The organism is Frankia sp. CcI49 (assembly GCF_001983215.1).
In the GTDB taxonomy this organism is placed as follows: Bacteria; Actinomycetota; Actinomycetes; order Frankiales; family Frankiaceae; genus Parafrankia; species Parafrankia irregularis.
This window is the reverse complement of record NZ_MOWP01000031.1, coordinates 1-57671: the sequence shown is the minus strand read 5'-3', so window position 1 is coordinate 57671 and position 57671 is coordinate 1. Positions and strand designations below refer to the sequence as shown.

Here is a 57671-nt window from a genome sequence, read left to right as displayed (position 1 = left end):
TGCCGGTCGGCATGTGGATCCGGGGCCGGGCACTCTCCCGGGAACGCACCGGGAGCCGGGCGGCGACCACTGCGATCTCGCCACTTTGAGTAACGACGCGGCCGTATTACGCCAAGCCATTTGTGGTTTACACCGTGGTCTGATTCTCCCCAGCCCATCCAACCCAGTCCATCTGATGCCACAATGCAACTTCACAAGCACGCCTTGTAGTCAGGGCCTTGTAGTCGTCGTCGGGTTTCGATCGCTCGGCGCCCACGGTGGTGTCCGCCAGGCCAGTCGGACGCCATCGCGGGCGCGCCAGAACCTCCGGCGCGGCCGTTGCTCAACGACGAGCGTGGACATGGACACCGCCAATGCGGCCGGCCGCGTCAACCCGCGGATGCCGGTGGCATGAGGAACTGGGGGAGCACCGTCATGGCGTTACTGAATCCGGCCAACATCAGTGCAGTGCGCGGGGGGCATGCGCTGCGCGTACCCCGGCGCGGCAGCGAATCCGCCACAGCGGGAGCAGCCGACGGAACAGGCGCCGGGTCGGCAGGCCCACCGCGCATCGGCCCGCTGCCCGAGAACAAGGTCGGCCAGCAGGTGCGGGTGCCCAAGACCGCCGAGCTCGTCGCAGCCCAGCTCCGCCGCCAGATCGTCCGCGGCGAGCTCGTCGAAGGCGACGCGCTGCCCCCCGAAGCCGTCCTCATGGAGCAGTTCGGCGTCTCCCGCCCCACCCTGCGCGAGGCGTTCCGCGTCCTCGAATCCGAAGCGCTCATCTCCGTCCGCCGCGGCGCCCACGGCGGTGCCCGCGTCCACACTCCCGACGGCCAGGTCGCCGCACGCTACGCGGGCCTCGTCCTCGAACACCGCCACACCACTCTCGCCGACGTCCACACCGCCCACACCCTGCTCGAACCCGCGGCCGTCCGCCTGCTTGCGACCCACCACACCGACGCCACGCTCACGGCCCTGCACACGGCCCTCACCCACCCCGACCCCGCCCACTTCCACCACCAGCTCCTCGAGCACGCCGGCAACCAGACCCTCACCATGATCGCCGGGATGCTCCGCCACATCCTCGACACCCACACACCACCCCCGCACCCCGCGCCTCACAACCACCACGACCACACCCACCTGCTCGACCTCATCGCGCACCACGACCCCGACGCCGCCGATACCCACTGGCGCACCCACATCACGACCACACCCACCCAGCCCCCCACCATCGTCCTAGACCTTCTGGGCGAGTGACGATGCGGCGGCGGCCCCGCTGTGTCCCTGACCGGGCACTCTGGGCGCGCCGCCAGGCATCGCCTGTCACCGATCGGGAAGCAAAGGTGACGGAACCGGCAGAAAAACCGACCGACCGGCACAGACGGGTAGGGCGGGAAACGTAACTGACAACAAGCTTTCATCAACCCTGATGGTTAAAGCTCCCGCTCCGGGTTAGCGTGTGCGCCATGCCGCTGTCGGGACTTGCCTGGCAGACTCTCCCGGACGCGGGGGCGTTGGCCCTGGTAGATACCAGCTCACGGCGGGCCGCCGCGCTCGCCCGTCCCCATCCCCGTGAACTACCCATGATCGACGTCGTCGACATAGAGCGACTCGTCGTGGCATGGCTGTCAGTTCAGACCAGATTTGCCGCCGAGCAACAGCTCGTCGAACGAGTGGAGGATGACCCCCATCGCACGATGACAGCACTGTCCTGGCTGCTGGCGATGTGGACGGTCACGATCCACCTGCGGACGGGGCGCCCCCCGGCCGCGGTGGTCGCCGCGATGACCTATCGCCAGGTATGGCGTAGCCCGGAGGCTCCGAACTCGGAGCGGGTCTGGGAGACGTTGACCGATCGAATCAGGTTGGGCACGCTGGCGGCGCTGACGTCCGACGCCGGTTCCGCGGTCGAGTTCCGCGCCCAGGTCGACAGCCCGCGCGGCATGGCCGCCGTCATGTTGCGCCATGCCCTCGGCGTGATGGCCAGCCTCGCCGAGGACATGCGAATGATCGGAGTCGACCCTCAGGACATGGCCGGCACGCTTGCCCTCTACACCATCGACCCGGATGGTCCGACCGCGCCGTGCTTCCGCCCGCTGGCCTGAGCAGGCAGGGCCCGGGCCGCACCACCCCGCGTGGCCGCCCGCCCGATGATCAGGCCGGCGGCAGCTCCCCAGGAGGGCTTGGCGATGCGCCCGCGCCCGTTCCGGCCGGCGCCGCGTGCCACGGCGCCCCGCCCGCCGCCGATCCGGGCGGCTGCGGGTACCCGCCTGGCACGCGGCGCACCCACCGACGACCTGGGCGCGTCATGCGCCGCCCCGGTCGCCCCGGTCGCCCCGGTCGCCCCGGTCGCGCCCGTCAGGTCAGTCGTGCCGGACTCGGGTGGCACGAGGGCAGCGGCCCGGCCGGCCGCCTCCGGGCCGTCGATGTACACGGCGCTGGTCATCCCGCCGTGGCCGTGTATCGCCAAAAGTGACTGCATCGACGGGTAGATGGCGACGGATCCGTGGTCGGAGTTCCACCACAACACGCAGGTACCGTCCGGAGCCTGCACTCCGTAGGCCACCGCCCCGGTGCCCGAAACTCCGGACACGTCTACCTCTCGCTCCAGGTGAAACCGCCGGATCTGGCGAGCGGACATGCTGGTCGACCTCCTCGCGGGTCACATCGCCGTACCGCTGGACGCTGCCCGCCACACCGGCGACGACCGGCCAGCCGCCGGGAGAGTCGGCACCGGCCGGTCGGGTCACCGTAGCCGCCGTGATCGGGGGCGGTCATCTGATTGGCCTTCCACGACGGTGGCATCGCCGTCGCTCGACGCGTCACCGCAGGTGAACGGCAGCGTAGCGGCTGATCAGACCACAGACGTTTCCTGCCGGGCTCAGCTCGCCACGCGGAGCTCGCCTTCGGGGTGGCGTTCTGCCGCCGCCACGGTGAGATAGCTGTCGTAGCCCGGCACGCCGGCCAGCCGGCTCTCCAGAAAAGCCACCGTGTAGTAGGTGGCCAGGCCGTGCGCACGGTCGATGTCGATGGCCGGTGGTCGGCAGGTCAGCTCCTCCGTCACCTCCAGCCGGACGCGCACTCCGTCCTCGACCTCGTGCCCGCGGGCCGCCGCGGCCTGCGCGCAGATCTCGGTGAACGAGTTGTGCGTCCCGCCCGCCACCGTGACCAGGTAGCGCGGGTGCGCGCCGGTGAGCTCGTCGAACGCACGTCTCGCGTTGCGCTCGAACGGAACCGCGCCGTCCAGACGACCGCCGATCAGAAGGGCCGGTACCCGAACGCGGCCGAGCAGCCGCGCCGGGACGACCTCGGTGGCCGGGGCGATGCCGACCACGGCCCGCACCCGAGGGTCGGCTGGCGCGCGCAGGAACCCGACCGTGGAGACGACCGAGGTCAGACCGCCGAAGGAGAAGCCGACCACCCCGATCGCATCGGCCCGGACGATGCTGGAGAGCGGGCAGTCGTCATCGGTGAACGCGCTGATGACGTTCGAGACGTCCACCGACCGGTCGCTGGCCAGCTCCACCAGTGGTGCCTGCCGGCCCTCGGCAGCCTCGATCATGGTGTCGCCCGGATGGTCCGGCGCGGCCACGACAAAGCCGTGCGTCGCCAGCGCCTCGGCGAGATAGGCGAGCTGCACCCGGCTGCCCGCGCTGCCGTGCGAGATCACCACCAGCGGGAAACGGCCGGGCGCGATCGTCCTCCCCTGCAGGGCGACCCGTGACGGCACCGCGATGTCGGATGCCACCGGGTAGCGGGCGGCGCCGTCCCGCGGTCCTTCGGCGGCAGGCGTCGGCCCCTTCCAGGTCGGGTACCAGACCGACGTCGTCAGGGTGCGGTCGGGGCGGTCGGGGTTGGGCACGATCAGGGTCTGGTAGCCCACCGCATACGGCCCTGGCTGGTCGGGGGGCGGCGCCTGGTCAGGCGGCACCTGGTCGGGTCGCGACCGCACAGCCGCCGCGGCAGCCGGCGGAGGATGGCCCGCCGGCGCGCTGTCGCCGGCGGGCGGCGGCCCGGAGGTGGCCAGCAGTGTTCCCCCCAGCACCGCGGCTGCCGCTGCCCCTGACCAGACAGACCCCGTCGAGGGCGGCCATCGGAACGGGCGACCCCCACGCGCGGAGAACGCCCGGGAGCCCAGCCGGGCGCGCCGCGACGGCGCCGTTCCCGACGCCCCAACCACAGCTCTGACACTACGCACAGCGACCACTCCGGAGCGACCGGATCAGCGAAACCCGTGCGTGCTCCAGAGTGGTCCGAAGCGGCCCGGAACGGTCCCGCGAGGCCATGGTTACCTGGTCAACGGTGGCCCGGTCAGCGACGGCCGCCCAGGCTCATCACCGTCGTGACGTCATCCCCGTCCGGACCACCGAGCAGCTCGGTCAGGCGCCGTGGCCGTCCGACGTGATAACCCTGCGCAATCCCGACACCGATGTCGAGCAGTGCCGACGGCAGCGTGGCACGGTCGACGCCTTCCGCGATCACGATCATTCCTGCCGACCGTGCGATCTGGACGACCGCCTCGACCAGGGCCCGATCGCGCGGACTGGTGTCGATGGTGCGAACAAGCCCCGTGTCGATCTTGACCGCCCACAGCGGAAGGTTCCGCAGCGCCGTCACCGCCCCGGTGGTCATCCCGAAGTCGTCGAGCAGGACCGCGCAGCCAGCCGCGCCGAGCTGCTCGGCGAGGCGCCGCGCGGCATCCGGATTCGCCACCGCGGCGCTCTCGGAGATCTCCAGGCCCAGGCGGGAGGGGTCGACACGACCATCCCGCAAGGTCGAGAGGACGAAGTCACCGAAGGCCGGATCCCGCAGTGAACGGGCCGCGAGATTCACGTAGAGCCGCCCGGACAGTCCGCTGAGCAGTGCGTTCACGGCGCGCAGCACGACCCAGCGGTCAAGGTGCAGACCGAGGTCGGTGTGCTCGGCGGCAGCCAGGAAGCCGCGTGGGCCCAGCTCGGGCCAGATCCCGTCCCGCAGCCGGGAAAGCAGCTCGAAGCCGATCACCTCGCGGCTCGCAAGGTCGACGACGGGCAGGACGTCCAGCGACATCTGGCCGTTGTCGAGCGCCGCCGCCACCCTGCTGGTCACCGTGACCCGCAACGCCGCCTCGTCGTACTGCTCACGGGTGAACAGCCTTGCCCGGTTGCGCCCCACCCGCTTGGCCTCCCGCAGCGCGAGGTCCGCCCAGGCGAAGGCGGCCTCGCTGCCGGCCGCGAGCTCCAGCGGGACCACGCCGATGCTGACGGTGGCCTGCACCGCGACCTCCTCGGCCGCGGCGGTGCGGGCGGCGACCGCGGCGCACAGGCGTTCGGCGATCGCGAGGCCCTCGTCTCCCCCGCCCTCGCGCAGGAGGACGGCGAACTCGTCCCCACCGAGGCGCCCGAGCACGGTGTCCGCCGGCAGTTCCTCCCGCAGCAGGCCGGCCACGGCACGGAGCACGGCGTCGCCCACCGAGTAGCCCTGCAGATCGTTGACATCGGCAAGATGATCGACGTCAAGCAGGAGCAGCGAGCCCACCGCGGTCTGGACGCCCGTGGTCCGGATCTCCAGGTCCTCCGCCATCGCGTACCGGGTGAGCAGCCCGGTCAGCGGATCGGTGGACACCCCGGCCGCCGCCGCTGCCCCGACCTCGGCCGCCGCTCCACCATCCGGCGCGGCTCCACCATCCGGCGCTCCGTCAGACGGCGCGGCTCCGTCAGGCGGCACCACCTCGCCCGCACCGGGCAACATCACTTCACCGGACGACCCGGCTCCGTCGCCCGGTGCGCCTGCGCTTCCCAGCGCGCCCGTACCACCCGGCCCAGCTGCACCACCCGGCCCAGCTGCACCGCCCGGCAGGCCGACGCCGTCCGCGGGATCATCCGGATCCCGCGTCGGAACACCCGGCGTGGCGTCGACGGCCGCGCCGGCAGATCCGGGCAGCAGGCCGAGGCTGCTCGCCACGGCCTCGTCCGCCAGATCCACGATCTCGAAGAGCAGCAGCTCCGAGGGCTGACCCGCGCTCATGTCACGGCAGGTGATCCGCAGCAGATGCGACGTTCCGTCGACCGCGGTCCAGTCGGCGACCGCCGGTGGGGCACCTGGATGCAGCCCGGTGAGGGGCAGCCCGGCTTCGGCGACCGCGAGGCGGGACTCGAACGGCGAGTCCGGGTCACGCGTGCCGGTGACCAGCTCGACGAGCGCGTCGTTGACCCACGCCACCCGGCCGTCGGCGGTGACGATCAGCATCCCGACCGATGACGCAGCCGCGGCCAGGCCCGCAACCCCAGCGATCACCGCACCTCCCGTACCGCGCCGCCCGGAGTGCGCAGTCTAATGTCCACAACACCCCGGTCTGTCGGTCACCGCGCCGTGTCGGCCATCGCCGCGATCCACCCGCTGGCTCGAGTCATCAGCGATCACGACCAGGCCACTCCGCACGTAACCCACCCGTAACAAATTCCGTGATCCGCATCACATCTCGCCGGGGAAGGAACTTCGAAACTCCTGGTCAGAGTGTGCCGAGAACGCGGGTTATCGAGATCTCCAGGACGACCCGTTCCGGGTTCACCCGCGGGGCCCGGTACCGCTCGGCGTAACGACGCACCGCCTCGGCGACCGCCGCCGGATCGTCCCGGACGACCGCCAGCCCCTCGAGGGTCGACCACCGAGGCCCGTCGATCTGACACACCGCCACGGGCACGCCAGGCGCCGATCGCGGCCGTGACGCATCCCGGCCCGACTCGTTCCCCGAGTCGGCATGAACGCCGCCGCGCGCTTTAATTTCGGACAATTCGCCATCAAAGGCGTCAGGATCGTCACGGAATGGCGCCGCAGCCGGCCGCGCCTCGGCGAAATGCTCACCCGCCGTGACCCCATCGCGACCATTTATCAGCGCGACCTTGCGTGAACGCCGAAAGGTGATCACCCTCGCCAGGCCGGCCGCCGGCTCCAGCGTCACACCGACCGGGACGACGTGGGCCGTACCGTCCGGACGCACCGTGGTCAGGCTGCACAGATGCCGCTCCCGCCAGAACTCGAGGAAGGCCGCGCCGCGCCCGCTGAGATCAACCGTCATGGGGCCAGCCTCCCATGCGCGCAGGCAGGCGGTTACCGATCCGTAAACGCGGCCTGAAGAAGGAGACAGATTCCGCGATTGCGGCTGTATCGTGCATCCGTGTCGATGATCCGTACAGGGCGCAAAGCCCGTGTCTCTCGCCTCGCCGTTCCCCTCGTCCTGGTCCCCGCCCTCGCGCTCGTCGCGGCGGGCTGCGGGTCCGACGACGATGACGACACGGCCACCGCCGCTCCCTCCGCCAGCGTCACCGCGTCGGCGGAGCCTCACAAGATCACCGTTCTCGCCGCGGCCTCGCTGACCGAGACGTTCACCACGCTGGGCAAGCAGTTCGAAGCGGCCCACCCCGGCACGACCGTCACGTTCTCCTTCGCCGCGAGCTCGGCTCTGGCGCAGCAGATCAACTCGGGCGCGCCGGCGGACGTGTTCGCCTCCGCGAGCGCGAAGAACATGACCGAGGTCGTCGACGCGGGCAACGCCACCGGTCCGACGACCTTCGCCACGAACTCGCTCGAGATCGCGGTGCCGGCGGACAACCCGGCCAAGATCGACGAGATCGGTGACCTCGACGAGGCCGGCGTGAAGGTCGCGCTGTGCGAGGCGCAGGTACCGTGTGGCGTGGCCGCCACCACCGTCCTCGAGAAGGCCGGCGAGAAGGTCACCCCGGTGACCTACGGCGCCGACGTGAAGGCCGTCCTGACCTCCGTCAGCCTGGGTGAGGTCGACGCCGGCCTCGTCTACCAGACCGACGTCGCCTCGGCCGACCCGAAGAAGGTCATCGGCGTCGAGATCCCGGCCGACGTCAACGCGAAGACCAGCTATCCGATCGTCGCGCTGAAGGAGTCGAAGGACGCGGAGACCGCGAAGGCCTTCGTCGACTACGTCCTGTCCGCCGACGGCACCAAGGTGCTCACCGAAGCCGGCTTCGGCCCGGCGAAGTGACCACCCGCCGCCTGGCACGGCGAGCAGCCCGCACGCGGCCTGTGACCCGCGCACGCCGCGAGGCACGGGTCCGCGCTCCCTGGCCGCTCGCCGTGCCGGCGGCGCTCGCCACCGTCTTTCTGCTGTTCCCGCTGCTCGCCCTGATCATCAGGGCGCCGTGGGAGTCCCTGCCCGATCTGCTCACCGACCCGTCGACCCGGCACGCGCTGTGGCTTTCGGTGCGGACGGCCACCATCGCCACGGCCATCTGCATGGTGTTCGGCATTCCGCTCGCGTGGGCGCTGTCCCGCGCGTCCTTCCCGGGGCGGGACCTGATCCGCGCGCTGGTGACCATTCCGCTGGTCCTCCCGCCCGTGGTGGGCGGTGTCGCGTTGCTGCTCGTGCTGGGGCGGCGCGGCATCGTCGGCCGCCACCTCGACAACTGGTTCGGGTTGACCATCCCGTTCACCACCGACGCGGTGATCCTCGCGCAGATCTTCGTCGCGATGCCCTTCCTCGTCCTGTCGGTCGAGGGCGCGCTGAGCGCCGCCGACCAGCGCTTCGAGGAGGCGGCGGCGACGCTGGGCGCCAGCCGGGTGACGACCTTCCGCCGGGTGACCCTGCCCATGATCCTTCCYGCGATCGGCGCGGGTGCCGTGCTGTGCTGGGCCCGGGCGCTGGGCGAGTTCGGCGCGACGATCACGTTCGCCGGCAACTTCCCGAAGACCACCCAGACCATGCCGCTCGCCGTCTACCTGGCCATGGAGGTCGATCCGGAGAAGGCCATCGCGTTGTCCCTCGTGCTGCTGAGCGTCAGCATCGTCGTGCTCGTCGCCCTGCGCGGACGCTGGTGGAACAGCCGACAGGCCCAGGGGATCGCATGATCATAAAATCCGACGGAACCGGCCTCGTCGCCCGCATCGGCATCCAGCTGGGCACGCTGGACCTCGACGCCGAGCTGACCGTCCAGCCCGGGCGCACCCTCGCCGTTCTCGGCCCCAACGGTGCCGGCAAGAGCACCCTGCTGCGCGCCCTCGCCGGGCTCGTTCCGCTGCGGTCCGGGCAGATCGTGCTGAACGGAGTCGTCCTCGACCAGCCGGAGAACCGGCACTTCGTCTCCCCCGAGCACCGCGGCGCCGGGTACGTCTTCCAGGACTATCTGCTCTTCCCGCATCTGAACGCCATCGACAACGTCGCGTTCGGACCGCGGGTACGTCATCGGGTCCGCCGGGGGGCGGCCCGCGCCGCCGCCCGCCAGTGGCTCGCCCGGCTAGGCCTCGCGGAGGTCGCGCACCTGCGCCCGAACGCACTGTCCGGCGGGCAGGCGCAGCGGGTCGCGCTCGCGCGCGCACTGGCCCCCGACCCGGGCCTCCTCCTGCTGGACGAACCGCTCGCGGCGCTGGACGCGGGCACCCGCCTGGAGGTCCGCGCCGAGATCCGTGCGCTGCTGCCCACCCTGGACGTCCCCGTCGTCCTGGTCACCCACGACCCGGTGGACGCGTTGACCCTGGCCGACGACGTCGCCGTGCTCGAACGCGGCCGGGTGGTGCAGCGAGGCACCCCGGTCGAGGTGATCACCCGCCCGCGCACGCCGTACGTCGCGCGGCTGGCCGGGCTGAACCTCTTTCCCGGCACCAGCTCGAACGGTGTGGTCACCCTCGACGCAGGCAGTGGTGGCGGTGGCAGCGGCGAAGGAGGTGGCGGTGGAACGCCGGTCACGCTCCTGGGGCCTGCCGACGCGCCGGCCGGGAAGGTCCTCGTCGCGCTGCGCCCGTCGGATGTCGGTGTGCACCTGGAGGAGCCCCTGCGCGCGGAAGGCGTCCTGGTCCTCACCGGGCCGGTGACATCCGTGGAGCAGCTGGGCGACCAGGTACGGGTGCAGATCTCCACCACACCCGTGGTGCGTGCGGAGATTCCGGCCCGGCGGCTGGCGGAGCTGCGGCTCGTCCGCGGCACGACCGTGTGGCTCACGATCGACCGCAAGCACGTCGAGGTCTACAGCCAGGCCGAGCCCGGGATCTGAGCTCCGAACCGGGAAGCGACCACCCGACACGCGCACCGAATGCCGGGTTCGCTACAGTTCGAGGCGTTGCGAGGGGGGAGATCGCCAAAGGAGTCTCCAATGGCCCGGGTCCGTAAGACCGTCGCCAGCGCAGCAGTCGCAGCCGCCCTTGTCGCGGCCGCCTCGTCCTGCCGTACCGATCCGATCGACCTGGCCGACAACGGCGGCCGGCCGACAACCGCCGCCGCGACGCCGAGCGCGTCACCCGCCACGGCGACGCCAACCGAGCCGACACCGGCCACACCGACAGCGCCAACCACGACCGCGGCCGAGGTGACACCGCCGGCCTCGGCCCCGGCCACATCCACCGCCCCCGCCGGACCGATCCCGGCGCCGGCGACCACCCAGGCGCAGGCCCCAGCGCCGGTACCGCCGCCCACGACCACCAGGCCCGCGACGACGCCGAGCGCATCGCCGCGACCGGTCCCGGCACCATCCACGCCCGCGGCCCCGGCGGCGGGAACCCGGCAGGACGAGGTCGTCCGGCTGACCAACGTCGAGCGGCAGGCGGCCGGATGCGGACCGCTCGCCGTCGACGCCAGCCTGTCCGCCGCGGCCCAGGCCCACTCCGCGGACATGGCCGCGAACAACTACTTCAGCCACTCCGGCCTAGACGGCACCTCGCCGGGCGACCGGGCCCGGGCTGCCGGCTTCCCGTCCTCCTACGTCGGCGAGAACATCGCGGCCGGTTCGACAACCCCGGCGGCCGCCATCGCGCTGTGGATGGGCAGTTCGGGCCATCGCGCCAACATCCTCAACTGCGCCTACACCCACATCGGCGTCGGCTACGCCGAAGGCGGCTCGTATCGCTACTACTGGACGCAGGTGTTCGGAACACGCTGACCGGCACCGGCTCCAGGACCACGCCGGTGCGGGAGCACCCGACGACAGGTGACGTCGACACTGGCCGCAGGGCTCGATGCGGCGCCGCGGTCAGTGCTCGACGTGCCCCAGCGGGCGCCCCGGCGCGACCCTGTCACGCAGGGCGCGCTTGACCGCGGACGGCTCGGGAAAGCCCTGCTCGCGCCGGTCCCACAGCACCTCACCATCGAGCCGGACGGTGAACACGCCGCCACTGCCCGGCACGAGCGCGACCGAGCCGAGATCCGTTTCGAAGGTCGTGAGCAGTTCCTGGGCCAGCCACGCGGCGCGTGGAAGCCATCGGCAGCGGGTGCAGTACTCGATCTCCACGCAGGGCCGGCCCGGACCACCCAGCTCGGCGGAGCCGGCCCCAGCCGCCGGCTCGGATTCAGCACCCATTGCCACCATCTCCATCACCCCGACAGCCGCGTCACCCGGCACCAGCCCGGCCACGCCCGCCAACCCCAACGTCCGGCCTCACAGCCGCGCCGTCAACCGGTCCAGGCCGGGCCGTCCAGGCACCGGCCGTCAGGCACCGGCCGTCAGGCACCGGCCGTCAGGCACCGAGCATCGCGAGCCACTGCTTCGAACTCGTCGGCCGGAAGACGTAGTTCATCTTGCGCACGACGCTCAGCTCGGCGGAGGACTCCGCCGAGTACCGGTGGCCCGGGTAGACGGTCACGTCGTCCGCCAGGGCACCGAGCCGGCGCAGGCTGTCGTACATCGCGGCCGCGTCGCCGCCGGGGAAGTCCATCCGCCCGCATCCTTCGAGGAACAACGTGTCCCCCGCGACGAGGCGCCCGTCGACCAGGAAGCACTGGCTCCCCGGCGTGTGCCCCGGAGTGTGCAGCAGCCGGATGTCGACCGCGCCCACGGTGACGACGTCGTCGTCGGAGTGCTCGACGAGCTCGGCCTGGCCCACACCGGTCCCCCGGCGCACCCACTCCGCCTCGTCCCGCTGCAGGTGGATCGGCACCGAGGTGCGTTCGAGCAGCTCACGGATGCCCTCCAGCTCGATGCCGAAGGCCGTGCCACCCACATGGTCGGCGTGGTGATGCGTCACCAGCGCCCCGGTCAGCCGCATGTCGTCGGCGGCGAGGATGTCGAGCAGGTCCCCGACCCGGTAGGCCGGGTCGACGACGACAGCTTCGCGGGTCTCCCGATCACCGATGAGGTAGACGAAGTTGACCATCTGGGTCGCGGCGGGATCCCCCACCGCGAAGTCGCGACCGGACAGAAGCTGACGGAAGTACAGGCGCTCGCTCACACCGCGAGCCTACGGAGCACCACCCCAACGCTCCAGAACCGCCAGGCTCCGGTGCGACCGTCGCCGCTGTGCCTCGCGACCCGGGCGACCTGCCGCGGGCGCCTCACCGCGGGGTCGCCGCGGGCCCCGCATCCGCTACAGGTACGCGGCGAGGTCATCCAGCAGGCGCCGTCGGCTGCGCGCTCCCACCATGGTCGCCATCCGGGTGCCGTCCCGGACCACGACCATGGTCGGCATCGCCAGCACGCCGTAGGCCAGGGCCGTTTTCGGGCTCGCGTCGACATCAACCTCGACCACTCGCAGACGCCCTGCCAGCTCGGCCGCGATCTGCCCGAGGATCGGCCGCATCAGCCGGCACGGCGGGCACCAGTCGGCGTGGAAGTCGACGAGAACGGGCACCGGGGAACCCAGCACGATCTGGGCGAACGTCTCATCGTCCGCGTGCCGCACCGCGGCCTCGGCGTCGTTCTCCCTCAGATCCGGGCGGCCCAGGACGTCAGATGTGTTCATGAGATGAAAACTCCCTCGCGTCAATGTCGTCATGGGAATTCGGCGTTCATGGCCATGGGGCCCGTCACGGAATCCCGAATCCGGGGCTTCCGCTGCGACCGCCGCTCCCGAGCAAGAAGTAAGGATTCCGGCTGCCACAACAACCGAAATCCTTACCTCCTGCGGATCGCCAAACGGCTTCGCGCCCTGTTTGTTCTTTTGAGGAGTGAATTTTCGGCCCTGTGCGGCCGGCGCGGGATACCGGTGGGTCGGCGTGCGGCGGGCTGGGCACGGACCAGCCGGGTCGATATCGGTGGCCCCAGATCCGCCACTTCTCGGGATCTTGTTACCTACTCCATCCGGATCGCGTTTCTCCTGCCGGTCACGCTGTTCCCTCGACGAAGGAGGCGGGTGACCGGGCCGCCCCGTCGTCGCGCTGTGCGTCGGGCGGGAACAGCGCGCACCTCGGCCGCTCGGCGGAGACACCAAGACCTCGGACGTCCCGCCAGGGGCCGGGAGAGCCCGCCTCGGCCGGCGGGGGAGCCTGCGGCGCCCCGCCGGCGCGGCGAGCTGCCTCCAGTCGTGCGGCGATCCGCTCCCGTGCCTGGAGAAGGCGAGCCATCTCGTCATCGATCTCGGCGATCCGGCGTCGGTAGCCGTCGACGGAATCCGGGCAGGCGTCACCGCTTCCGTGCCCGGCCCGGAGGCATTCGACGAAGGGGCGCGTCTCGGCGAGCGCGAAGCCCTCGGCGACCCGGGCCCTGATCTCCTCGACCGCGCGGAGGTCCGTGGCGTCGTAGTCCCGGTAGCCGTTGGACATCCGCCTGGCGGGAAGCAGCCCGTGCTCCTCGTAGTACCGCAGTGCCCGGGGACTCGTGCCGGCGAGCCGTGCCAACTCACCGATGCGCATCCGTGTCTCCTTCGCCGTCGTGCCGCCACTTCGCCGTCGTGCCGCCACTTCGCCGTCGTGCCGCGTCACCGTCGACGCTAGACGTTCACGTCGGCGTCAAGGCCAGCCTGATTCACGGCCGACCGCTCGCCCGGACCAGTACCGGCGCCGGCGCCCCGCTGTCGCCGGCGCGGGAAGCGTGGCGACACCTCGGACGAGCCCGATACGGCCCCGGCGGTTACATTCGCCGGGTGACGGACAGGATGCGCCGAACGGCCAGGCCTGCTCCGGAATCCTCCGACACCGGCCGCGTCACGCCCAGCCAGCTGGCCTACTGGCGCCGCTCCGGCCTGGTACGTCCGGGGCGTGGCGAGCTGACCCAGGCCAGAGCCGTGGCCGCGCTGCGCCGCGCCGGTCTGAGCCCACGGCGTATCAAGGCGGCCGCGGAACGCCTGAGCGTCGGTGCCGATCTCGGTGCCGGACAACAGGACGTGGGAATCGCGGCGGGCCGGGGCACGGGTGCGCCTGCGCGCTCCGCCCGGCCGGGGCAGGTGCCGCTGCGCTTCGCGGTGTACGGGCAGGAGCTCTTCGTCCAACGGCCCGGCGGCGCCTGGGAGGGAGACCGTGCGCCGGGCCAGCTGATTCTCGACGGAGTCGTTCCCCTCGTCCCGGTCGACACGGTGCTGGTCGGGCACCTGCCCGGCGGCATACCCCCGAGTTCCACGCCAGCCGGCGGCGGCAGGGCCGGGTGGTCGTCGGGAGCTGCGGGCGGGGGCCGGGGCGGGGGCCGGGGCGAGGGCCCGGCGCGGGCAGGCGGCGTCCGGCCCACCGGTGCGTCCGCGAGCGATCAGATCCGCCGGTTCCTGGGCCGCCAGGAGGCTCTCGACCATCGGGACCACTGATCGTCGTGGCCCTGCGGCACCACGCCGCGTAGTCCACCCGCTACGCCCACTTCCAGGGCATTCGTCCGGACCGGCCGGCTGATGCGGGTGAGCAACCTAGACTGAGGCCCGTGACCGAACGCCGTCGACCACCTGTGGCCCGCCAGCCAGCTCATCCAGCAGCCTCGCCGGCACAGCGGTGACGCCCACCGAGACGTCGGCTCATCCGGCGCCCAGCACCGGCACCGGCGATGCCGCCTCGGCTGGGCGGGGCGGGGATCGGCCGGTGCTGCTGACGGTCGACGACGACGTGAACGTCTCGCGGGCGGTCGCCCGTGACCTGCGCCGGCGTTACGGCGGGTCGTGGCGGATCGTGCGGGCCGAGTCCGGGTCCCAGGCGCTGGAGGCACTGCGCGAGATCAAGCTGCGTGGGGGCGAGGTGGCCGTCATCCTGGCGGACTACCGGATGCCGGGCATGAACGGCATCGAGTTCCTGGAGCAGGCGATGGACCTGTTCCCCGCGGCCCGGCGCGTCCTGCTGACCGCCTACGCGGACACCAACGCGGCGATCGACGCGATCAACGTCATCGACCTCGACCACTACCTGCTCAAGCCCTGGGATCCGCCGGAGGAGAAGCTCTACCCGGTGCTGGACGCGCTGCTCGAAGCCTGGCGGCTGGCGGACCGCCAGCCCGTCGCCGAGGCCAGGGTGGTCGGGCACCGCTGGTCGGCCCGTTCCTACGAGGTGCGAGACTTCCTGGCCCGCAACCACGTGCCGTACCGCTGGTACCTGGCGGACGAGCCGGAGGGCGAGCGGCTGCTGGCCGCGGCCGGCGCGGAGCCCGACTCGATCCCGTGCGTGATCACCACCGACGGCACCGCGCTCGTCAACCCGAGCGACGTCGAGCTCGCGAACCGGGTCGGGCTCGCGACGGCGCCGGCCGGCGACTTCTACGACCTGATCGTGGTCGGCGGCGGGCCGGCGGGCCTCGGCGCGGCGGTGTACGGGGCCTCCGAGGGCCTGCGGACGCTCCTCGTCGAACGGCACGCGACCGGCGGCCAGGCCGGGCAGAGCTCCCGGATCGAGAACTACCTGGGGTTCCCCGACGGTGTCTCCGGTTCGCAGCTCACCGACCGGGCCCGCCGCCAGGCGCTCAAGTTCGGCGCGGAGCTGCTGACCACCGCCGACGCGGTCGCCCTGGAGACCGCCGGCCCCGCCCGGCGGCTGGTGCTCGGTGACGGTGGCCGGATCGACGCCCACGCGGTCATCCTCGCGACCGGTGTCTCCTACCGGCAGCTCAACGCCCCGGGCCTCGGCGACCTGACCGGCCAGGGCGTCTTCTACGGCTCGGCGCTCACGGAGGCTCCGAGCTGCAGCGGCGAGGACGTCTACATCGTGGGTGGGGCGAACTCCGCCGGGCAGGCGGCGATGTACTTCGCCCGGCACGCCCGGTCGGTCACGATGCTCGTCCGGGGTTCCGGGCTTGAGGCCTCGATGTCGCACTACCTCATCGAGCAGATCGCGGCCGTCGCGAACATCACCGTCCGGACCTGCACCGAGGTCGTGTCCGCGCACGGCACCGACCACCTCGAAGGCCTCGTGCTGCGCGACAGTTCGACGGGCCAGACGGAGAAGGTCGACACCCACTGGTTGTTCGTCTTCATCGGGGCCGCGCCCCGCACCGACTGGCTCGACGGAGTCGTGGCCCGCGACGAGCACGGGTTCGTGCTGGCCGGGCCGGATCTCATCGTCGACGGCCGTCGGCCGGCAGGCTGGGCGCCGGATCGGGATCCGTACCACCTCGAGAGCAGCCTGCCGGGTGTGTTCGTGGCGGGCGACGCGCGCGCCGAGTCGGTGAAGAGGGTCGCGTCGGCCGTGGGCGAGGGCGCGATGGCGGTCGCGCTGGTGCATCGTTATCTGGCCGGGCGCTGATCGGCCACAGGGAGGCTGACATGGCGGGCGACGTGGCGGGCGGCACGGCGGAGAACAGGCTGCCCTGCGACATCGACGAGCTGCGCACCTTGTTCCTGTTCGAGAAGCTCACCGACGAGCAGCTTGACTGGATCTGCCGCAACGGCCACGTCGAGCTCATCGAGCCGGGGCCGGTGTTCCGTGAGGGCGAGCCGGCCACCTGCTTCTACGTGCTGGTCGAGGGCTCGCTGGTACTCACCCGGCGGATCGGCGACGACGACGTCGAGGTCACCCGCACCGACCAGCGCGGGGTCTACGCCGGGGCCTGGTTCGCCTACCTGGGCGACCGGGTGCCGCAGCTGTACAACAACTCGATGCGGGTGACCTCCCCGTCACGCTTCGTCGTGCTGGACGGGGTGGCGCTGGCGCGGCTCATGCGCGAGTGGTTCCCGATGGCCGTCCACATGCTCGAGGGGCTGTTCTTCGGGCTGCAGAACCTGCAGCAGCAGACCGGCCAGCGCGAGCGCCTCCTGGCTCTCGGCTCGCTGTCGGCGGGCCTGACCCACGAGCTCAACAACCCGGCCGCCGCCGCGGTGCGGGCGACGGCGTCCCTGCGCGAACGGGTCGCCGGCATGCGGCACAAGCTGGGCCTCATCGCCGCCGGACCGTACGACCGCCCGGCCCTGGAGGCGCTGATCGCCCTGCAGGAGGAGGCGGCGGAGCGGGTCGGCAAGGCTCCTGCGCTCACACCGATGGAGACCAGCGACCGGGAGGACAGCATCTCGGACTGGCTTGACGACCAGGGCATCGCGGGCGGCTGGGAGCTGGCACCCACCTTCGTCCAGGCCGGCTTCGACGTCGACTGGCTGGAACGGGTCGCGGGCACCGTGCCCGCGCAGATCCTGGAGGGCGCGGTCCGCTGGCTGATGTACACCGTCGAGAGCGAGCTGCTGATGAAGGAGATCGAGGACTCCACGAACCGGATCTCCGGCCTGCTCGCGGCGACCAAGCAGTACTCCCAGCTCGACCGGGCGCCCTACCGGCAGGCGGACGTCCATGAGCTGCTGGACAGCACGCTGGCCATGCTGGGTGCCAAGCTCGCGGGGATCCAGGTCGTGCGCGAGTACGACCGGGCCCTGCCGGAGATCCCGGTACATGCCGCCGAGCTCAACCAGGTGTGGACGAACCTCATCGACAACGCCGCGGCGGCGATGGGGGGCGCGGGCACCCTCACCGTCGTCACCGCCGCCGACCACGACGACCTGGTGGTCGAGATCCGGGACAGCGGCCCGGGTGTCCCGGCGGACATCCAGGACCGGATCTTCGAGCCGTTCTTCACGACCAAGCCGGTCGGTGAGGGAACCGGGCTGGGCCTGGACATCTCATGGCGCATCGTCGTCAACCGCCACCACGGCAACCTGACGGTGACCTCGGTGCCCGGCGACACCCGGTTCCGGGTCTGTCTGCCGATACGTCCCGACCTCACGAGCCCCCTGGAATCCGCCGTGGAGGCCGCCGAGCAGGGCTGACCCGCCCTCGGCTCCCGCCCTTGGCTCCCGCTCTCAGCTCCCGGTTTCCGCCGCCCGGTGGTCGTACTCGTGCCGGGCCGAGGCGATGGTCATCTGGTGGCGCTCCGCCCAGTCGCGGAGCGCGGAAAGCGGCGCGAAAAGCTCACGCGCCACGCTCGTGGCGGTGTACTCCGTCTTCGGCGGCACGGTCGGATAGACCTTGCGAGTCAGCAGCCCGTCTCGTTCCAGCCGGCGCAGGGTCAGGGTCAGCATGCGCCGGCTGATGCCGTCGATACCGCGTTCCAGCTCGGTGAAGCGGACCGGGCCGTGCGCGGCCGCGATCAGGATGCTGACGCTCCACTTGCCGCTGACCTGGTCAAGCACCTCCATGATCGGGCAGGCCTCGATGACGGCCTGATCCACGGTGCGGCCATCACCCGTCACATCGATGTTCCGCTGGGACATGAAAGTGCCTTCTTCCGCCGGTGTAAACGCTCCCCCAGCATGGTCACTGACCGTTCCCCCCGCAACAAGCAGTGGGCCCTGTAACAAAAGGTGCCCCATTGGAGTGCACACATGTCCGAGCTCACGCTCCCAGCGCCGGTCCAGACACGCTCCGAGGCGGCCGAAGCAGGTCCACCCCGCTGGCTCGCACTGATCGTCCTGTGCGCCGCCATGCTCATGGTCATCCTCGACGGCACCATCGTCACCGTCGCACTGTCCGCCATCCAGGACGACCTGGGCTTCTCGGAATCCGGGCTGGCCTGGGTGGTCAATGCCTATCTGGTGGCCTTCGGCGGGCTGCTTCTGCTGGCCGGGCGGGTCGGCGACCTCGTCGGTCGACGGCGGGTCTTCGTCGGTGGTCTCGCCCTGTTCACCGTCGCGTCGCTGGTCTGCGGGCTGGCCGCGAGCCCCGAGACGCTGCTCGCCGCACGGTTCGTCCAGGGAGTCGGGGGCGCGCTCGCCTCGTCCGTCGTCCTCGGAATGATCGTGGTGACCTTCCCCGAACCTCGGGCACAGGCTCGGGCACTCGGAGTGTCGAGCTTCGTCGGTGCCGCCGGAGCCTCGATCGGACTGCTCGCCGGCGGGCTGCTCATCGAGGTGCTCACCTGGCACTGGGTCTTCTTCGTGAACGTGCCGGTCGGCCTGGCCGCGGTCGGACTGTCCCTGCGGGTCCTGCCGCGGGACCGCGGTCTGGGCCTCGCCGCCGGAGCGGACGCACTCGGCGCCGTACTCGTCACCGCTGGCCTCATGATCGGCATCTTCACGATCGTGGGCAGCGACGACGCGGGCTGGACGTCCGCCCGCACCCTCGGACTCGGCTTCCTCTCGCTGGGGCTGCTGGTCGGGTTCGTGGCCCGGCAACTGCGGACCCGGCAGCCCCTGCTACCACCCCGGCTGTTCTCCTCCCGGCCGCTGGCCGTGGGGAACGTGGCGCAGTTGTTGATGACCGGCGGGCTGTTCGCGTTCCAGTTCACCCTCGCGCTCTTCCTCCAGCGCGTCCTCGGCTACGGCGCGGCGGCGACCGGCCTGGCCTTCCTCCCCGTCGCGATCACGATCGGTGTGTTCTCACTGGGACTCACCGGCTGGCTCGCCGAGCATCTCGGTCCGGGGCTGGTCGCGCTGCCAGGCCTGGGACTGCTGGCCGTCGGCCTCCTGCTGCTGGCACGGCTCTCGCCCGACGCCTCGTACGCGCTGGACATCCTGCCGGCGGCGATCATCCTCGGCTGCGGGGGCGGCCTGGCACTGCCGGCGTTCACGCAGCTCACCATGTCGGGAGTGCCGGAGGATGACGCCGGCCTGGCCTCCGGGCTGAGCAACACGACGCTGCAGGTAGGCGGGGCACTGGGACTGGCCGCCCTGACGACGCTCGCGGCATGGCGCACCGAGAGCGCGGCGGGCGACGGTGCACTGAACGCACACGACCTCACGGCCGGCTACCACGCGACATGGCTCGGCGGCGCGGCCCTGATGGTGGTCAGCATCGCTGTCACGGCGGGGCTGCTCAGGCCGCGCCGCCCCTCGGCCGGCTGAGCCGTCCGCACCTCGATGCGCTATTGAAGGTAGCCCTCGACCTGGTTGCCGGAGCCGGCATGCGTGTCGTCCGGGTCCGCTCCGACGGAGCGGGCCGCGCGGCGCCGGCGGAGCAGATCCCAGCACTGGTCGAGGGTCTGCTCCAGCTCGACGAGACGGTCGCGCTCGGCGTCCGAGTCGATGTCCCCCTGGGATCGGCGCAGCCGCAGGCTGTGCTCCTCCGCCACCAGGGTGTCGATGCGCTCGAAGATCTTCGTGTCGTCCATCCGCCCCAGCAAAGCACGTTGCCCGGGCGGCGTTCCAGCCTGCCAGGCCGGGTCGGCCCGGGCCTGCCAGGGTCAGGCCGGACCTGTCAGGGGCGGTCCGGGCCTGTCAGGGGCGGTCCGGGCCCCGGATCAGTCCACGCCCTTCGCCAGGGCGGACGGCCACCAGATCTTCTTTCCGATGTCGTGGCTGAGCGCGGGCACCAGGATGGAACGCACGATGATCGTGTCGAGCAGGACGCCGAAGGCCACGGCGAAGCCCACCTCGGCGAGGAAGACCAGCGGGAGAACACCAAGGACCGCGAAGGTCGCCGCCAGCACGACCCCCGCCGAGGTGATCACGCCGCCGGTCACCGACAGGCCACGGACGATCCCGGCACGGGTCCCGTGTTCGAGCGTCTCCTCCCGCACCCGGGTCATCAGGAAGATGTTGTAGTCGATGCCGAGAGCGACCAGGAAGACGAACGCGAAGAGCGGGAAACCCGGATCGGAGTCGGCGAAGCCGAAGACGTGGTTGAAGAACACCGCGCTGACACCGAGCGTCGCCGCGAAGGACAGGACCACCGTCGCGATCAGCAGCAGCGGGGCGACGAGCGCCCGCAGCAGCACGCCGAGCACGATCAGGATGACCACCAGGACGATGGGAATGATCAGGTTCCGGTCGTGCGCGGACGCCTGCTGCGTGTCGTAGTTGATCGCCGACGCGCCGCCCACCAGCGCATCGGCCCCTGCGATGGGATGGAGCGCCGCGCGCAGCGCCCGGACCGTCTCGAAGGCCTCGGGTGTGTCGTAACGGCTGGTGAGGGTCGCATCGATGGCGATGCGGCCGCCGACCGGCGTGACCTGCAGCGCGGGCGGCAGGCAACCGTCCGCACCCGGCCTGATCGACGTGCTGTCGGCGGCGAACGCCCGCGCCAGCTTCGCGTAGTCGACCTGGACGCACACGGAGCCCGGGCCGGGCGCGACGCCCGGAACCTTCGACGCGGCCGCGACGACCTCGTCCTGGCGGTCCAGGTTCGTGATGATCACGGCCGGGGCACCGGCTCCCTGGCTGAAGTGGGCGTCATAGATCCGCTGGCCGAGGATCGCATCGGGCTCGCTGGTGAAGCTGTCCGTCGTCGACAGGCCGTCGACCTTCAGCGTCGTCATCGCGCCGGCGCAGGCCAGCAGGATGACGGCGGTCGAGACCCAGGCCAGCCGCGGCCGGCCGGCGAGCCTGGTGGCGAACCGTGCCCACGCACCGTGCGTGGCCAGGTCGGCCTGCTGGTCGAAGCGTGGAATCCGCGGCCAGAAGACCCACCGGCCGAACAGCACCAGGAACACCGGCAGGAAGGTGAGCATCACGAGCGCGGTGCAGGCGATACCGATCGCGGTGACGGGGCCGAGGCTCTTGTTCGAGTTGAGCTCGCCGAGCGCGAGGCAGAGCAGCCCGAGCACGACGGTGATCGCCGAGGCGGCGATCGCGGGTGCGGCGCCCCGCCAGGCCGCGATCATCGCGTCCATTCTCGCGGGGTAGGCGTGCAGCTCTTCGCGATAGCGGCTGATGAGCAGCAGCGCGTAGTCGGTTCCGGCGCCGATGACCAGCACGAACAGGATGCCCTGGCTCTGCCCGTTGAGGGTCAGTACATCGTGCTTCGCCAGCGGGTAGACGATCAGGACCGAGACCCCCAGCGCGATGATGGCGCTGAACAGCGGAAAGAACCACAGGACCGGGCTGCGGTAGACGACCAGGAGGATGACGATCACAACCAGGCCGGCGGCCAGCAGCAGCACACCGTCAATGCCCTCGAATGCCTCGATAAAGGCCACGAGAAGGCCACCGGGGCCCGCGCTGTGCACGATCAGGCCGGCCGGCACGTCCGTCTTCGCCAGCTCGACGACAGCATTCTCGACGTCGACCAGCTCATCGCCCGGGACCTCGACGTCGCCCCTCTTGCCGATGAGCGGCACCGCCACGTTCGCAACGCTGCCGTCCGGCGAGAACTGGGGTGCGGCGATCTGGTTCGGGTCGACACCCTCGATGGACCGGAAGGCCCGCGCATCCGCGGCGATCTTCGCGCGGTCCTCCTGCGTCAGCCCGCCCACGCGCTGATAGACGATGAAACCGGGCAGCGTCTGCTCGGAGCGGAACTTCTCCGCCTCCTTGTCCACCCGGGTCGACTCGGCCGACCCGGGCAGGAACGCGGCGTTGTCGTTCTTCTGGACCTCTGCCAGCTTGGCCTGGAACTGGCCGCCGAACCCACCGAGCAGAAAAAGAACCACCGCGAGGCCGGCGAAGAGATACAGGATCACCCGAGCCGGCCGGCGCACCGCCGCCGCGGGCTCCACTCCCCCTCCGACACCGCCACCACCGACACCGCCACCGCTGACACCACCGCGACCACCGCCGGACAGAGCAGCTGCCACTACCGCGGCCGGCGCCGGCGCCGTCGGATGGCCGGGAGGAAGCTGCCGCTCGGACTCCGAGGCCTCGGACCCGACGGGCCGGGGCTGGGCGTCCGGCGCCGATCTCCCGGACGGCACCACGGGCGCCGTGGACGTGCTGGAGCCGGATTCGATGGGTGCGTCCTCCGGTGAGACGCCGGAGGCGACCACGGCCGGGTCGGACTGCGTTTCCTCACGTGGGCTCGGAACTGTGGAGGATCCGTCGCTGCTGGTCGGCGAGCCGCCGCCGCTGTCGGTCATCTGGCGTCCCTCGGTGCGCGTGGGCCAACGGAGCACCCACGTTCACCGGGCACCCAGGTGATGGTCCCCGACATTGTCGCGCATGACCGGCGCGGCGGGCCAAGTGCACCGCCGGCGGAACGAGCCGCCGAATCCCCCGGTCGGGGTACGACCCTTCCGCGGGCCATTCGCGCCCCGCGAGCCGTACCCCGGGCTCTCCCTAGTCGTCGTGTTCGTGGATCTGCTGCGAGAGGTACTCGGTGGCACCGAGCTGGGAGATGAGCTCGAGCTGGGCGTCCAGCCAGTCGATGTGCTCCTCCTCGGAGGTCAGGATGTCCTCCAGCAGGACGGCGGAGCCGATGTCGCCCTTTGACCGGAACAGGGCGATCGCCTCGCGGAGAACGTCGACGGCCTCGGATTCATGCTGGCGGTCGAGCTCCAGCTGCTCGGGAACCGTCTCCCCGATGCGAAGCGTGTTCAGGCGCTGCAGGTTCGGAAGACCGCCCAGGTAGAGAACTCGATGGATGAGTCGATCGGCGTGCTTCATCTCGTCGATCGACTCATGGTAGTAGTGCTCGGAGATGTGCTTGTAACCCCAGTTCCGCTGCATCCTGGAATGCAGGAAATACTGGTTGACCGCGGTCAGTTCATTTGTCAGAACCGTGTTCAGCCGCTCGACGATCTGTTCGTCGCCACGCATCGCCGACTACCTCCACCAATATCACCCGGAAACCTCCACAGGCGATTCGACGGGCAAGCGAAGGCAGCACGAAGCCCTTGACCGGCGTGCCGGAATACCGCGCGAAAAAAAGCGGATCCCGCAGACGGCAGCGGGTTTCCGCTCCGACCCACCGAGATCACCCCCGGAGGCCCCGGTGGGTCCCTAGGCTGATCTGGCGACCGGACGGCGACGAAGCGGCACCGCCGCATCGAGCATCTCGTCGATCTCCTCGAGGCATCCGCCGCACCCTGTGCCGGCGTCACACCTCGCACCGATCTCCTCTGCGTCACAGGCACCCGATGCGATCACGCTACGTAGCGTCCGATCGGAGACAGCAAAGCATGAACAGACGAGCACCGCACCTCACCACGCCCGGAGATGTCGACGCCGAAGCGCCGAGAGGTTGTCGTTACCGTTCCGGGATCCCTTCGCGCCGAGGCTCAGGCTTAGCTAAGGCTTCCCTAATCGCTAGAGTGCCACGGAGTGGGCGGCAGACGCAAGGCAGCCTTACCTACGCCACACACCGACCGCAAACCCCTGATGCGCAGGGTGACAACCCCCGGCGCCTCCGGCGATGAAACCCACTCCTGGTCGCATCCGAGTCACCGCACGACGAGCGACATCGCCCTTCCGCAAGCACCGCGCGCGCAGCAGGCACAGCCGTCACCGCGAGTCCCCGCGAGCGCCGGCGGATCGCGGCGGATGCCAGCAGTTGCAGGTGATGCCACACGGGTCATCGGCTCCCGGGCGCCCGCAGCGGGGTCCCACAGGCCCCCAGGCCGCCCGGGAAGGCGAGGCCGCCGGCTCAAACCCACCCGCCGCAGGAAACCGCGTTTGCCGTTCGGACCCGAAGGCCGCGCCACCACTCGACAGCGCGCCGGAAGTACCACCCGGGCCGAAGGTGCCTGCGGCCGACTTCTCAGCCAGTGACCGCTGTCACATCCACCCGGCGGTTGGCGGCGCGACCTGCCACGGTCGCGTTGTCAGCGACCGGGCGCTCCGGTCCGAAGCCGGCCACCCGCACCCGCTCGGCCGGCACTCCCCGCTGCACCAGGTATTCACGGGCGGCCCTGGCCCGGTCCATCGACAGCGCCTGGTTGAAGGCCAGCGGGCCGGTGCTGTCCGTATGCCCGCCGACCAGCACGGTGAGGTCTCCCGGCAGCAGGGCCTGGGCGACCTTGTCCAGACCCGCGCGCACGGACGCGTCGAGGGTTGACTCCCCCACCGCGAAAGTCAGGCTGGTTCCCTCCAGCGCGGCCTGCAGCGCGCCCTGGGTACGCCCGGCCTCGGGAACAGCACCGGTGAAACCAGTAGCCGACGGGGCAGGAGCCGACGGAGCAGTGACCGACGAACCGGGGGCCGCCGAATCGTCGCTCGTGGAATCGGTCGCGACGGGGCTGACCGCACCCGTGGCCGGGTCGAGGGCCACCTCGGCGCCGACCGTCAGCCGGTTGTCGAGCGAGGCGTCCGGAACCTGGTGCCGGACGGCCGCCAGCACCTCCGCCCCGATCGCGGTGCCCGCAGCCCGATCCGCGACCGTGCCCTGGAGCACCAGCGACGAACCGTCGATCGTCACGGACCGGACACCCGACTGCTTTCCCAGCGCCCTGGCCACGTCGCCGAACGACTCCAGCGCCGGTGTCGCCACCCTGGGATCAACGGTGACGGTCGCCGAGACGGCACCGCCGGAGACATCCGCCGCCGCGCCGAGCAGCTGCGCCCGCGTCGCACTGTCCGGAACGGTGGCGCTGAAGGCCAGGTCGGCCGGTGTGCCGCCGGTACCGCTCACCCCGATGACGATCGGCCGGGACGGCTCGGTGGCGACGACCGCGTCCCCGGACAGCCGCACGGAGGCACTGCCGGACACGGCTGCCACCCGCTGGGCTTCCCGGGCCTCCTGCGGGCTCTCGAAACGGCCGTGCAGGACGATGTCACGACCTTCGACGCTGACCCGCGCCCGGCTGACACCAGCCGCGCGGACCGCGTCCGCCGCCCGGGTGCCCAGGTCGTCCTCGATCGGGCCACGCCGCAGCCAGAGCGCCAGCAGCCCCAGCAGCACCCAGGCGACCAGCAGTGAGACGACGAACGCGACCGGACGGGGGCGCCGAAAGAGCGCCACCGACAGCGAGGACATGGGTACTCCGTGCTCCCTACTCAAGGGGGGATACGCGATGGGGGCACTGCGAGAAACCGCAGCGTACGGAAACTTTCCCATATGCCCGACATCGGGAACACACCGGGGGAAGGCTCACGCCAGCCCAGGAACCGCCACGTCCAGCCCCTTCAGGCCTCGCTGACGCGGGCGCGCGCAGCCGCCGCCGTCGTGCCCACCGCCGCCGTACCCGCCGCCGACGCCGTCCCCGCCGACACCGTGCCAACCGTCCCCGCCGACGCCGTGCCAGCCGATGCCGTCCCTGCCGCGGCTTCCTCCCGCACGGCCACCTCCGCCGTCGCCACCCCCGCCTCGGCGTCCGCGGGGGTGGCCGGCGGGACGTCCGCGGCCCGCCGGCTGCGGTGGCGGACCGTGATCGCGAAAGCGAGCAGCGTGCTCACACCGAGCACGGCCCAGCCGGCCACCGCGTCCAGGATGTAGTGGTTCGACGTCGCCATCACGATGAAGACCGTCGCCGCCGGATACAGGCAGCCGAGCACCCGCACGACCGGCCGGCGGGCGAACCGGGCGAGCAGGAAGCCCGACCAGAGGGCCCACGCACAGTGCAGCGAGGGCATCGCGGCGTACTGGTTGGCCAGCCCTTCCAGGCCGTCCGGAGCCGCACTGGCGCTTCCGCTCCACCAGCCCCAGCCCTCGAAATGGGACATCGTGTCGACGTAGGACGTCCCGGGCAGCAGGCGCGGCGGGGTGGTGGGAAACAGGAAGAAGCCGCACAGCGCGATCAGCGTGGTGAAGACCAGGGTCCACCGGGCGCGGACATACCGCCCCGGGTTGCGCCGGTACATCCAGACCAGCAGCGAGGGTGTGACCACGAAGTGCAGGGTCGCGTAGTAGTAGCAGCAGATGACCGCCAGCACCGGCACGCTCTGCAGCCAGCTGTTGAGGCTCAGYTCGATGTTGATGTGCAGCCGTTCCTGCAGGTGCAGGATGTCCCAGCCGAGTCGGTTCGCATCCGCGGCGGACGCGTCGGCCGCGCCTCTGGTCGCCGTGTAGACGTAGTAGAGCGACACCAGCAGGACGGCCTCGACCCAGAGCTTCGGCAGGCCGGTGGCCGGGTTTCGCAGCCGCCGCCACCATCGCCCGCCGCTGGGCCCGCCCTGCCCGCCGGGGGCACTCGACCCACCCGGCCCGGCCTGGCCGCTCTGCGCCGACCGGAGGGCCTCGTCACCCAGGTTGTTCTGACTGTCCCGGTTCGTCTGATCCACCACGCCTCGACTCCCGGTCCGTCCCGCGGCTCGCCGTGTCCGACTCTCTTCGTCCAGCTTGCGCCGACAAGCCAATCATGGGCAGCCGTTCTCGAGCGCAAGGGCGGGTGGCCACCGAGAGACGTCTCCGTGACCACCCGCCCGTCACCGACCGGGTGTTACCCACCCTTCATGGCCCCGCGATCCGGGGAACCCGGCCCCGGAGCCTCACCCGCACCGCCGAAGCGGCCAGGCACGTCAGGTGCCGCCGGCCGAGGTACCAGCACCGGAGGAGCCCCCGGCCAGCGTGGAGCTGTCCGACGACTCGCCGACGGGCAGGGCGCTGCCGGCCTTCCAGGTCGCCCACGGGACGGACCACTCGTTCCCGAGCTGCGACGTGTCCGCCGGCCGCCCGGTGTTCTTGATATTGATGATGTCGCCAAACTGACTGAAGTTGTAGAACCACTCCGCATCAGCGGGCGACGCGTTCACGCACCCGTGCGAGACGTTCGCCCGCCCCTGTGAGGGCACCGACCACGGCGCGGAGTGCACGTACTGCCCACCGCTGGTGTAGTGGACGGCCCACTGCACCTCCTCGCGGTAGTAGTCGGGGTCGCCCACCGGAATGCCCACCGTCGCCGAGTCCATGATCACCATGGGGGACTTGCCGAGCACGTTGTGCGGGCCTTCCATGGTCAGTGAGCCCGGCTTGCCGCCGCTGATCAGCATGGTCCGGACCAGCTGCCCGTTCTGGTAGACCTGCATTCTGTGGGTCGACGCGTCGACCTCGCTGACCTGGGCGGCGCCGATGGTGAAGTCCATCGTGCGGTCCTTGACGCCGATCCAGCCGGTGCCGGAGTCGTAGCCGGCCAGGTTCGCCGCCACGTGCACCTTGGTCCCGGGTGCCCAGTACTCCTGGGGCCGCCACATCACCAGGCGGTTCGACATCCAGCGCCAGGCGCCGAGCACCGGCGGGTCGGTGCTGACCGCGAGGCGACGCTGCACCGCGGCACGGTCCGTCACCGGCGCGCTGAAGGTGAGGCTGATCGGAGTGCCCACCCCGACGGTCTGGCCGGCCACGGGCTCCCAGGACACCTTGAACGCCTTGTCCGGGATGCCGGTGGTGAAGCTCGACGTGATGCTCTTCGTGCCGGTCAGGCCCGCCGCCTGGGCGGTGGTGGCCTGGATGTCGTAGCGGCTGTCCGAGAACAGCCCGCTCGCCGAGGTCCACGTCCGGTGGTCCGCGGAGAAGGTTCCCTCGAGCGTGCCCGCCTCGGTCTTCTCGGTGGCGCTCGCGCCGCGCGCGACCGTGACCGACGCGAGCGGCGCGTTGCTCGTCACCACGACCGACTCGGTCAGCGCGATGCCGGCCGCGCCGTCCGCCGGGGTGACGGTCAGCGTCGGTGTCGCCGGCGGGGGCGAGGTCTGCGGCGCCGCCTCGTCGCCACCACCGCCACCGGACGAGCACGACGCCAGCAGCGCCACGGCGAGCAGGAGGGCGACGACCCCGCCGCCACGCTGGCGGACGGAACGGGAGGCGGGCAGCAGCCCGCCACGGAGAACTCGAGCCGGGCTCATCATCGAGCGGGACATGCGATGCCTTCTTCCGAAGACCGGAGCAACGACGAGGTGTAGGGCTTTCCGTCGGCTCGCGGATCGCCCGGCACCGGATCACCAGGGCTGGTGACCAGCGGGCGCCGCGACGCGGCGACGAACCGCAGCGGCCTCACCGAAAGGGATCGGCCAGAAACAGAAAGTGCACATGCTCGACCACCCACGAGCGGACCGTACCCACGACCGCGAACCACGTCCCGTCGATCACGGGAAAACCCGGCCCCACCCGTGACACAACTACCCGCCGCTAATATTCCGATCTCGGAGAGTGACGCTCCCCGGTCCGCTGCCATAAACCCCTCCCAGCGCCGTTTCGTCCGACGCACGACTCATATACAAAGTTGCGCGCCGACGAGAAGCCGCACCGGGGCCAGTACCGGATTTGTCCGCGAGTAGACACTAACCACTACCGGACGTGCCAGATATTGCACGCAGCGCAGCCACACCTTGGTGCCGTACGGATTCGCGTGCCCGGATTTCCACCGGCCGCACGCCGGGACACCCTCGGGCACTCCGACCGACGAGTCGCGCCGGAAAGCGCCGGAGCGCGCCGAACACCGCCGCCGGAAGTGATGTGCCGACTTCGGGCCGGAACCATCCCGTCGCGGCACCGACCGGGGACCGGAGTGCCGGCCGGTCAGCCCTCCGGACGCGCACGCCGGAAACAGCGGCGAAACGCCACCACAACAGGCCGGCGCGGCCGGGCACCCCAGAATGGGGCTTCCCCGCCGGGTACGCCGGCACCGGGAGCCGGGATCGTCTGGCCACCAGCCGGCTGCCTCGGGCGGGCCAGCCGCCGCCGACCCGAAAGGTGCTCATGCCCATCGTTCTCGGACCGAACCAGTACGGCAAGGCCGAGGTCCGCCTCGTCCACGTGGACCGATCCACCCCGGTCCACCGGATCAGCGACCTGAATGTGTCCACCGCCCTGCGCGGTGACTTCACCGCGGCCCACACCCGGGGTGACAACAGCCACGTTCTCGCGACGGACACCCAGAAAAACGTCGTCTACGCCTTCGCTCGCGAAGGGGGTGTCGGCGAGATCGAACAGTTCGGGACCCGGCTGGGCCGGCATTTCACCGCCGCGTACGGCTGGATCACCGGCGCGCGGGTCGAGATAGAGCAGTTCGGATGGGACCGGATCGACGTGGCCGGGCCGGCCCACGACCACTCCTTCGTCCGGTCCGGGCAGAACCGGCGAACCACGGTGGTCACCATCGACGCCGACGACGTGCACGTCGTCTCCGGAATCGCCGGGCTGGTCGTCCTCAAGACGACCGGCTCGGAGTTCCACGGATTTCCCCGGGATCGCTACACAACACTGGCGGAAACCTCCGACCGGATCCTCGCCACCGAGGTCACGGCCCGGTGGCGCTACACCGCCACCGACGGTGGGATCACCGGCGCTGATTTCGCGCGGCTGGCCGCGGAGATCCCGCGCACGCTGGTCGAGACGTTCGCGGGCCTGCACAGCCTCGCCCTGCAACAGACCCTTTACCACATGGGCGAAAAGGTGCTGGCGACCTTCCCGGAGGTTGCCGAGATCCGTATGTCGATGCCGAACAAGCATCATTTCCTGGTCGATCTGGCGCCGTTCGGCCTGGACAACCCCGACAGCGTCTACCTCGCGGCGGACCGCCCCTACGGCCGTATCGAGGGCACCGTCCTGCGGGACGACGTCCCGGCGGCGCCGATCGCCTGGGACGCCACCCCGGGGTTCTGCTGACGTCCGGGCCGGTCAGGCCGGTGTGATCACCACCCGGTCGCCCGGCCCCAGCCCCAGCGCACGCGCCGCGTCCCCGTCCCGGGTGGCCAGCGCGGCGTGGCCATCCGAATCGGCGTAGAGCACGAGCTCCCCGGGCTCCACCGAGCCGAAGGTCACGCCCACCGCCACCTCCACCGCGATCGCCTCCACCGCGACCACCGGCGGGCCAGCCGCCGAGTCCGTCGCAGGGCGCGCCGCCGGCGCGGCGCTCGCGCCGCCGCTCGCCGGACCGGTCCCGCGCAACGCGGTCAGCCGGCTCCGGTCGCCGGGCCGCAGGCCCAGCTCGGCCAGCAGGTCCGCCGGTGCGGCCAGCGCCACGTTCCCGAAGCCGTCCACACACAGGACGTCCGACTCGAGGCGGGCGGCGCCATCCGGACCTGCCGGCGCGACCCTCGCCACCAGCCTGGGCAGCGTGACCAGGCTCTCCGGATCGACCACCGGGCCGAGCGCCCGCAGCGGGCGACCGGCCACCAGGGCCGCCGCCGCGGGGGCGAACACATCCCGGCCGTGAAAGGTGGCGGGGACGTCCGCCGGCACGGTGAGCGCCACCGCCTCCAGCACGCCGCCCAGCACCTCGGCCGCGGGCACCAGCAACCCGTTGTCGGGCCCCACGAGGAAACCGGCCGGCGTGCGCAGCGCGAGCGCCCGGCGGGCGGTACCGACGCCCGGGTCGACCACGGCGACATGAACCCCGCGCGGCAGGTGGGCGACGGTGGAGGCGAGCACCGTAGCGCCGCGCCGGATGTCACCTCGTGGCACCAGGTGCGTGACGTCGATGATCGGCACCGCGGGCGCGAGCCGGAGCAGGACACCGTGGCAGGCGGCGACGAAGCCGTCCACCAGGCCGTAGTCCGTCAGCAGGCTGACGCAGCGCGGATCGTCCACCGCGCGCTCGTCTCCCGGGACGCGCTCGTCTCCCTCGGCGCGCTCGTGTTCCCGTCCCCCGGCGCGCTCGTGTTCCCGCGACGCCCCCATAGCCCCGTCAGCCCCTTCGAAACGTCAGATCGCGCCGTCGGCGCGCAGTCCGGCGATCTCCTCGGTGGAGAGATCGAGCTCGCGCAGGATGGTGTCGGTGTGCTCCCCCAGCGCCGGAACCGGGTCCAGGCGGGCGTTCTCCCCCGGGAACTCGACCACCGGCCGGGACTGCCGGACCGGGCCCACCGGCGAGCCGATCTCAACCCAGCGTTCACGGGCCGCGAGCTGGGGATGCGCGAGCACGCCCGCGACGGTGTTGACCCGCGCGTAGGCGATGCCCGCGGCGTCCAGGCCCGCCTCCAGGTCGGCGGTGCCCAGCTTCGCGACCTCCGCGGCGACCACGGCGTCGGTCCCCTCCCGGTTGCGCACCCTGGCCACGTTCGTCGCGAACGCGGGGTCGTCGACGAGCTCCGGGCGGGCGAGCGGGCCCTCGGCCAGCCGGCGCCACTCCCCGTCGTTCTGCACCCCGATCAGGACGTCGTCACCGTCCGCCGTGCGGTAGGCGTCGTAGGGCGCGATCGACTGGTGGCTGATGCCCGACCGGGCCATCTCCTGCCCGGTGTGCTCCACGGTCTGCACCGGGTAGCCCATCCACTCCGTCAGCGCGTCGAGCATCGCGACGTCCAGCGCCGCGCCGGCACCGGAGCGCGCCCGCCGCAGCAGCGCGGCCAGCACGGCCTGGATGACGTAGCTGCCCGCGGCGACGTCCCCGGCGGCGAAGCCGGCCTTCGCCGGCTGCTGCGGGCTGCCCGTGACGGCGATCAGCCCGGACTCGGCCTGCACGAGCATGTCGTAGGCCTTGCGGGCTCGATACGGCCCGGCCGGACCGTAGCCCGACACGTTCACGGCGACCAGCGCCGGGTGGCGGCCGACGAGCGTCTGCGCGTCCAGCCCGAGGCGGGCGGCGGCACCCGGCCCGAGGTTCTGCGCGACGACGTCGGCACGGGCGACCAGCAGATCCAGCACCTCGCGGGCGCGCGGCACCTTCAGGTCCAGCGTCAGCGACTCCTTCGAGCGGTTGAGCCAGGAGAAGTGCGCCGACATCCCACCGCGCACCGCCCGGTCGTAGTCCCGCGCGAAGTCACCACGCCCCGGACGCTCGACCTTGATCACCCGCGCGCCCAGCTCGGCGAGGTGCCGGGTCGCGAACGGCAGGGCCACGGCATGTTCCAGACTGACGACGGTCACACCCTCAAGCGGAAGCACGCAGGTCAGGCTAGCGCCGCCCGCACCCGCCAGACCGCGGATCGATGCAGGTGGACAGGCCCTTTACGGCACAGAAGGGGAACCGGTCCGACGCAGCGGCGGAAATTCGGCCAGATCGCCCACCGACGACCTCCGGCGGCGGTGTCGAGGAGTGGATCCGCGGCCGAGGCCGAGTGCGGGCAGGGGGCTGGAGCTGCCGCGCTCGCTGGTGGCCACGCTCAGCGGCGAAGGGCGGTCTCCCGCTCGATGCGCGACAGCTTCTCGGGATTGCGGACGACGTAGAGCCCGGTGATGAGGCCGTCGTCGATGCGTACCGTCACGACGCTGTCGATCTCACCGTCGAGCCGGAGGACCAGCGCCGGGTAGCCGTTGACCTGTACCTGTTGCAGCGACAGGACAGCGCCGAACCTGCCCAGCCCGGCGGCCAGCAGCCGGGCTACCTTGCCCGCTCCGGCGACAGGGCGCAACACGGCCTTCCTGACCCCGCCGCCGTCTCCCAGCAGGACGATGTCCGGGGCCAGGATGTCCAGCAGGTTCTGCAGGTCGCCGGTCTCGACCGCCCGTTGGAACGCGTCGAGCGCGCCCCGGGTCTCGGCCGCGGAGACGACCGCGGCCGGACGGCGTGCGGAGACATGCGCCCGCGCCCGGTGTGCGATCTGGCGGACCGTGGCCGGGCTCTTGTCGACGGCTGCCGCGATCTCGTCGTACCCGAAGTCGAACACCTCGCGCAGCACGAACACGGCCCGCTCGGCCGGCCGAAGCGTTTCCAGCACCAGCAGCATCGCCATGGAGACGCTGTCGGCCAGCGCGACGTCCTCGGCCACGTCGGGCGCGGTCAGCAACGGCTCCGGCAGCCAGGGGCCGACATAGGACTCCCTGCGCCGGCCGAGCGTGCGCAGTCGGTTCAGTGCCTGACGGGTGGTGATCTGCACCAGGTACGCCCGCGGGTCCCGCACCGTGGCGAGGTCGACGCCTGCCCAGCGCAGCCAGCTCTCCTGGAGGACGTCCTCCGCGTCCGYGGCCGAGCCAAGCATCTCGTAGGCGACCGTGAACAGCAGGTTGCGGTGCGCGACGAACATCTCGGTGGCGGGGTCTGGCGAGCCGTCCTCCTGCTTCGGGCTCCCACCGTCGGGCGTCATCGACGAAGTACCGGCCATGGGCAACTCCTGTTCACGCGCGGCTGGACCATCCATGAGACGCCAGACCCCACCGGTTTGTGACACTCAGGCAGCCCTTCCGCCGTCCGCTTCCCCGCCAGGCGACGACGGGACCGCGGGGTGGACGCCGGGGCCGGTCATCGCCGATGGACGACCGGCCGGGCCGGTCGCGACCGCGGCCGATGCCGGCTGATCCGCCGATCGCGATCCGACGGCGACAGCGACCTGTGGCCCAGATCACAAGGCCAGGTCGTCACGGAGACCGGGGTCGCCGGCATCTGGTGTTCGTCCGGTGCGGCAGCACGCGACACCACGAGTGAGGACGACATCATGGAAGCCCGATTCGACATGTTCGGCAACGAGCTCGCCACCAGGTTCGGCAAGCGGTTCGCGAACGCCAGCCTGGTGATCCACCAGTCGTCGCTGCCGAAGCCCACCCAGGAGCTGGTGTCGCTGCGGGCCAGCCAGATCAACGGCTGCGGCTTCTGCGTCGACATGCACACCAAGGAGGCCGCGGCTGCCGGTGAGACCTCCACCCGGCTCCACCTGGTCGCGGCCTGGCGCGAGGCAGACGTGTTCACCGAGGCCGAGCGGGCCGCGCTGGCACTCGCCGAGGAGGGAACCCGGCTCGCCGACGCCCACCTCGGCGTATCCGACGAGACCTGGGCGCAGGTCCGCAAGCACTACGACGACGACCAGATCGCGGCCCTCGTCTGCCTCGTCGGCCTGATCAACGCGGCCAACCGGATGAACGTGATCATGCGTACCCCGGCGGGTGGCTACCAACCCGGCATGGCCGCCAGCTTCGCGAACTGACCGGGGGTGCCCCGGCCGGGGCACCCCCGGCCGGGCCTGCGCGTCCAGCGGCTACGACACCCGACCAGCGCCCAGGTGGCCAGTGCCCAGGTCACAGGTGAATGGCCTACCCGGTAGATCACTCACGTCTCAGTGCCCAGGGCCGCCGGCCGCGGGCCCGGCATCCGGCTCCCGGGCGGGCTGGGGGCTGTCAGCGAAGGTTGATGCGACAACGACCGCATCGATAATCGTCCCCGCGCCGGCGGTGCCGCCCGCGCCGCGACGCTCGGATCCCGGATCGACGTCATCGCCACCGCCGGGCTCCGCGGGGCCACCCGGCACGCTGTCCGCAACGCCCACCTGGACATCATCATCGTGATGATCCACCGAGTCGGGACCGGTCGCCGCCGGCGGCGGGTCGCCCGACTGCTCCCCGTCGACCACCGTGGCGTCGACGATGGTGTGGCCGGCGGCCAGGGAGAGCGGCTCGGCGGTGGTCGCGTCCTTGGCGACGAAGCCCGCCTGGCGACGGTCGGACGGTGCCGGCCCGCCGTTGGCGACCACGACCGCGATCCAGGGCAGGATCACGGCGAGGGCCACCGCGACGATGCGCAGCCAGCCGGAGAACGCGACGACGGCGAGCACGAAGCAGACCACCCGGACCAGCATCGTGAGGACGTAGCGCTGCTCGCGCCGGCGGATCTCCTCCGGCCTGGCCTCAGCCGCCGAAGTGATCAGCACGGGCTCGCCTCGTCGCCACCTCACGTCAACCGCCGCCTGCCCATGTCGACCGATCACCCCACCGGGACCAGGCCAGCCGCCCGGCAGGGCCAGCAGGCCGAGAGTGGGTCGTGCCCCTTGGACATCCTGCCCACTCTCGCCCGCGCGATACAACGATCCGTGGCGCGAGATCGGACACCCGACGCCGATCACGGGCGCCGGACCCGGCCATAAGTTCCCGTCGCACCAAGTAGTGTCCGAAAGTTTACGCGGCGGACGGATTGTAGTCCTCACGTGGGCGCCGGTCGCTGCCACCGTGCTCGTGTGCGAGTCGCGGTGGTAAGTGAGTCGTTCCTGCCTCAGATCGACGGTGTGACGAACTCCGTGTGCCGGGTGCTGGAGCATCTGCGCGACACCGGTCACGAGGCCCTCGTCATCGCGCCGGCGCCGGCGCCGGCGGCTCGCCGCACCGCGCCGCGCAGCTATGCCGGGGCGCCCGTGCTGTGGAGCCCGTCCGCGCCGATGCCGGGCTACCCCGAGTTCCGCTTCGCGACGCCGTGGACGGGACTGCCGGCGGCGCTGCGCGAGTTCCGTCCGGACGTCGTCCATCTGGCCGCTCCGGCGGGTCTGGGGGCCCAGGCGGCCTACGCCGCGCGGCGGCTCGGGGTGCCGAGCATCGCCGTCTACCAGACGGACATCGCCGCCTTCGCGACCCGCTACGGGCTGGCGCTGGCCGAGCGGACGATCTGGCGCTGGCTGGCGACCGTCCATCGGCTCGCCAGCCGCACGCTGGCGCCGTCGTGGGATGCCGTCGACACGCTGCTGTCCGAGGGCGTGCAGCGGGTCGCCCGGTGGAGCCGTGGCGTCGACCTCGAGCGCTTCAACCCCGAGCACCGGGACGAGGAGCTGCGGGCGAGGCTGGCGCCGAACGGGGAGGTCCTCGTCGGCTATGTGGGGCGGCTGGCTCGGGAGAAGCGGGTCGAGCTGCTGGTAGGGGCCGCCGGCCTGCCCGGCGCCCGGCTGGTCGTCGTCGGCGACGGCCCGTGCCGGCCGGCGCTGGCCCGGGCGCTGCCGGAGGCGGCCTTCCTCGGCTTCCGCACCGGCACCGAGCTGTCGGCCGCCATCGCCAGCCTGGACGTCTTCGTCCATACCGGGATCAACGAGACGTTCTGTCAGGCCGCGCAGGAGGCGAAGGCCAGCGGCGTCGCGGTGGTCGGCCCGGCGGCCGGCGGCCTGCTCGACGTCATCGACCACGAGCGGACCGGCCTGCACTACGCCCCCGGGGACCCGGTGTCGATGCGCCGCGAGGTGCTCCGCCTCGTCGAGGACGCCGAGCTGCGGACCCGGCTCGCGACGGCGGCGCGGGCCTCGGTCGCGGGCTGCACCTGGCACGCGATCGGCGAGGAGCTGCTCGGGCACTACCGGGACGTCCTGGGCACCCGGCTCCCCACGACCACGACGAGCGACAGGTGGCGACGATGAGGATTGTTCAGGCGGCGAGCTTCGTCGCGCCCGCCTCCGGCGGGATCCGGACGACCCTGCGGCACCTCGCGACGGGATACACCGCCGCCGGCCACGAGGTGGTGCAGATCATTCCGGGAGTTGCGGACAACGAGGAGCGCACGCCACACGCACGGATCATCACCCTGCGCGCGCCGTTCCTGCCGCGGACCGGCTACCGGATCCTGGCCGACCCGCGGCGGGTGGCCGCGGTGGCCGAACAGGTCGGCGCGGACCGGATCGAGATCCACGACCGGGCGACGCTGCGCCCGCTCGGCCGGTGGGCCCGCCGGGCCGGCGTCCGTTCGCTCGTGGTCAGCCACGAGCGGCTCGACCGGCTGCTGAGCCTGTGGACGCCCGCGCCGCTGCGCGGGGTGCTGCCCGTCAGCTCCGCGGCCGACCACTCCAACCGCGCGCTCGCCGCCGCCTTCGACACGGTGGTCGCCACAACCCGCTGGGCCGCCACCGAGTTCGTCCGCATCGGCGCCGAGAACCTGGCCCAGGTGCCGCTGGGCGTCGAGCTCGAGCGGTTCACCCCCGCCAACCACGACCGCACGCTGCGGCGCGCGTTCGCCCGCGACCGGGAGATCCTCATCGTCGCGGCGACCCGGCTCTCGCCGGAGAAGCGGGTCGACATCGCGCTGTCCGCGGTAGCCGAGCTGGTGCGCCGCGGGGTGCCGGTCCGGCTCGTCATCGCCGGCGACGGATCCAGTCGCGGGCGCCTGGAGCGGATGGCGACCGGGCTGCCGGTGACCTTCCTCGGGTTCGTCGCGGACCCGGCCCGCCTCGCCGGCCTGCTCGCGACCGCCGACCTGGCGTTCGCGCCCGGCCCGATCGAGACCTTCGGGCTGGCCGCGCTGGAGGCGATGGCGAGCGGCACCACTCCGGTCGTGAACCATTCCAGCGCGCTGGCCGAGATGGTCGCCGGGACGGGCGACGGCCAGGTCGCCGGTCTGAGCGCCGCCGGAACGGGGTTCACCTTCGCCGACGCCGCGATGGAGCTGCTCGCCGTCGACCCCGACCACCGCCGTGAGGCCGCCCGCCGCCGGGCCGAGCAGTTTCCCTGGGAGGCGACCATCACCGGCTTCCTGCGGTGCCACGACGCCGAGGCGCCCACTCCCCCGGCCAGCGAGCCGGCCCCGACGCGCGACCCGCTCGCCGCCTGACGTCCTTCACACCGTGACCGAGACCGGGCGCGCCGCCGGCGCCGACATCACCGTCCACACCCACGACGCGCGGTGGCTCAGCCCCGCCGGCGGCCCGTCCGGCGGCACCGCTGGCAGCACTGCGAGCAGCACCGCCGGGTCGCCCGCTGGCGGCGCGGCGGGCGACACGAACGGGCTGCTGCGCTTCGTGGCACTGGGCGACAGCCTCACCGCCGGTCTGGGTGACGGCGTCAGCATGGGCCGCGACCGGGGCCCGGCCGCCCTCGCCGGCCGGGGCTTCGCCGCACTGCTCGCGGCCACCCTGGCCCCACCGGGGCATGTGCACTACGAGAACCTGGCCCGGACGGGCGCCACGGCCCGGGAGGTCCGCGTCCGCCAGCTCCCGGTCGCGCTGGCCCTGCGGCCCGCGCTGGCGTGCGTGGTCGCCGGCATGAACGACGTCTTCAAGCCGACGTTCGACCCGCTTCGGCTGCGCCAGGACCTGGTGTGGAGCATCGGCCGGCTGCGCACCGCCGGAGTGGTCGTGCTGACCGCGAAACTGCCCGACCCGGGTGGGCTGCTCCCCCTTCCGGGCCCCTTCGCACGGTTGCTCACCGAACGCGTCGGGCACCTCAACGCCGCGATCGACGCGGCCGCGGCGCGGGACCCCGGGGTGCTCGTGGTCGATCTCGGCCAGCATCCCGCCATCCACCGCCGGTCGACCTTCGACGTCGACCGGGTGCATCCGGGGCCGCACGGACATCGCCTCATCGCACGCGCATTCGCCGAGAAACTGCGGGAGAGCGGGATGATCCTCGCCGACCTGCCGGATCCGCACCATGAGCCCCCACCGCCGGGGACCTTGGACCATCTCCACTGGGTCGTCACGATCGGGATTCCCTGGCTGGCGGGTCGCACGCGGGTCATCCGGCGAGATCCACCGGCAAGAAACCACGGTTTCCGGCGGCTCGGCACCGCGTCGGGCCGGTGAATTCCCTACGGTAGGCATGTGCTTGCCGACATGCCCGCCTCCCCTCGCTCAGGTGTCCTCGCTGGATGGGGCAATGCCTGGCTGGCTGGACTCGTCGGCCTCGACGACGTGATCACCCGGGTGCACGAGGCCCTGGGCAGCGGCGCACCGCACACGCTCGGCGACGAGCCGCTGGTGCTCGGCCTCGGTGCCCTGCGCCGCGTCGGGGCCGAGCGGATGCGCCTGGTCCTGCCCGTGCCCGGCGATGTCAGCAGCCTGCCTGGCCCGTCCGACCTCAACCAGGACGCGCTGACCGCCGGGGAGGCACTGCTGGTGATCGGGCCGAACCCGCCGCTGGCGCTCGTCCCGTCGGTCGTCGTGCACGGCCCGGCCGTCGAGGGCGTGATGGAATCCGTCCACTGGCGGGTGCTGCGGGCCGCGCGCGTCCCCCCGCCGCCGGCGGGCCTGCGGGCCGCCGACCACGAGCTCTCGGTGGCGATCAGGCAGACCACGGCGGCACTCGTCGATCTGGACATCGCCAGCGCACGGCCCCAGGTGCTCGCGCTGCTGCGGGACCGCGGCGAGCCCGAGCCCGGGCCCGGGCTGGGCCCCGGCTACCCGCCGAACGCGCACGCCCTGCTCGCCCGCGCCGAGCGGCTCGCGGAGCTGTTGGAGCTCGCCGCGCTCGACGACGGCGCCGCCGTCACCGCGAGCGAGATCGGCCGCCGCTCCGACGCGCTGCGCGGGCTGTCCGCCGCCGTCCGCCGGGCCTACGAGGCCGCGTACGACGCCTTCGACCCCGCCTACGCCACCCGCTGAGCGCCAACGCCGCCCGCTGAGCGGCGGCCAGTTCAGATGGGGGCAGATCAGTTCAGACGGGGACAGAAATGCCCGGACGGATCGTCGGGCCGCCCGCACAGCACGCACGGCGGGCGCCCGGCGGCGACGATGCTGCGGGCCCGTTCGATGAAGGCCTTCGTCTGCTCGATCGACATGCCGACACGCAGCGAGTCGACCTCGCTCTCGCTCTCCGCGACCCGGGCCTCCCCGGCCGCCAGACCGGCCGCCTCGACGAAGACCCGGTGACCATCCCACGAGACGGTCAGCTGGCCGAGGTGGAAGTCCTCCTCGAACGGTGCGTCCAGCGGGGCGAGGTCGACCTCGACCTCGGCTGCGGTGGGCAGCGGGATCCCCTGCGTCTGGCCCACCTGGCCGAGCAGCGCGGTCAGCCCTTCGGCGAGCGCGGTCACCTCGGTCTTCTCGAGCCCCACCGTGACGAGCTGGCCGCGGGCCGCGGCCTGGAGGAAGAACGAACGGTCCCCGGGCTGCCCGACGGTTCCGACCACGAACCGTTCCGGCGGGTCGAACACAAATCGCTGCATGTCTCGGATCGCTCCGTCTTATTCGCCTGCGGGAGGTGAGTCGGGCCGCGCGACGCTTGCCCGCTCCTCCACCAGTATCGTCGCTTCATCGCCGGGTCGGCCATCCGCGGGCCCCGGGTCGTTCGGCTGCCCGCAGGGCCCGGGCCCTGACAGACCGGGACGCCCGTGCCCCCGCCCGCACAGATCCGCCGGCACTCCGGCGGCTGCCGGGCGCCTCACACCCGGCCGGCCGTGCGCGCGGGTGCCCGCGCCGCCCGTCATCACCGCCCGGGAGCCGTTCACCCCCGTCCTCGCCCAGAACGCGAGCGGCCCGGCCGGGTCACAGCAGTGCAGCGGGCAGACGTCGTGCGCGGGGCCCTCCTCGCTCAACGCCGGTCGATCCCAGTCAGGATGCCGCCGCTCGGCGAGGAGGTCGGCCACCATGTCGACGAAGCGCGGGTCCGTCCCGACGGTGCCGGCGCGGGCCACGGCGATGCCGTGCTCCCCGGCGGTGCGGACCGCCTCGACATCCAGATCGTAGACGACCTCCATGTGGTCGCTGACGAAGCCGACCGGCACGATCACGGCGGCCTGCTCGCCGTCCTCGGCGAGCACCGCCAGGGCGTCGTTGATGTCCGGCTCCAGCCAGGGCGCACCTGGTGGGCCGCTGCGGCTGCAGAAGGCGAGCTGCCACGGATGCGAACGGCCCAGCCGCGCGCCGACCCGAGCGGCGATCACCTCCGCGGTCGCCCGCAGCTGCCGTTCGTACGCGCCACCGTCGGGACCGCTCACCACGGCCTGCTCGAGCGGGAGCGCATGGGCGGTGAAGACCAGCCGGGCGCCGTCCCGGACCTCGGCGGGCAGCGACCCGACCGCCCGGACGCAGTGATCGACCATCGGTTCGACGAAGCCGGGGTGGTCGAAGAACAGCCGCAGCTTCACGAGGTCGGGTGCGCCCGGGCCCACCTGCCGCAGCGCCTCGGCCAGGTCCTCGCGGTACTGCCGGCAGCCCGAGTACGACGCGAACGCCGCCGTGACGAAGCAGGCCGCCCGGCGCACGCCGTCGGCGCGCATGCGAGCCACCGCGTCGGCCAGGTAGGGCGCCCAGTTGCGGTTGCCCCAGTAGACGGGCAGCGGCGCGAGACGTTCGCGCAGCGCGGCGAGCAGCGCCCGGTTCTGGTCGTTGATGGGGCTGCGCCCGTCGAAGTGATCGTAGTGCGCGGCGACCTCGGCGAGACGAAGCTCGGGTACGGCCCGGCCACGCGTCACGTTCCGCAGGAAGGGCATGACGTCATCGGGCCCTTCGGGGCCCCCGAAGGAGACGAGGAGCAGCGCGTCCACATCCAGCCCACCCGGCCCACCGCGGTCAGCACCCGCGCGGTCAGCACCCGCGCCGTTCGTCACCCTGTCCTCCTTCCCACTCCTGTGATGGTCACCGGCCCTCGGTCAGCGTGGTACCCGCTCCCGGATCTCCTCCAGATAGGACGGGAAGTACCGGGAGATCGTCGAGAGGTCGAAGGCCTGGAGGATCGCTGTCGCCGGCTCGCGGGCGAGCAGGTAGCCGAAGGATTCCCGCACCAGCGCGACCAGCGCCGCGTCATCGTCGGGGTCGAGCTCCAGCGCCGTGATCACCTCGTCGTCCACCCGCACGCGATAGGAGAAGGTGAGCCCGTGCACGCCGGGCGCCGTCTCCTCCGCGACCTCCACCTGGTAACCACGACCGCCCGCCGGTTCGACCTTGATCACACCCATCGCCGCCACCTCCGAGCATCCGCGTGTCGCCCGGCCTACCCCGCCGGTGGCGCCGGCTTTCCAGCCGCCTCGCCGCTTACCACCGTGGCCTATCCTGCACGCCGCGTCGACCGCTGGCCCGGACAGATCTGCGCCGGTGCGCGGGACCGCCACCATTCGGTGATCGACATCGGCCGACGACCCGTCAACCGGCCCGTCGACGACCGCGCGGGGCCGGGGTCGACCGGATGCTCGGCCGTTCGGCCGCCCTGGGCAGCCAGGCCGGCCTGGCCGGCCCATGGTGGCCAGCCAACCGGTGGAACGCCGCGGGGCGGTGAAAGGCGCCGGGCCGCGGAAGGGTCCGGGTGGTGGAAGGTGCGGAAGGGGTCAGTGGCCCATGCCCGCGCCGCCGTCGACCGGGAGCACCGCACCGTTGATGTAGGCGGCGCCGGGTGAGGCGAGGAACACCACCGCCGCGGCGACCTCCGCCGGCTCGCCCATCCGCTTGGCGGGGGTGGCGGAAACGAGGTACTCACGCTGGGCGTCCGTCAGCGCATCGGTCATGTCGGTGCGAATCGGGCCGGGAGCGATCACGTTGGAGGTGATCCCACGTCCGCCGAGCTCGCGCGCCAGCGACCGCGCGAAGCCGACCAGACCGGCCTTGGAAGCGGCGTAGTTCGACTGCCCGGGACCGCCCGAAAGCCCCACCACCGACGAGACGAAGATCAGCCGGCCGGAGCGCTTGCGGATCATGGAGCGGGAGGCGCGCTTGGCCACCCGGTAGGCGCCGAGCAGGTTGGTGTCGACGACGTCCTGGAAGGCCTCCTCGGACATCATCGGCAGCAGCGTGTCACGCACCATGCCCGCGTTCGAGACGAGGATCTCGACGGACCCGAGCTCCGCCTCGATCTCGGCGAAGGCCTTGTCGACACTGTCCGCGCTCGTGACGTCGAGCCGAACGCCGAACATCCCGGCCGGCGCCTCGCCACCGCGGCTGGCCACCGCGACCCGGTCGCCCGACGCGGCGAGCGCCGCCGCGCAGGCCGCCCCGATCCCGCGGTTACCGCCGGTCACCAGTGCCACTCGACCTTCGTTCTCGACCATGGGCCGGATCGTAACCGTCAGGCGGGAAGCAGGCGGCAGGTGGCGCCGGTGACACTCGCCCGCCCTCTGCACAGACGCGTCAGGGACGATAGCCGGGTGCACGTTGCCATCCGGGTTCGTCCCGCCTCCGACCGGACCGCTGTGGGGCCGGTGACCACCGACCCGATCCACGGCCAGCTGCTGGTCGTACGGGTACGGGAACCCGCGGTCGAGGGACGTGCGAACGAGGCCGCCCTGCGCGCGATCGCGCAGGCGCTGGGGGTGCGGCGAGCCGATGTGACGCTGAGCCGCTCGATCGGGAGGGTCAAGTTCGTGGCCGTGGACGCGCCGGACGACATCGTCGCCGCGAGAGTCGCGGAACTCGCGCAACATTCCACTCCGCCTGCACGTCTGGACTCCCGGTAGTTCGTCGACGCGATGGGACGCAGACGTGGATTGCGCAGGACGGACGTCCGGGCCGGGGAGCACGGGTACGGCTACGGCGGGCGTGACGAGGTGACACTCGGCGCGGAGGGTTCACCGCGGCCCGCCGGCGCTGTCGACGACGAGACCGGGCCCCGCCGCGTCGCCGTTCCCGGGAACGGCGACGTCCCCGGGAACGAGGCCGCCGCCGGGAGCAGGCCCGAATCGAGGCCGGAATCCAGGCCCGAAACCGTTCCCGGGAGTGGGGCCGCCGCCGGAACCGGGGCATTAGGCGTTCCCGGAGGAATGCCGGGAGGCGTTCGGGAAACCGGGGCCGGTGGCGCAGGCGGGGCCCACGCGGTCGACGGCGGCTCCGGCGGCGACCTGGTGCGGCCCGATGATCCGTCCGGTGCAGCGGAGATCGTTCCTGGGCCTCCCGGTGGTGTACTCGACCTGGGGGCCCTGGCCGCCATCGAGGAGCGCCTGCGAGCGCTTACCGCGGCTGGCATCGACCACGCGGTCGCGACCGGCTCACGCGGGCCACGCGGAGCCGACGCCGACCGGGCGATGGGCGCGGCTGCCGCCACGATCGCCACGGCGCTGTGGTTCGACACCCTCCGGGTCGAGGACAGGGTTTCCGCCACACCGCATGCCGGGCCCCTGCTCGGCGCCGTCCACCAGGTGCTGCGGGGCGCCACGGTCGACAGCACAGCCAGCACCCACAGCACAGGCGTTGCAGGCGGTGCCGACAGCGCAGGCGGCGCGGCCGGTACGGCGCCCCCTGCCATGCCCACGGCGGCGAGGAAGTCACCACGAGCGACCGGCGTCGGCAACATCGGGCCGAACGGGACGATCTGGTCGGCACTGGCCGGCCGCTTCGCCGGTCAGCGTTTCGACCGGGCCCCACAGGGACGACAGATCTGCCTGATCGACTTCGCGGAGCTGCGTGACCCCGCGGTCTGGGAGGCGATCGCCGACGAACGGATCTCCCACCTGGGCGAGCTGTTCTGGGTGGTTCTCGTCACCGGCGCCCCGACCGCCGGCATCGGCGGCGGCGCCGGATTCGCCGAGCCGACCGCGCCGGCCGGCGGAGTCGGGACACCCGCGCGCGCGGCACGGATGTTCGAGGCGGCCGGCTGGCAGGTGCTGACGCTGCGGTACGGCCGCCGGCTCAGCGCGCTCTTCCGCGCCCCGGGTGGTGCGGCGCTGCGTGCCCGCCTCGACGCGATGCCGCCCGGCGAGTACCTTTCGCTGCTTCTCCTCGAGGGTGCCGAGCTGCGGCGCCGGCTCGCCGGGCCGGGGGCCGGTGGCGTCGGGGTGAGCCGCCTGCTCGACGCACTCAGCGACGAGGAGATCCTGTCGGCGCTTCGTGACCTCGGTGGCCATGACCTGCCTCTGATCATCGACGCCTTCGACGAGGTCGCCGCCGACCGCCCCACCGTGCTCTTCGCCTTCACCGGCCCGTTGCCGAGCCCGGCGCGACCGCCGGCCCCGCAATCCGTCCAGGACGCGCAACCCGTCCAGGACGCGCCGCCCGCCTGGGAGGCGCAGCCCGCCTGGGACTCGCAGCCCTCCCCGGCGCCGGACACGCGGCCGTCGTGGGACGCGCAGTCCTCCGCGCCGCATCCCGGCGACGCGCCGGTGGGACCGGGCCGTGAGCTGGTCCCGGGACCGGGCCGCCGGCCGGTCGTGGCGCTGCCCCCAGCCTCACCGGGTGGTCGCCTCGCCCGGCACGTGGCGGCGTACCTCGACCGCGTTCCACCGGCCCTCGCCACCCCCGCGACGCTGCCGGTCGACACCGGACGTCCCTTTCTGGGGCACCGGTCGACCCAGGAGGTCTTCGGCGCCACGCTGCGGGACCTGCCGGCGCTGGCACCGGAGGCCGCCGCGGCGGTGGTGACGGTCTCGACCCGCGAGGCCGACCACGTCCTGACCGGCTGGATCGACGCGACAGCCGAGAACGGCGAGGAGAACGGTGCGAACCGGGCCTCGCCGGTCCTGCGCGGCACGACCGACCCCGGCGGCGCGGGTGGCGCGGGTGGCGGGCGCCATGTCGCCGGTGGGCTGTCGGCCACGGCGTTCGGCGGTGTGCTGGCCTCCCTCGGTGTCGCCTGGAGCAGGCTCGGCCTGCCGCTGCTGCCGATCGGTGTGGCCGACGAGATGGCGGCCCCGCGGGTGCTGCCAGGCTGGTCGACCAGCAGCGCCGGTGACGGGCGATCGTTGCTGGCCGTCGCGGACACCGGAGTGGACCCGGTCCGGCCGGGCGGCTGGCGCCACGGCCTGGTCGGCGTCGAGGGCATCACCTGCTGGGAACCGGCGTTCGCTCAGGATCTGGTCTGGTGCCTGTTGGAGGCCCTGGGTCGGCTCGGGCGTGTCGACGGCGCGTCCAGCCTGGTCCGGCTCAGCGCACGGGTGGTGGACCAGCGCCTGGCCGGCCTGTCCACCGACCCCACGGCCTGGTGGCGGCGGCGCGCCGGTGCGCTGGCCGGCGGCTACCGGCTGCGCGACGGGGAGCCGGCGGCTCCGCTGACCCTGGTCGGGATGGGCGCTGTGATGCCGGAGGTGCTCCGGGCCGCGGACGAGCTCAGCGCGGGCCTGCGCCGGGAGATCGGCGTGGTCTGCGTGACCTCGCCCGACCTGCTGTTCGACGCGCTCTCGGCCCGGCGAGGTCTGGCGGACGCCGACGACGCGATCCTCACCGAGCTGTTCCCACCCGGCCGGCGTGGCCCGCTGCTGACGGTCGTCGACGGTGACCCCAGGGTGCTGGGCTTCCTGGCCGGCGTACACGGGGAGCACATCACGACGCTCGGCTCGGCCAGGCCGGTGGCGTATCCGGCGCCGTCGCCCGGTTTCCCCGGTGGCTCACCCGCCGGCGGCCGGGTTCCGGTGGACACGGCGACGATCGTGGGAGCGGCCCTCGACCTGATCGACGAGGCCGCCACCGGCTGACCGCGCCACCAGCTGACCACGCCGCCCGACACGACCAGGCCGCCCCGGCGCGGCCGGGCCCGCCCGCCCGCCGCGACCGGGCCGTGTTTCCGACACAGCATGCAGCGGCGCCACCCCTTTCCGTGGCTGCCCATCCCGACAACCGCCGGAACCCCCTGGGAACACTCGGCGTTGTGGGTGGGACGTCCGGTCACCGACCCGGGTTCCACGCCGGTGACCGGCGTCTCACACCGCCACAGATCGTCCAGGGAAACCGAGGGGATGCCGCATGCCGAGCCGCGCTGCGACGTTGAGCACCGCCGCGCGAAGCGCCTCGTTCGATCCGGGCACGGACGGATCCGCCGCCTGGGCCGATCCGCTCGACCAGGCGTTCAACAGGCAGGTAGCGGGACTGGTGCGGTTGGGATACCCGGCACTGGCCGGCCTGGAGGCCACGGACTTCGAGGCGCTCTGCGAGCCGCTGCGGACCGTGGCCCACGCCGCCATGCCCGGCCCCTACCGCCCCGCGACCCGTTCCTGGGTTCCGTTCGTCCTGGTCGTGTCGGAGGAGCTCGTCCGGGCCGAGGACATCGTGCCGTTGCTCACCCTCTCCGGCCGGGCCGACGCCGGGACCGTGGACCGCAACCACGGTGAGGGAGGACTCGCGCCCTACCGACCACTGCCGATCCTCAACCTGCCGCGTTCGGACGTCTATCTGCTGACCGACGTCGAACGCGGTGAGGAGTTCCGCGGGATCCGACCCGCGGACGCGCTGCCCGCCGTGCTGGAGCGCAGGCGCACACCGCTGACGATCCACGAGGGCATCGCCCTGGTCACCCATTTCCCGGAGGTGCTGGAGAAGAACAACTGCTTCATGCTCTCCGGATCACGCCGGGGGGACCGGAGGGTGCCGGCGATGTGGATCTCGGGGCGGGCACCGAAGCTGGGCTGGTGCTGGGAGGGCAACCCCCACACCTGGCTGGGGACGGCCTCCGCCGCCGCCCGGCACGCCTGACCACTGCCCGCATCGGAACACCCGCGCGGACCTGATCCGACTCGGCCCGCCCGACCTGCTCAGCCCACCTGATCTACTCGGCCCGTCCACCCGTGCCGGCCGCGGCACGGGTGGACGCACGGGTGGACGGCCCGGTCACACCCCCACGGCGTGGAAGCCACCGTCGACGTGCACGATCTCACCGGTGGTCGCGGGGAACCAGTCCGACAGGAGCGCGACGCAGGCCTGCGCGGCCGGCGTCGTGTCCTGGATGTCCCAGCCGAGCGGCGCGCGGGTGCCCCAGACCTCCTCGAACTGGCCGAAGCCGGGGATGCTCTTCGCCGCCATGGTGCGCAGCGGGCCGGCCGAGACCAGGTTGACCCGGACCCCGCGCGGGCCGAGGTCACGCGCCAGATAGCGGGTGGCGGAGGCGAGTCCGGCCTTCGCGACGCCCATCCAGTCATACGAGGGCCAGGCGACGGTGGCGTCGAAGTCCAGGCCGACGATGCTGGCCCGCTCACCGAACAGCGGCAGGGTCGCCCGGGTCAGCGACGCGATCGACCAGGTGGACACCTGCAGGGCGGTTCCCACCTCGGACCAGGCCGCCTCGACGAACGGCTTCCCACCCAGGACGGACTCCGGTGCGAACCCGATCGCGTGCAGCACGCCGTCGAGCCCGTCGACGTGTTCGAGGACCTTGGCGGAGAGCCCGGCCAGGTGCTCCTCGTCGGTCACGTCGAGCTCGATGACGGGAGCCTCGACGGGCAGGCGGCGCGCGATGCGGCGGGTGAGCGACAGGCCGCGGCCGAAACCGGTGAGCACCACCGAGGCGCCCTGTTCCTGGGCGATGCGGGCGACACTGAACGCGATCGACGCCTCGGTCAGGACACCGGTGACGAGAACGCGCTTGCCTTCGAGAAGTCCGCTCATGGAACGTCATCCTGCCAAACATCGCGGGCGGTTCCCGCCACCGGGGCGAAGTTGCGCCGCCGATTTCCTCAGACGTCGCCGGTGACGGTGGGTTCCGACGACCGCCGTGTCTGTGACCAGCGGCGGAAGGTCCGCACGGTCGGTTCCACGAACCGGGCCGCGAGCGGGCCGAGGACCGCCATCAACAGCACATAACAGGCCGCCAGCGGGCCGAGCTTCGCGTTCACCCCGGCGGCGACGGCGAGACCGGCGATGACGATCGAGAACTCACCCCGGGCGACGAGCGCCGCCCCGGCCCGGTAGCGGCCCATCGACGCGATGCCGGCGCGCCGCGCCGCCCACCAGCCGGTGGCCACCTTGGTGATCACGCCGGACACGGCGAGCAGCGACGCGGCGGGCAGCGCCGGCGGGATCTGCGCCGGGTCGGTCTGCAGGCCGAAGACGACGAAGAAGACCGCGGCGAACAGGTCACGCAGCGGTGTCAGCACCTCCCTCGCACCCACGGCGACCGGCCCGGACAGCGCGATACCCACCAGGAACGCGCCGACCGCGGCCGAGACCTGCATCCGCTGGGCGACCCCGGCCACGAACATGGTCAGGCCCAGTGACCGCAGCAGCAGCACCTCGTCGTTGCGGTCGGACCGCGCGCTGTAGACCAGCAGGGTCACCTTCTCGCTGTGCCGCAGCGCGATGTACAGGACGGCGACGAGCGCTCCGAGCGCCACCGCGACGGTCAGCGAGCCGCGGGCGAGCGTGTGATGGGCCAGCAGCGCGGTGAGCACCGGCAGGTAGGCGGCCATGGCCAGGTCCTCCAGCACCAGTACCGAGAGCACCACCGGCGTCTCCCGGTTACCGATGCGGCCGAGGTCTCCCAGCACCTTGGCGATGATCCCGGACGACGAGATCGCGGTCACCCCGCCCATGACCACCGCGGCCAGCGGCCCCCAGCCGAGCACGAGTGCCGCGACCACACCGGGCACGGCGTTGACCGTCAGGTCGAGCACCCCGGCGGAGGCCTGTCTGCGCAGGCCGTACAGCAGTTCCTCGGCGGTGTACTCCAGCCCGAGGGTGAGCAGCAGCAGGATGACGCCGAGCTCGGCGCCGATCTCGATGAACTCCTCGCTCGCGCCCAGCGGCAGCAGGCCGCCGTGCCCGAAGGCCAGGCCGGCGACGAGGTAGAGCGGGATCGGCGAGACGCTGAAGCGCGACGCGAGGTGACCCAGCACTCCGAGCACGAACAGGACGGCGCCCAGCTCCAGGAAGGTCGTCGCGGTGTCGTGCACGGGTCTGCGGTCGCTCCCTTCGGTCAGCCCTCGCGTAGCAGTCGGCCGACGGCCGTGGTGTTCTCCGGGGTGCCGACGACGACCACCACGTCCCCCACGCTGAACCGGAAGTCCGGGCGCGGGGAGGCGAGCACCTGGTGGTCCCGGACGACGGCGACGATGGACGCACCGGTCCGGGTGCGTGCCTGGGTGTCGCCCAGGAGGCGGTTGGCGTACGGCGAGCCGGCGAGGATCTGGATCTGGTCACCGACGAGCCCGGCGAACGCCCGCGAGATGTCCGCGAGCTTCTCCACGATGTGCGGGGCGCCGAGCAGCTCGGAGAGAACGTCTCCCTCCTCCGCGGTGAGCGTGATCGACTCGCGGGATGCGTCCGGGTCCTCGGCATCGTAGATGACCAGGTCACGACGCCCGTCATGGCGAGTCACGACACCGAGCCGGCGCCCCGATCGGGTACTGAAGTCGTGCCGCAGCCCGATTCCCGGCAGCGGGGTCTCCTCGACGTCCACTCATTTCCTCCGTCAGCACTGACGCCCGTGCTCCGGGTGCACCCGATGCCCGGGGCGATCTTCGGCCCCCGCTCCACCGTCGCGCGGGCGTCCACCACCTTCAAGGCATCCACGACACCGGTGACATCACGGGCACCCCTGCATGAGTGACGCAGACACCATGCCCGTGAGTTCCACCCGCCGTCAGATTAGCCCGGTGGGTCCGGCGAACCGGGTTGGCGGACCCACCGGACACAACGCCGCAGTCGCACGACCGACAACCCGTGCGACCGAATCCACTCCCCGCCAGGGGGCGCCATCGCGCACACTCCAGGGAGGACAACCCGGCAACCAGCCAGGATGCGGGAACGCCGCACGCGGGACGAGCCGTTGATCCGGGGAGCCCGCGCACGCGGGCGTGAGACACAGGCCCACCACTCGGGCCGAAGGGGACGACATCGTGCTCAATCGAAGCGGCCGGCKGATCCGGCGGATCGTCCTGACGGTGGTCGGTCTGGCGGTTCTCGGGCTCGGTGTGGCGATGCTCGCGCTGCCCGGCCCCGGCTTCCTCATCATCGCCCTCGGCTTCTTCATCCTCAGCCTCGAGTACGAATGGGCCCGGCACCGGTTCGAGCAGGCGCGCCAGAAGGCGGCCGACCTGGCGGACCAGGCCGCCGCCAACGCGCTGTCCAGCGCCTTCACCATCGTGTTCGGGCTCGGCATGATCGCCGCGGGGGTCGCCTGGATCGCCGTCGACACGCTGCCCGCCTCGTCGCCCTGGTCGGGCGGCAGCCTGATCTTCTCCGGCCTGGTGGTGCTGGCGACCATGATCGTGAGCCTCTGGCAGGCCAGGCAGGCCCGGGAGGCCGGGCTGCCCACCCCCGCCGAGCTGCTCGACCAGCGCGAGCGGGAACGAGAGCAGGCCGAGCACGAGACCAGGCCCGGCCACGAGCAGGCCGGCGAGCGGGCCGACTACTGACCCTGCGTGAACTCGCTCATACCCGTCACCTTCGGCTGCGCCTGCACACAGCGGTAGATCGCCGCGCGGTCCACCGAGGAGGCCTGCGAGATGTCATAGCGCAGCGGATAGACCCGGCTGGTCGCGAGACCGTTCCTGTCCGGTGGCTCCTGGATCGCCTTGCCCACCGTCGGGCAGGCGGCCCGCACGGCCTCCTTCTCCGCGGTGGTCGCCTCCGGGTCGAAGACGACGACCGCCTCCACCTGCGGCGGCGGGCCGGCCACGATGGCGTAGACACCGAAGGCCACCAGGCCGGCGGTTGCCAGCGCCCCCAGCACCACCGCCGTTCGGCGGCGCGGGTCCGCCAGATAGTCCAGCGTCTGGCGAATCCAGGTCGGACGGGAGGTCGTCGTCATCAGGCGGTTCCTGTCACCACGGGGCACGAATTCTGGTCCGGTGAAGTCTCTCGGTGACGGACACCGGTACCCCCAACGTAAACCGTGCGCGGGGTCCGTAAGGTGAACGACCTTGTGCGGCGTAGCACTGGCAGCCAGTTCCCCCCACCTGGCGTAACCCGCTCACGACCGTCAGACGACCGAGGTACCGACCCGAGCTAGGAGAACAAGCCGTGCCATCCCTGATCGAGGATTACGCGCTGATAGGAGACACACATTCGGCGGCGCTGGTCTCGCGCGACGGCTCGATCGACTGGCTGTGCCTGCCTCGGTTCGACTCACCGGCCTGCTTCGCGGCGCTGCTCGGTGACAACGAGTCCGGCCACTGGCGGATCGCGCCGACCGAGCCGGTGCTGGGGATCAGCCGTCGCTACCGGGGMGACACGCTGGTGCTGGAGACCGACATGACGACGGCGTCGGGCACGGTCCGCATCGTCGACGCCATGTTCCCCCGGGCGGGCGCGCACGTCGTCCTGCGCCTGGTGGAGTGCCTGGAGGGCACCGTCCGGATGCGTTCGGAGACGCGTTTCCGGTTCGACTACGGCTCGATCGTGCCCTGGGTGCGCCGGCTCGACGAGCACTCCGTCGCCGCCATCGCCGGGCCCGACTCGGTGACACTGTGGACCACCGCCCCGATGGAGGGGCACGACATGGCCACCTACGCCGAGTTCAGCGTGTCGGCGGGGCAGTCCGTCCCGTTCTCGCTGACCTGGCGGCCCTCGCACGAACCGGCGCCCGCGCCGCAGGACATCCGGCGGATGATCAGTCAGACCGAGGCCTGGTGGTCGGACTGGATGGCCGGCTGCACCTACGACGGCCAGTGGCAGCCCGCCGTGCGCCGGTCGCTGATCACGCTCAAGGCGCTCACCTACGCGCCCACCGGGGGAATCGTCGCCGCGGTCACCACGTCGCTGCCCGAGCACATCGGCGGCGTCCGCAACTGGGACTACCGCTACTGCTGGCTGCGCGACGCCACGATCACCCTGCTCGCGCTGCTCGACGCCGGGTTCACCAGCGAGGCGACCGCCTGGCGGGAATGGCTGCTGCGGGCGGTGGCCGGCGATCCGTCGCGGGTGCAGATCATGTACGGGGTCGCGGGCGAGCGCCGGCTGCCCGAGTACGAGGTCCCGTGGCTGCCGGGCTACGAGAACTCCTCCCCCGTGCGGGTGGGCAACGCCGCCGTCGACCAGTTCCAGCTGGACGTCTACGGGGAGGTCCTGGACGCCCTGCACGTGGCCCGGATGGCGGTCGCCAACCGCCGGCCGGGTTCCGCCCGGGACCTGTTCCTCTCCGGGATCCACTCACCCGAGGACGACGGCCGGGACGACTCCTGGCAGCTGCAGACCAAGCTCATGGACTTCCTGGAGACCGGCTGGCGCAAGACCGACGAGGGCATCTGGGAGGTGCGGGGGCCCCGCCGGCACTTCGTCCACTCGAAGATCATGGCCTGGGTCGCCGCCGACCGCGCGGTGCGGGGGATCATCGAGTCGGGACTGCCCGGGCCGGTCGACCGCTGGTCCGCGCTGCGCGACGAGATCCACCACGAGGTGTGCGCGCGCGGCTTCGACAGCGACCGCAACACCTTCACCCAGTACTACGGCTCGAAGGAGCTCGACGCCGCGCTGCTCTACATGTCGCTGGTCGGCTTCCTGCCGGCGACCGACCCGCGGGTCGTCGGCACCGTCGCGGCGATCGAGCGCGAGCTGATGGAGGACGGGTTCGTGATGCGCTACCCGACCGCCGAGGACGGTGCCGTGGACGGCCTGCCCGCCGGCGAGGGGGCCTTCCTCGCCTGCACCTTCTGGCTCGCCGACAACTACGCCCTGTCCGGCCGGGTGCACGAGGCCCAGGAACTGTTCGAGCGCCTGCTGTCGCTGCGCAACGACGTCGGGCTGCTCGCCGAGGAGTACGACCCGAAGCTCGGGCGCATGACGGGCAACTTCCCCCAGGCGTTCAGCCACGTCCCGCTGGTCAACACCGCACGGACGCTCACCGAGGCGCTGCGCGGTCGGCCCCGCTCCCGCGCCGACCGCGCGCACCCGCCGGGCCACTTCTTCGGCTGAGCCTTCTCCGTCGTCGGCTCGGACCCCCGGCGTGCCTGGGGTGGGCCGTGAGACGAAAAAGCCGCACGGAGGCGGCAGCCGGGGACGGTCACGCAGGGTGCACCGGGATACTGGACCGAGGTCGGGCCCAGCCCCGGGCACTCGGGGCACCGGTGCCCCGAGTGGTGGCAAACCCGAGTGGTGGCAAAGCAGTGGCCGCGGCCGCGACATGGCAGTGGCAAGAGCAGTGGCAAGAGCAGTGGCAGTGGCAAGAGCAGTGGCAGTGGCAGTGAGTGGGACGAGTGGAGGCGGCACGGGTGGCGGAGCGGATCGCGGTCATCGGCGGCGGGATCCTGGGCCTGGCAGTTGCCCGCCGGCTCGGGCAGGTCGTGCCCGGATCGACGGTCACCGTGTTCGAGAAGGAGCACGACGTCGCCCAGCACCAGACCGGGCGAAACAGCGGCGTCGTGCACGCCGGCCTGTACTACAAGCCGGGCTCGCTCAAGGCGACGCTGTGCCGGCGCGGGGTGGGGATGCTTCGCGAGTACTGCGAGTCCCGCGGCATCCGCTACGACGAGTGCGGCAAGGTCGTGGTCGCCGTCGACGACAGCGAGCTCGACCGGCTCGCGGACATCGCCGGGCGCGCGGAGGCGAACGGTGTGCCCGACACCCGCATGCTGGACGCGGCCGAGCTGCGCGCGATCGAGCCGCATGCCCGGGGCGTCGCCGCGCTGCACTCCCCCACCACCGCGATCGTCGACTACCCGGCCGTCGCGCGGGCCCTGCGCGCGGACATCGTCGACGCCGGTGGCACGGTCCGCACCGGTGCGGAGGTGATCGGCGTCGACGACGGCGCGGCCGGTGTGCGGCTGCGGGTGCGGGTCCGGGGCAAGGCATCGATCAGGCCGAACGGCACCCGGCACACGGCCACCAACGACAACGGCCTGGTGGAGACGGTCTCCGAGTCGGTCGGGCCGTTCGACCTGCTGATCTCGTGCGCGGGCCTGCACTCGGACGAGGTCGCCGCGCTCACCGGCGAGGACAGCTCGCCGCGGATCATTCCCTTCCGGGGTGACTACTGGCTGCTGCGGCCCGAGCGCCGTGGTCTGGTGCGTGGCCTGATCTACCCGGTGCCCGATCCGCGCTACCCGTTCCTGGGCATCCACCTGACCAAGCGGGTGGACGGGGAGATCCTGGTCGGCCCGAACGCCGTCCTCGCCACCGCCCGGGAGGGCTACACCCTGGGCACCTTCGACCGGGGCGACCTGCGCCAGACCCTGGCGTGGCCGGGCTTCCAGAAGATGGCGCGGACGCACTGGCGCACCGGCGCCAAGGAGATGCTGCGCACCGCGAGCAAGCGGGCGTTCGTCGCCGAAGCACGGCGGTATGTGCCCGAGCTGCGGTCCGCCGACGTGGTGCGCGGGCCGGCCGGCGTCCGCGCCCAGGCGGTCGCGCGGGACGGCAGCCTCGTCGACGACTTCGTGCTCGCGGTGCGCGGGCGCGTCGTCCACGTGCGCAACGCGCCGTCACCGGGCGCCACCGCGTCGCTGGCCATCGCCGAGCACATCGTCGCCGACGCCGTCCCCGAGCGCGCCTCCTGATGCTTCTCCCTGCCTGACGTCAGCCCTTCGGGCGTCGATGTTCCTGCCGTCACTCCTCGGGGCCGGCGGCCACGTTGATGGCGGCGAGCAGGGGCAGCAGCGCGGAGCAGGTCGGGGTCGCCACCCCGACCTGCGCACCGATGCGGACGACGGCGCCGATCAGCGCCTCATGCTCCAGCGGGCGCCCCGCCAGCCGGTCACGAAGCATCGAGGTCCCCGCGCCCGCCGGCTGGTTGCAGATCCGGTCCAGGGTGCGTTCGGGGGCGTCCGCGGGCAGCCGTGCGCCGTCCGACCGGCCCACCGCGGCGGTCTCCCGCATCACCGCCAGCGCGAGCGCGCCGACGTCGGGACGCCGCATCACCTCCAGGCCACGGCTGGTCAGGGCGGTCAGGGAGTTGGCCGCGCTGTTGCTGAGCAGCTTCGACCAGGCGGCGGTGACGACGTCGTCGACGAGGCGGACGTCACCCACCGGCAGGACCCGGGCGAACCGCTCACCGAGCGCGCAGTCGGGCACCTGGAGCACGCCGTATGCCAGATGCCGCACGACGCCCGGCCCGGCCAGCTCCGCGTTGATGTAGACCACGGCGGGCAACACGCTGTCGTGGGGCACCGGCGGGCTGACCTGATCGGCCTGGCGCACACCGTTCTGCGCGACGACCACGCCGACGTCGCGACGAAGCTCCAGGGCCGCGTGCAGCCAGCCCAGGGCGGCGGGGGTCTGGTGCGCCTTGGTGGCGACCACCACCCAGTCCACCGTCTGGCCCAGCTCGGCGGGATCCGTGATCACCCGCATCGGCCGCTCGGTGGCCGGGCCGTCCGGCGCGCTGACGACCTGGACCCGCTCGAAGCCACCGCGGCGGGCGCAGAGGACCACCTGGGCGCCGGCCTCGCTGGCGCGTGCGGCGAGGTAGGTGCCGACCGCACCGGCCCCGACGACCGCCACCCGCGCCGGCCGCGGGCGCTCCGCTTTCAGACGCTCATCCAGCAGGCGCTCCGGCCCGTTCCCCGGCCGGTCGCCCGGTACCACCCGCCCCTGGAACACGGCGGCGTCCCGCCCTGGCGCCGTCGCTGTCATACCGCCCGCCCCCGCCCGAGGAGCCCCGCCGGCGGCGTGGTGGTCTCCGCCCCGAGGCGGTACGGCGATCCGGGCCGGACACAGACAGACATCCGCGCAGAATAACGAAGCTCCGGGCTCCGATCCGCCCGCGCCGTCGCCCCGGGCGACCTGGGCGGCGCGCCCACCTGCCGCCATGGACAACTCCGACGACAGGGCTTTGCGGCCACACGGACGGCTGCGAGACTGACGGGGTGGATCAGACGCCACCCGAACCGGACGTCGTGGCAGCCCCGACCGGCCGGCCGGACAGCGCGACGCCGCTGGTGCCGCAGGCAGAGCTCGGCCGGCGATGGCGCGCCGCCCGGGCGCAGGATGGCGTTCTCCACCTGGATGCGGCGGCGGCCAGCCGGCCGAGCATCGCCACGATCACCGCCCAGGTGGACCATCTGCACCGGGAGGGCCTGGTCGGCGCGTATGTCGCCGAGATGGAGGCCGCCGAGGCCCTGGCGGAGGCACGCGGCCGGCTCGCCGCGCTGTTGGGGCCCGGGCTCACTGCCGACGATGTGGCCTTCCAGTATTCGGCCACGACGGGTTTCGGGGCACTGCTCGCCGCGTGGCCGCTGCCGCCCGGATCACGGATCGGGGTCGTGCCCGGTGACTACGGCGCGAACCTGTTGCTGCTCGCATCCCGGGCGGCTCGGGACGGGCTGGAGCTGCTCGAGCTGCCGGTCGACGAGCTGGGGCGGATCGACCTCGGCCGGCTCGACCGCGCGGGGCTGCGCCCGCCGGGCGGCGGTGCCGGCGGGCGCGGCGGTACCGGCCTCGAGGATCTTGACCTGGTGACGTTCCCGCAGGTTCCCAGCCAGCGTGGGGTGGTCCAGCCCGCGGTGGAGGTGGCAGCCCGCTGCGAGGCGGCCGGAGTCGATCTGGTTCTCGACGTCGCGCAGTCACTCGGCCAGGTCGACGTCACCGGGATCGCGGCGTCAGCCTGGACCGGCACCTCGCGCAAATGGCTGTGCGGCCCGCGTGGCGCGGGCTTCGTCGCGGTGCGACCCGAGGTCGTCGAGCGGCTGGGCGTCGGAGCCCCCAGCCTGTACTCCGCGCATCCGGTGGGCATGTGGGATCCCGGCGGGCGTCCCGAGTCAGCCGGGGCAGCCGGGCGTCCGTTGGCGGGCATGGCGAGGCTCTCGGTGGGGGAAGCCTCGGTGGCGAGCCGGGTCGGGCTGGCCACCGCGCTCTCGGAGCTGTTCGCCGAGGACCTCTCGGCGATGCGCACCCGGATCGCCGCACTCGCCCGGCACGCACGCCGGGCGCTGGACGGGGTCGCCGGCTGGCGGCTCGGGGAGGAGGCCGACTCCCCCAGCGGGATCGTCACGCTGCGGCCGCCGCCGCACGCGGACCCACTCGCCACCTCGCAGGCTCTGTACCGCCGGGCACGGATACTGACCAGCCCGATCCCGGTCGGCCGGGCGCCGGAGCTGACCGGGCCCGTGCTGCGGATCAGTGCCCACGTCGACACCATCCCCGCCGAGATCGATCAGCTCGCCGAGGCGCTCGACCGGTGGGGCCGCCCGGACGACGACCAGGAAGCCACCCCGGAGACAACCTCCGTGCGACAAATCTCCCCG

52 protein-coding genes are annotated in these 57671 nt (G+C 72.2%); 23 read left to right on the top strand and 29 right to left on the bottom strand.

The window, feature by feature from the left end; all coding sequences use genetic code 11:
- Positions 1-414 precede the first annotated feature (414 nt).
- Both CcI49_RS27500 and CcI49_RS27495 read left to right on the top strand, forming a co-directional pair.
- Positions 415-1239 carry a GntR family transcriptional regulator gene (locus tag CcI49_RS27500; RefSeq protein WP_076830772.1) on the top strand — a complete coding sequence of 275 codons (825 nt, stop codon included), beginning with the start codon at positions 415-417 and terminating at the stop codon, positions 1237-1239.
- A 209-nt stretch (positions 1240-1448) separates the two neighbouring features.
- A complete protein-coding gene (locus CcI49_RS27495) occupies positions 1449-2087 on the top strand; it encodes a hypothetical protein (RefSeq protein WP_054567070.1) in 639 nt (212 codons plus the stop codon).
- Here CcI49_RS27495 and CcI49_RS27490 read toward each other — a convergent pair.
- From CcI49_RS27490 to CcI49_RS27475, 4 genes are all read right to left on the bottom strand, one after another.
- On the bottom strand, positions 2033-2623 hold the full coding sequence (locus tag CcI49_RS27490) for a hypothetical protein (protein ID WP_076830769.1): 591 nt from the start codon (positions 2621-2623) through the stop codon (positions 2033-2035). The two genes, CcI49_RS27495 and CcI49_RS27490, sit on opposite strands and share 55 nt — an antisense overlap.
- A gap of 240 nt (positions 2624-2863) precedes the next feature.
- Positions 2864-4027: a dienelactone hydrolase family protein gene (locus CcI49_RS27485; protein ID WP_076830766.1), complete on the bottom strand. Its 1164-nt coding sequence runs from the start codon at positions 4025-4027 to the stop codon at positions 2864-2866.
- Positions 4028-4293: 266 nt separating this feature from the next.
- Positions 4294-6258 (bottom strand): bifunctional diguanylate cyclase/phosphodiesterase, encoded by a 1965-nt coding sequence (locus tag CcI49_RS27480; RefSeq protein ID WP_076830763.1) that lies wholly within the window; start codon positions 6256-6258, stop codon positions 4294-4296.
- Positions 6259-6472: 214 nt separating this feature from the next.
- Entirely contained in the window at positions 6473-7039 is a 567-nt protein-coding gene (locus CcI49_RS27475) for a pyridoxamine 5'-phosphate oxidase family protein (RefSeq protein ID WP_054567066.1), read from the bottom strand.
- Between the two features lie 105 nt (positions 7040-7144).
- On the opposite strand from CcI49_RS27475, the gene modA reads away from it, so the two are divergent.
- From modA to CcI49_RS27455, 4 genes are all read left to right on the top strand, one after another.
- Positions 7145-7978 carry a molybdate ABC transporter substrate-binding protein gene (gene modA, locus CcI49_RS27470; RefSeq protein ID WP_054567299.1) on the top strand — a complete coding sequence of 278 codons (834 nt, stop codon included), beginning with the start codon at positions 7145-7147 and terminating at the stop codon, positions 7976-7978.
- Positions 7979-8019: 41 nt separating this feature from the next.
- Positions 8020-8841 (top strand): ABC transporter permease, encoded by an 822-nt coding sequence (locus CcI49_RS27465; RefSeq protein WP_054567298.1) that lies wholly within the window; start codon positions 8020-8022, stop codon positions 8839-8841.
- Positions 8838-9980 carry an ABC transporter ATP-binding protein gene (locus CcI49_RS27460; protein ID WP_054567065.1) on the top strand — a complete coding sequence of 381 codons (1143 nt, stop codon included), beginning with the start codon at positions 8838-8840 and terminating at the stop codon, positions 9978-9980. Before CcI49_RS27465 ends, CcI49_RS27460 begins: the two co-directional genes overlap by 4 nt.
- A 99-nt stretch (positions 9981-10079) precedes the next feature.
- Positions 10080-10862 carry a CAP domain-containing protein gene (locus CcI49_RS27455; protein ID WP_076830760.1) on the top strand — a complete coding sequence of 261 codons (783 nt, stop codon included), beginning with the start codon at positions 10080-10082 and terminating at the stop codon, positions 10860-10862.
- Between the two features lie 90 nt (positions 10863-10952).
- On the opposite strand, the gene CcI49_RS27450 is transcribed toward CcI49_RS27455, so the two are convergent.
- The 4 genes from CcI49_RS27450 to CcI49_RS27435 all read right to left on the bottom strand — a co-directional run bounded on the left by CcI49_RS27450 (position 10953) and on the right by CcI49_RS27435 (position 13546).
- Positions 10953-11279 carry an Rdx family protein gene (locus tag CcI49_RS27450; protein WP_054567297.1) on the bottom strand — a complete coding sequence of 109 codons (327 nt, stop codon included), beginning with the start codon at positions 11277-11279 and terminating at the stop codon, positions 10953-10955.
- Positions 11280-11436: 157 nt separating this feature from the next.
- Positions 11437-12147 carry an MBL fold metallo-hydrolase gene (locus tag CcI49_RS27445; protein WP_006539271.1) on the bottom strand — a complete coding sequence of 237 codons (711 nt, stop codon included), beginning with the start codon at positions 12145-12147 and terminating at the stop codon, positions 11437-11439.
- Between the two features lie 135 nt (positions 12148-12282).
- Positions 12283-12657: a thioredoxin domain-containing protein gene (locus tag CcI49_RS27440; RefSeq protein WP_241840263.1), complete on the bottom strand. Its 375-nt coding sequence runs from the start codon at positions 12655-12657 to the stop codon at positions 12283-12285.
- A 361-nt stretch (positions 12658-13018) separates the two neighbouring features.
- The gene (locus CcI49_RS27435; RefSeq protein ID WP_076830757.1) at positions 13019-13546 is read right to left on the bottom strand and encodes a MerR family transcriptional regulator; all 528 of its coding nucleotides are present in this window, start codon (positions 13544-13546) and stop codon (positions 13019-13021) included.
- Between the two features lie 242 nt (positions 13547-13788).
- Here CcI49_RS27435 and CcI49_RS27430 point away from each other — a divergent pair, with 242 nt between their 5' ends.
- The 3 genes from CcI49_RS27430 (at position 13789) to CcI49_RS27420 (ending at position 17847) form a co-directional block, all read left to right on the top strand.
- A complete protein-coding gene (locus CcI49_RS27430; RefSeq protein ID WP_054567063.1) occupies positions 13789-14427 on the top strand; it encodes a hypothetical protein in 639 nt (212 codons plus the stop codon).
- 265 nt (positions 14428-14692) lie between these two features.
- Entirely contained in the window at positions 14693-16339 is a 1647-nt protein-coding gene (locus CcI49_RS27425) for an FAD-dependent oxidoreductase (protein WP_054567295.1), read from the top strand.
- A gap of 20 nt (positions 16340-16359) precedes the next feature.
- Positions 16360-17847, top strand: coding sequence for an ATP-binding protein (locus CcI49_RS27420; RefSeq protein WP_054567062.1), 1488 nt, complete (start codon positions 16360-16362; stop codon positions 17845-17847).
- Between the two features lie 33 nt (positions 17848-17880).
- Here CcI49_RS27420 and CcI49_RS27415 read toward each other — a convergent pair whose 3' ends face one another.
- A complete protein-coding gene (locus CcI49_RS27415) occupies positions 17881-18291 on the bottom strand; it encodes a helix-turn-helix domain-containing protein (RefSeq protein WP_076830753.1) in 411 nt (136 codons plus the stop codon).
- 111 nt (positions 18292-18402) lie between these two features.
- On the opposite strand from CcI49_RS27415, the gene CcI49_RS27410 reads away from it, so the two are divergent.
- On the top strand, positions 18403-19860 hold the full coding sequence (locus CcI49_RS27410; protein WP_076830749.1) for a DHA2 family efflux MFS transporter permease subunit: 1458 nt from the start codon (positions 18403-18405) through the stop codon (positions 19858-19860).
- 20 nt (positions 19861-19880) lie between these two features.
- Here the strand turns inward: CcI49_RS27410 and CcI49_RS27405 are convergent, their stop codons facing one another.
- From CcI49_RS27405 to CcI49_RS27375, 7 genes are all read right to left on the bottom strand, one after another.
- The gene (locus CcI49_RS27405) at positions 19881-20126 is read right to left on the bottom strand and encodes a DUF2630 family protein (protein ID WP_006539263.1); all 246 of its coding nucleotides are present in this window, start codon (positions 20124-20126) and stop codon (positions 19881-19883) included.
- A gap of 129 nt (positions 20127-20255) precedes the next feature.
- Positions 20256-22808: an MMPL family transporter gene (locus CcI49_RS27400; protein ID WP_076830746.1), complete on the bottom strand. Its 2553-nt coding sequence runs from the start codon at positions 22806-22808 to the stop codon at positions 20256-20258.
- A 199-nt stretch (positions 22809-23007) separates the two neighbouring features.
- Positions 23008-23487: a bacterioferritin gene (bfr, locus tag CcI49_RS27395; RefSeq protein ID WP_054567060.1), complete on the bottom strand. Its 480-nt coding sequence runs from the start codon at positions 23485-23487 to the stop codon at positions 23008-23010.
- A gap of 183 nt (positions 23488-23670) precedes the next feature.
- The gene (locus CcI49_RS27390) at positions 23671-23865 is read right to left on the bottom strand and encodes a (2Fe-2S)-binding protein (protein WP_076830741.1); all 195 of its coding nucleotides are present in this window, start codon (positions 23863-23865) and stop codon (positions 23671-23673) included.
- A 562-nt stretch (positions 23866-24427) separates the two neighbouring features.
- Positions 24428-25642 carry an OmpA family protein gene (locus tag CcI49_RS27385; protein ID WP_076830736.1) on the bottom strand — a complete coding sequence of 405 codons (1215 nt, stop codon included), beginning with the start codon at positions 25640-25642 and terminating at the stop codon, positions 24428-24430.
- Between the two features lie 149 nt (positions 25643-25791).
- Complete coding sequence (locus tag CcI49_RS27380) at positions 25792-26889, bottom strand: phosphatase PAP2 family protein (protein ID WP_076830733.1); 1098 nt, start codon at positions 26887-26889, stop codon at positions 25792-25794.
- Between the two features lie 234 nt (positions 26890-27123).
- Positions 27124-28458 carry an Ig-like domain-containing protein gene (locus tag CcI49_RS27375; protein ID WP_076830729.1) on the bottom strand — a complete coding sequence of 445 codons (1335 nt, stop codon included), beginning with the start codon at positions 28456-28458 and terminating at the stop codon, positions 27124-27126.
- Between the two features lie 838 nt (positions 28459-29296).
- Here CcI49_RS27375 and pucL point away from each other — a divergent pair.
- Positions 29297-30205 carry a factor-independent urate hydroxylase gene (gene pucL, locus CcI49_RS27370; RefSeq protein WP_076831134.1) on the top strand — a complete coding sequence of 303 codons (909 nt, stop codon included), beginning with the start codon at positions 29297-29299 and terminating at the stop codon, positions 30203-30205.
- A 12-nt stretch (positions 30206-30217) separates the two neighbouring features.
- Here pucL and CcI49_RS27365 read toward each other — a convergent pair whose 3' ends face one another.
- The 3 genes from CcI49_RS27365 to CcI49_RS27355 form a co-directional block, all read right to left on the bottom strand.
- On the bottom strand, positions 30218-31219 hold the full coding sequence (locus tag CcI49_RS27365; RefSeq protein WP_083749744.1) for an SAM-dependent chlorinase/fluorinase: 1002 nt from the start codon (positions 31217-31219) through the stop codon (positions 30218-30220).
- Between the two features lie 24 nt (positions 31220-31243).
- Positions 31244-32425 (bottom strand): CaiB/BaiF CoA-transferase family protein, encoded by a 1182-nt coding sequence (locus tag CcI49_RS27360; protein ID WP_054567055.1) that lies wholly within the window; start codon positions 32423-32425, stop codon positions 31244-31246.
- Positions 32426-32643: 218 nt separating this feature from the next.
- Positions 32644-33582: an RNA polymerase sigma-70 factor gene (locus CcI49_RS27355; RefSeq protein ID WP_076830726.1), complete on the bottom strand. Its 939-nt coding sequence runs from the start codon at positions 33580-33582 to the stop codon at positions 32644-32646.
- Between the two features lie 330 nt (positions 33583-33912).
- On the opposite strand from CcI49_RS27355, the gene CcI49_RS27350 reads away from it, so the two are divergent.
- A complete protein-coding gene (locus CcI49_RS27350) occupies positions 33913-34398 on the top strand; it encodes a carboxymuconolactone decarboxylase family protein (RefSeq protein WP_054567292.1) in 486 nt (161 codons plus the stop codon).
- 129 nt (positions 34399-34527) lie between these two features.
- Here the strand turns inward: CcI49_RS27350 and CcI49_RS27345 are convergent, their stop codons facing one another.
- Positions 34528-35118, bottom strand: a complete 591-nt coding sequence (locus tag CcI49_RS27345; protein WP_054567053.1) for a DUF3099 domain-containing protein — start codon at positions 35116-35118, stop codon at positions 34528-34530.
- A 303-nt stretch (positions 35119-35421) separates the two neighbouring features.
- Between CcI49_RS27345 and CcI49_RS27340 the strand changes: the two genes are divergently transcribed.
- The 4 genes from CcI49_RS27340 to CcI49_RS27325 are packed head-to-tail and all read left to right on the top strand — an operon-like array spanning position 35422 to position 39531.
- A complete protein-coding gene (locus CcI49_RS27340) occupies positions 35422-36579 on the top strand; it encodes a glycosyltransferase family 1 protein (RefSeq protein ID WP_198955642.1) in 1158 nt (385 codons plus the stop codon).
- Entirely contained in the window at positions 36576-37763 is a 1188-nt protein-coding gene (locus CcI49_RS27335; RefSeq protein ID WP_054567052.1) for a glycosyltransferase, read from the top strand. Before CcI49_RS27340 ends, CcI49_RS27335 begins: the two co-directional genes overlap by 4 nt.
- 13 nt (positions 37764-37776) lie before the next feature.
- Positions 37777-38733, top strand: a complete 957-nt coding sequence (locus CcI49_RS27330; protein ID WP_054567051.1) for an SGNH/GDSL hydrolase family protein — start codon at positions 37777-37779, stop codon at positions 38731-38733.
- Between the two features lie 30 nt (positions 38734-38763).
- Positions 38764-39531 carry a hypothetical protein gene (locus tag CcI49_RS27325; protein ID WP_054567290.1) on the top strand — a complete coding sequence of 256 codons (768 nt, stop codon included), beginning with the start codon at positions 38764-38766 and terminating at the stop codon, positions 39529-39531.
- A gap of 47 nt (positions 39532-39578) precedes the next feature.
- On the opposite strand, the gene CcI49_RS27320 is transcribed toward CcI49_RS27325, so the two are convergent.
- The 4 genes from CcI49_RS27320 to fabG all read right to left on the bottom strand — a co-directional run bounded on the left by CcI49_RS27320 (position 39579) and on the right by fabG (position 42908).
- A complete protein-coding gene (locus CcI49_RS27320; protein WP_054567050.1) occupies positions 39579-40094 on the bottom strand; it encodes a DUF3090 family protein in 516 nt (171 codons plus the stop codon).
- An 18-nt stretch (positions 40095-40112) separates the two neighbouring features.
- Positions 40113-41477 (bottom strand): ferrochelatase, encoded by a 1365-nt coding sequence (locus tag CcI49_RS27315; protein ID WP_054567049.1) that lies wholly within the window; start codon positions 41475-41477, stop codon positions 40113-40115.
- Positions 41478-41519: 42 nt separating this feature from the next.
- Positions 41520-41825, bottom strand: a complete 306-nt coding sequence (locus CcI49_RS27310; RefSeq protein ID WP_054567048.1) for a hypothetical protein — start codon at positions 41823-41825, stop codon at positions 41520-41522.
- A gap of 366 nt (positions 41826-42191) precedes the next feature.
- Complete coding sequence (gene fabG, locus CcI49_RS27305; RefSeq protein WP_076830722.1) at positions 42192-42908, bottom strand: 3-oxoacyl-ACP reductase FabG; 717 nt, start codon at positions 42906-42908, stop codon at positions 42192-42194.
- 96 nt (positions 42909-43004) lie between these two features.
- Between fabG and CcI49_RS27300 the strand changes: the two genes are divergently transcribed.
- The 3 genes from CcI49_RS27300 (at position 43005) to CcI49_RS27290 (ending at position 47253) form a co-directional block, all read left to right on the top strand.
- Positions 43005-43313, top strand: coding sequence for a DUF167 domain-containing protein (locus CcI49_RS27300; RefSeq protein ID WP_054567046.1), 309 nt, complete (start codon positions 43005-43007; stop codon positions 43311-43313).
- Positions 43314-43325: 12 nt separating this feature from the next.
- A complete protein-coding gene (locus CcI49_RS27295; RefSeq protein WP_076830719.1) occupies positions 43326-46259 on the top strand; it encodes a pyruvate dehydrogenase in 2934 nt (977 codons plus the stop codon).
- A 268-nt stretch (positions 46260-46527) separates the two neighbouring features.
- On the top strand, positions 46528-47253 hold the full coding sequence (locus tag CcI49_RS27290) for a DUF5701 family protein (RefSeq protein ID WP_054567044.1): 726 nt from the start codon (positions 46528-46530) through the stop codon (positions 47251-47253).
- A gap of 135 nt (positions 47254-47388) precedes the next feature.
- Here CcI49_RS27290 and fabI read toward each other — a convergent pair whose 3' ends face one another.
- The 3 genes from fabI to CcI49_RS27275 all read right to left on the bottom strand — a co-directional run bounded on the left by fabI (position 47389) and on the right by CcI49_RS27275 (position 49951).
- Positions 47389-48162 carry an enoyl-ACP reductase FabI gene (gene fabI, locus CcI49_RS27285; RefSeq protein WP_006539242.1) on the bottom strand — a complete coding sequence of 258 codons (774 nt, stop codon included), beginning with the start codon at positions 48160-48162 and terminating at the stop codon, positions 47389-47391.
- A gap of 68 nt (positions 48163-48230) precedes the next feature.
- Positions 48231-49445 (bottom strand): cation:proton antiporter, encoded by a 1215-nt coding sequence (locus CcI49_RS27280; RefSeq protein ID WP_076830715.1) that lies wholly within the window; start codon positions 49443-49445, stop codon positions 48231-48233.
- Positions 49446-49468: 23 nt separating this feature from the next.
- Positions 49469-49951, bottom strand: coding sequence for a TrkA C-terminal domain-containing protein (locus CcI49_RS27275; protein WP_006539240.1), 483 nt, complete (start codon positions 49949-49951; stop codon positions 49469-49471).
- A 439-nt stretch (positions 49952-50390) separates the two neighbouring features.
- Between CcI49_RS27275 and CcI49_RS27270 the strand changes: the two genes are divergently transcribed.
- Positions 50391-50909 (top strand): PGPGW domain-containing protein, encoded by a 519-nt coding sequence (locus tag CcI49_RS27270; RefSeq protein ID WP_076831127.1) that lies wholly within the window; start codon positions 50391-50393, stop codon positions 50907-50909.
- Here CcI49_RS27270 and CcI49_RS27265 read toward each other — a convergent pair.
- The gene (locus CcI49_RS27265; RefSeq protein WP_054567041.1) at positions 50903-51304 is read right to left on the bottom strand and encodes a hypothetical protein; all 402 of its coding nucleotides are present in this window, start codon (positions 51302-51304) and stop codon (positions 50903-50905) included. The two genes, CcI49_RS27270 and CcI49_RS27265, sit on opposite strands and share 7 nt — an antisense overlap.
- A 212-nt stretch (positions 51305-51516) precedes the next feature.
- Here CcI49_RS27265 and CcI49_RS27260 point away from each other — a divergent pair, with 212 nt between their 5' ends.
- Together CcI49_RS27260 and lhgO are read left to right on the top strand one after the other, a co-directional pair.
- The gene (locus CcI49_RS27260) at positions 51517-53406 is read left to right on the top strand and encodes a glycoside hydrolase family 15 protein (RefSeq protein WP_054567040.1); all 1890 of its coding nucleotides are present in this window, start codon (positions 51517-51519) and stop codon (positions 53404-53406) included.
- 296 nt (positions 53407-53702) lie between these two features.
- Positions 53703-54986, top strand: a complete 1284-nt coding sequence (lhgO, locus tag CcI49_RS27255; RefSeq protein WP_054567039.1) for an L-2-hydroxyglutarate oxidase — start codon at positions 53703-53705, stop codon at positions 54984-54986.
- A 49-nt stretch (positions 54987-55035) separates the two neighbouring features.
- Here lhgO and CcI49_RS27250 read toward each other — a convergent pair whose 3' ends face one another.
- Complete coding sequence (locus CcI49_RS27250; protein ID WP_083749377.1) at positions 55036-56061, bottom strand: 2-dehydropantoate 2-reductase; 1026 nt, start codon at positions 56059-56061, stop codon at positions 55036-55038.
- Between the two features lie 233 nt (positions 56062-56294).
- On the opposite strand from CcI49_RS27250, the gene CcI49_RS27245 reads away from it, so the two are divergent.
- On the top strand, positions 56295-57671 hold a 1377-nt coding region (locus CcI49_RS27245; RefSeq protein ID WP_083473287.1), incomplete at its 3' end, for an aminotransferase class V-fold PLP-dependent enzyme.

Coding starts and splice junctions, on each gene's coding strand:
- CcI49_RS27500 (WP_076830772.1), top strand. CDS start 415: ATGGCGTTACTGAATCCGGCCAACATCAGTGCAGTGCGCGGGGGGCAT.
- CcI49_RS27495 (WP_054567070.1), top strand. CDS start 1,449: ATGCCGCTGTCGGGACTTGCCTGGCAGACTCTCCCGGACGCGGGGGCG.
- CcI49_RS27490 (WP_076830769.1), bottom strand. CDS start 2,623: ATGTCCGCTCGCCAGATCCGGCGGTTTCACCTGGAGCGAGAGGTAGAC.
- CcI49_RS27475 (WP_054567066.1), bottom strand. CDS start 7,039: ATGACGGTTGATCTCAGCGGGCGCGGCGCGGCCTTCCTCGAGTTCTGG.
- modA (WP_054567299.1), top strand. CDS start 7,145: ATGATCCGTACAGGGCGCAAAGCCCGTGTCTCTCGCCTCGCCGTTCCC.
- CcI49_RS27460 (WP_054567065.1), top strand. CDS start 8,838: ATGATCATAAAATCCGACGGAACCGGCCTCGTCGCCCGCATCGGCATC.
- CcI49_RS27455 (WP_076830760.1), top strand. CDS start 10,080: ATGGCCCGGGTCCGTAAGACCGTCGCCAGCGCAGCAGTCGCAGCCGCC.
- CcI49_RS27450 (WP_054567297.1), bottom strand. CDS start 11,279: ATGGGTGCTGAATCCGAGCCGGCGGCTGGGGCCGGCTCCGCCGAGCTG.
- CcI49_RS27440 (WP_241840263.1), bottom strand. CDS start 12,657: ATGAACACATCTGACGTCCTGGGCCGCCCGGATCTGAGGGAGAACGAC.
- CcI49_RS27435 (WP_076830757.1), bottom strand. CDS start 13,546: ATGCGCATCGGTGAGTTGGCACGGCTCGCCGGCACGAGTCCCCGGGCA.
- CcI49_RS27430 (WP_054567063.1), top strand. CDS start 13,789: ATGCGCCGAACGGCCAGGCCTGCTCCGGAATCCTCCGACACCGGCCGC.
- CcI49_RS27420 (WP_054567062.1), top strand. CDS start 16,360: ATGGCGGGCGACGTGGCGGGCGGCACGGCGGAGAACAGGCTGCCCTGC.
- CcI49_RS27415 (WP_076830753.1), bottom strand. CDS start 18,291: ATGTCCCAGCGGAACATCGATGTGACGGGTGATGGCCGCACCGTGGAT.
- CcI49_RS27410 (WP_076830749.1), top strand. CDS start 18,403: ATGTCCGAGCTCACGCTCCCAGCGCCGGTCCAGACACGCTCCGAGGCG.
- CcI49_RS27405 (WP_006539263.1), bottom strand. CDS start 20,126: ATGGACGACACGAAGATCTTCGAGCGCATCGACACCCTGGTGGCGGAG.
- CcI49_RS27400 (WP_076830746.1), bottom strand. CDS start 22,808: ATGACCGACAGCGGCGGCGGCTCGCCGACCAGCAGCGACGGATCCTCC.
- bfr (WP_054567060.1), bottom strand. CDS start 23,487: ATGCGTGGCGACGAACAGATCGTCGAGCGGCTGAACACGGTTCTGACA.
- CcI49_RS27385 (WP_076830736.1), bottom strand. CDS start 25,642: ATGTCCTCGCTGTCGGTGGCGCTCTTTCGGCGCCCCCGTCCGGTCGCG.
- CcI49_RS27375 (WP_076830729.1), bottom strand. CDS start 28,458: ATGTCCCGCTCGATGATGAGCCCGGCTCGAGTTCTCCGTGGCGGGCTG.
- pucL (WP_076831134.1), top strand. CDS start 29,297: ATGCCCATCGTTCTCGGACCGAACCAGTACGGCAAGGCCGAGGTCCGC.
- CcI49_RS27365 (WP_083749744.1), bottom strand. CDS start 31,219: ATGGGGGCGTCGCGGGAACACGAGCGCGCCGGGGGACGGGAACACGAG.
- CcI49_RS27350 (WP_054567292.1), top strand. CDS start 33,913: ATGGAAGCCCGATTCGACATGTTCGGCAACGAGCTCGCCACCAGGTTC.
- CcI49_RS27335 (WP_054567052.1), top strand. CDS start 36,576: ATGAGGATTGTTCAGGCGGCGAGCTTCGTCGCGCCCGCCTCCGGCGGG.
- CcI49_RS27325 (WP_054567290.1), top strand. CDS start 38,764: ATGCCCGCCTCCCCTCGCTCAGGTGTCCTCGCTGGATGGGGCAATGCC.
- CcI49_RS27320 (WP_054567050.1), bottom strand. CDS start 40,094: ATGCAGCGATTTGTGTTCGACCCGCCGGAACGGTTCGTGGTCGGAACC.
- CcI49_RS27310 (WP_054567048.1), bottom strand. CDS start 41,825: ATGGGTGTGATCAAGGTCGAACCGGCGGGCGGTCGTGGTTACCAGGTG.
- fabG (WP_076830722.1), bottom strand. CDS start 42,908: ATGGTCGAGAACGAAGGTCGAGTGGCACTGGTGACCGGCGGTAACCGC.
- CcI49_RS27295 (WP_076830719.1), top strand. CDS start 43,326: ATGGGACGCAGACGTGGATTGCGCAGGACGGACGTCCGGGCCGGGGAG.
- CcI49_RS27290 (WP_054567044.1), top strand. CDS start 46,528: ATGCCGAGCCGCGCTGCGACGTTGAGCACCGCCGCGCGAAGCGCCTCG.
- fabI (WP_006539242.1), bottom strand. CDS start 48,162: ATGAGCGGACTTCTCGAAGGCAAGCGCGTTCTCGTCACCGGTGTCCTG.
- CcI49_RS27265 (WP_054567041.1), bottom strand. CDS start 51,304: ATGACGACGACCTCCCGTCCGACCTGGATTCGCCAGACGCTGGACTAT.
- CcI49_RS27250 (WP_083749377.1), bottom strand. CDS start 56,061: ATGACAGCGACGGCGCCAGGGCGGGACGCCGCCGTGTTCCAGGGGCGG.